General features: G+C 24.8%; 45 protein-coding genes and 1 tRNA gene (1 of these 46 running past the window's edge). 16 read left to right on the forward strand and 30 right to left on the reverse strand.

What is annotated here, in order from left to right:
- Positions 1-189: 189 nt before the first annotated feature.
- From ACW95P_RS02400 to ACW95P_RS02445, 10 genes are all read right to left on the reverse strand, one after another.
- Complete coding sequence (locus ACW95P_RS02400) at positions 190-327, reverse strand: IS3 family transposase (RefSeq protein ID WP_457961639.1); 138 nt, start codon at positions 325-327, stop codon at positions 190-192.
- A 374-nt stretch (positions 328-701) separates the two neighbouring features.
- The gene (locus ACW95P_RS02405) at positions 702-2,312 is read right to left on the reverse strand and encodes an ATP-binding cassette domain-containing protein (RefSeq protein WP_457961640.1); all 1,611 of its coding nucleotides are present in this window, start codon (positions 2,310-2,312) and stop codon (positions 702-704) included.
- Positions 2,305-3,726 (reverse strand): ATP-binding cassette domain-containing protein, encoded by a 1,422-nt coding sequence (locus tag ACW95P_RS02410; protein WP_457961641.1) that lies wholly within the window; start codon positions 3,724-3,726, stop codon positions 2,305-2,307. Before ACW95P_RS02410 ends, ACW95P_RS02405 begins: the two co-directional genes overlap by 8 nt.
- 537 nt (positions 3,727-4,263) lie before the next feature.
- Positions 4,264-4,818, reverse strand: a complete 555-nt coding sequence (locus ACW95P_RS02415; RefSeq protein WP_457961642.1) for an inorganic diphosphatase — start codon at positions 4,816-4,818, stop codon at positions 4,264-4,266.
- Positions 4,819-4,909: 91 nt separating this feature from the next.
- Entirely contained in the window at positions 4,910-6,712 is a 1,803-nt protein-coding gene (locus ACW95P_RS02420) for a PTS transporter subunit EIIC (RefSeq protein WP_457961643.1), read from the reverse strand.
- A gap of 133 nt (positions 6,713-6,845) precedes the next feature.
- Complete coding sequence (locus ACW95P_RS02425) at positions 6,846-8,462, reverse strand: hypothetical protein (RefSeq protein ID WP_457961644.1); 1,617 nt, start codon at positions 8,460-8,462, stop codon at positions 6,846-6,848.
- 109 nt (positions 8,463-8,571) lie between these two features.
- Complete coding sequence (locus ACW95P_RS02430; RefSeq protein WP_457961645.1) at positions 8,572-9,483, reverse strand: ABC transporter ATP-binding protein; 912 nt, start codon at positions 9,481-9,483, stop codon at positions 8,572-8,574.
- Positions 9,484-9,548: 65 nt separating this feature from the next.
- Entirely contained in the window at positions 9,549-10,505 is a 957-nt protein-coding gene (locus ACW95P_RS02435) for a hypothetical protein (protein WP_457961646.1), read from the reverse strand.
- Positions 10,506-10,529: 24 nt separating this feature from the next.
- The gene (locus ACW95P_RS02440; protein WP_457961647.1) at positions 10,530-11,576 is read right to left on the reverse strand and encodes a hypothetical protein; all 1,047 of its coding nucleotides are present in this window, start codon (positions 11,574-11,576) and stop codon (positions 10,530-10,532) included.
- Between the two features lie 1,251 nt (positions 11,577-12,827).
- A complete protein-coding gene (locus ACW95P_RS02445) occupies positions 12,828-13,328 on the reverse strand; it encodes a DDE-type integrase/transposase/recombinase (protein WP_457961648.1) in 501 nt (166 codons plus the stop codon).
- A gap of 1,156 nt (positions 13,329-14,484) precedes the next feature.
- On the opposite strand from ACW95P_RS02445, the gene ACW95P_RS02450 reads away from it, so the two are divergent.
- On the forward strand, positions 14,485-14,811 hold the full coding sequence (locus ACW95P_RS02450) for a hypothetical protein (protein ID WP_457961649.1): 327 nt from the start codon (positions 14,485-14,487) through the stop codon (positions 14,809-14,811).
- Positions 14,812-14,873: 62 nt separating this feature from the next.
- Here ACW95P_RS02450 and parC read toward each other — a convergent pair whose 3' ends face one another.
- Both parC and parE read right to left on the reverse strand, forming a co-directional pair.
- The gene (gene parC / locus ACW95P_RS02455; RefSeq protein ID WP_457961650.1) at positions 14,874-17,447 is read right to left on the reverse strand and encodes a DNA topoisomerase IV subunit A; all 2,574 of its coding nucleotides are present in this window, start codon (positions 17,445-17,447) and stop codon (positions 14,874-14,876) included.
- Between the two features lie 11 nt (positions 17,448-17,458).
- On the reverse strand, positions 17,459-19,387 hold the full coding sequence (parE, locus tag ACW95P_RS02460; protein ID WP_457961651.1) for a DNA topoisomerase IV subunit B: 1,929 nt from the start codon (positions 19,385-19,387) through the stop codon (positions 17,459-17,461).
- Between the two features lie 139 nt (positions 19,388-19,526).
- On the opposite strand from parE, the gene ACW95P_RS02465 reads away from it, so the two are divergent.
- A tRNA-Trp gene (locus tag ACW95P_RS02465) sits at positions 19,527-19,601 on the forward strand.
- A gap of 536 nt (positions 19,602-20,137) precedes the next feature.
- On the opposite strand, the gene ACW95P_RS02470 is transcribed toward ACW95P_RS02465, so the two are convergent.
- The 9 genes from ACW95P_RS02470 to ACW95P_RS02510 all read right to left on the reverse strand — a co-directional run bounded on the left by ACW95P_RS02470 (position 20,138) and on the right by ACW95P_RS02510 (position 26,898).
- On the reverse strand, positions 20,138-20,350 hold the full coding sequence (locus ACW95P_RS02470; RefSeq protein WP_457961652.1) for a hypothetical protein: 213 nt from the start codon (positions 20,348-20,350) through the stop codon (positions 20,138-20,140).
- Between the two features lie 53 nt (positions 20,351-20,403).
- Complete coding sequence (locus ACW95P_RS02475; protein WP_457961653.1) at positions 20,404-20,655, reverse strand: hypothetical protein; 252 nt, start codon at positions 20,653-20,655, stop codon at positions 20,404-20,406.
- Between the two features lie 162 nt (positions 20,656-20,817).
- Positions 20,818-21,750: a formate/nitrite transporter family protein gene (locus tag ACW95P_RS02480; protein WP_457961654.1), complete on the reverse strand. Its 933-nt coding sequence runs from the start codon at positions 21,748-21,750 to the stop codon at positions 20,818-20,820.
- 97 nt (positions 21,751-21,847) lie between these two features.
- A complete protein-coding gene (gene rpsD / locus ACW95P_RS02485; protein ID WP_457961655.1) occupies positions 21,848-22,447 on the reverse strand; it encodes a 30S ribosomal protein S4 in 600 nt (199 codons plus the stop codon).
- Positions 22,448-22,684: 237 nt separating this feature from the next.
- Positions 22,685-23,413 carry a hypothetical protein gene (locus ACW95P_RS02490; RefSeq protein ID WP_457961656.1) on the reverse strand — a complete coding sequence of 243 codons (729 nt, stop codon included), beginning with the start codon at positions 23,411-23,413 and terminating at the stop codon, positions 22,685-22,687.
- A 107-nt stretch (positions 23,414-23,520) separates the two neighbouring features.
- Positions 23,521-24,210, reverse strand: coding sequence for an ATP-binding cassette domain-containing protein (locus ACW95P_RS02495; protein ID WP_457961657.1), 690 nt, complete (start codon positions 24,208-24,210; stop codon positions 23,521-23,523).
- Between the two features lie 8 nt (positions 24,211-24,218).
- Positions 24,219-24,896: an ATP-binding cassette domain-containing protein gene (locus ACW95P_RS02500; RefSeq protein WP_457961658.1), complete on the reverse strand. Its 678-nt coding sequence runs from the start codon at positions 24,894-24,896 to the stop codon at positions 24,219-24,221.
- 169 nt (positions 24,897-25,065) lie between these two features.
- On the reverse strand, positions 25,066-25,569 hold the full coding sequence (locus ACW95P_RS02505) for a hypothetical protein (protein WP_457961659.1): 504 nt from the start codon (positions 25,567-25,569) through the stop codon (positions 25,066-25,068).
- 1,056 nt (positions 25,570-26,625) lie between these two features.
- Complete coding sequence (locus ACW95P_RS02510; protein WP_457961660.1) at positions 26,626-26,898, reverse strand: hypothetical protein; 273 nt, start codon at positions 26,896-26,898, stop codon at positions 26,626-26,628.
- A gap of 1,766 nt (positions 26,899-28,664) precedes the next feature.
- On the opposite strand from ACW95P_RS02510, the gene ACW95P_RS02515 reads away from it, so the two are divergent.
- Both ACW95P_RS02515 and thiI read left to right on the forward strand, forming a co-directional pair.
- The gene (locus ACW95P_RS02515; RefSeq protein WP_457961661.1) at positions 28,665-30,131 is read left to right on the forward strand and encodes a hypothetical protein; all 1,467 of its coding nucleotides are present in this window, start codon (positions 28,665-28,667) and stop codon (positions 30,129-30,131) included.
- Position 30,132: 1 nt separating this feature from the next.
- Positions 30,133-31,272 carry a tRNA uracil 4-sulfurtransferase ThiI gene (thiI, locus tag ACW95P_RS02520; protein WP_457961662.1) on the forward strand — a complete coding sequence of 380 codons (1,140 nt, stop codon included), beginning with the start codon at positions 30,133-30,135 and terminating at the stop codon, positions 31,270-31,272.
- A 32-nt stretch (positions 31,273-31,304) separates the two neighbouring features.
- On the opposite strand, the gene ACW95P_RS02525 is transcribed toward thiI, so the two are convergent.
- The 7 genes from ACW95P_RS02525 to ACW95P_RS02555 all read right to left on the reverse strand — a co-directional run bounded on the left by ACW95P_RS02525 (position 31,305) and on the right by ACW95P_RS02555 (position 39,617).
- Positions 31,305-31,973 carry a phosphotransferase gene (locus ACW95P_RS02525; protein WP_457961663.1) on the reverse strand — a complete coding sequence of 223 codons (669 nt, stop codon included), beginning with the start codon at positions 31,971-31,973 and terminating at the stop codon, positions 31,305-31,307.
- A 3-nt stretch (positions 31,974-31,976) separates the two neighbouring features.
- Positions 31,977-33,500: an MHO_4530 family protein gene (locus ACW95P_RS02530; RefSeq protein WP_457961664.1), complete on the reverse strand. Its 1,524-nt coding sequence runs from the start codon at positions 33,498-33,500 to the stop codon at positions 31,977-31,979.
- A gap of 25 nt (positions 33,501-33,525) precedes the next feature.
- Positions 33,526-35,712, reverse strand: coding sequence for an ATP-dependent helicase (locus tag ACW95P_RS02535; protein ID WP_457961665.1), 2,187 nt, complete (start codon positions 35,710-35,712; stop codon positions 33,526-33,528).
- Position 35,713: 1 nt separating this feature from the next.
- Positions 35,714-36,370, reverse strand: a complete 657-nt coding sequence (locus ACW95P_RS02540) for an RDD family protein (protein ID WP_457961666.1) — start codon at positions 36,368-36,370, stop codon at positions 35,714-35,716.
- 5 nt (positions 36,371-36,375) lie between these two features.
- A complete protein-coding gene (locus ACW95P_RS02545) occupies positions 36,376-37,368 on the reverse strand; it encodes a glycosyltransferase (RefSeq protein ID WP_457961667.1) in 993 nt (330 codons plus the stop codon).
- A 22-nt stretch (positions 37,369-37,390) separates the two neighbouring features.
- On the reverse strand, positions 37,391-38,770 hold the full coding sequence (gene asnS, locus ACW95P_RS02550) for an asparagine--tRNA ligase (RefSeq protein WP_457961668.1): 1,380 nt from the start codon (positions 38,768-38,770) through the stop codon (positions 37,391-37,393).
- 277 nt (positions 38,771-39,047) lie between these two features.
- Positions 39,048-39,617: a nucleoside/nucleotide kinase family protein gene (locus ACW95P_RS02555; protein WP_457961669.1), complete on the reverse strand. Its 570-nt coding sequence runs from the start codon at positions 39,615-39,617 to the stop codon at positions 39,048-39,050.
- Positions 39,618-39,735: 118 nt separating this feature from the next.
- Between ACW95P_RS02555 and ACW95P_RS02560 the strand changes: the two genes are divergently transcribed.
- Positions 39,736-40,308, forward strand: a complete 573-nt coding sequence (locus ACW95P_RS02560; RefSeq protein ID WP_457961670.1) for a chromate transporter — start codon at positions 39,736-39,738, stop codon at positions 40,306-40,308.
- Complete coding sequence (locus tag ACW95P_RS02565) at positions 40,308-40,967, forward strand: chromate transporter (protein ID WP_457961671.1); 660 nt, start codon at positions 40,308-40,310, stop codon at positions 40,965-40,967. The genes ACW95P_RS02560 and ACW95P_RS02565 overlap by 1 nt, the downstream gene beginning before the upstream one ends.
- Here the strand turns inward: ACW95P_RS02565 and ACW95P_RS02570 are convergent.
- Complete coding sequence (locus ACW95P_RS02570) at positions 40,964-41,944, reverse strand: hypothetical protein (RefSeq protein WP_457961672.1); 981 nt, start codon at positions 41,942-41,944, stop codon at positions 40,964-40,966. The genes ACW95P_RS02565 and ACW95P_RS02570 overlap by 4 nt on opposite strands.
- Before the next feature lie 100 nt (positions 41,945-42,044).
- On the opposite strand from ACW95P_RS02570, the gene ACW95P_RS02575 reads away from it, so the two are divergent.
- The 10 genes from ACW95P_RS02575 to ACW95P_RS02620 all read left to right on the forward strand — a co-directional run bounded on the left by ACW95P_RS02575 (position 42,045) and on the right by ACW95P_RS02620 (position 55,886).
- Positions 42,045-43,781, forward strand: a complete 1,737-nt coding sequence (locus tag ACW95P_RS02575) for a GIY-YIG nuclease family protein (RefSeq protein WP_457961673.1) — start codon at positions 42,045-42,047, stop codon at positions 43,779-43,781.
- 24 nt (positions 43,782-43,805) lie between these two features.
- Positions 43,806-45,086, forward strand: a complete 1,281-nt coding sequence (gene serS, locus ACW95P_RS02580) for a serine--tRNA ligase (protein WP_457961674.1) — start codon at positions 43,806-43,808, stop codon at positions 45,084-45,086.
- Between the two features lie 150 nt (positions 45,087-45,236).
- The gene (locus tag ACW95P_RS02585) at positions 45,237-46,406 is read left to right on the forward strand and encodes an HAD family acid phosphatase (protein ID WP_457961675.1); all 1,170 of its coding nucleotides are present in this window, start codon (positions 45,237-45,239) and stop codon (positions 46,404-46,406) included.
- Positions 46,407-46,863: 457 nt separating this feature from the next.
- On the forward strand, positions 46,864-48,927 hold the full coding sequence (locus ACW95P_RS02590; protein WP_457961676.1) for a P68 family surface lipoprotein: 2,064 nt from the start codon (positions 46,864-46,866) through the stop codon (positions 48,925-48,927).
- On the forward strand, positions 48,927-49,760 hold the full coding sequence (locus ACW95P_RS02595; protein WP_457961677.1) for a thermonuclease family protein: 834 nt from the start codon (positions 48,927-48,929) through the stop codon (positions 49,758-49,760). The genes ACW95P_RS02590 and ACW95P_RS02595 overlap by 1 nt, the downstream gene beginning before the upstream one ends.
- A complete protein-coding gene (locus tag ACW95P_RS02600; protein ID WP_457961678.1) occupies positions 49,760-51,610 on the forward strand; it encodes an ATP-binding cassette domain-containing protein in 1,851 nt (616 codons plus the stop codon). Before ACW95P_RS02595 ends, ACW95P_RS02600 begins: the two co-directional genes overlap by 1 nt.
- Positions 51,610-52,653 (forward strand): carbohydrate ABC transporter permease, encoded by a 1,044-nt coding sequence (locus ACW95P_RS02605; protein WP_457961679.1) that lies wholly within the window; start codon positions 51,610-51,612, stop codon positions 52,651-52,653. Before ACW95P_RS02600 ends, ACW95P_RS02605 begins: the two co-directional genes overlap by 1 nt.
- Positions 52,574-53,527, forward strand: a complete 954-nt coding sequence (locus ACW95P_RS02610; protein WP_457961680.1) for a carbohydrate ABC transporter permease — start codon at positions 52,574-52,576, stop codon at positions 53,525-53,527. The genes ACW95P_RS02605 and ACW95P_RS02610 overlap by 80 nt, the downstream gene beginning before the upstream one ends.
- Before the next feature lie 3 nt (positions 53,528-53,530).
- Complete coding sequence (locus tag ACW95P_RS02615; RefSeq protein ID WP_457961681.1) at positions 53,531-53,716, forward strand: hypothetical protein; 186 nt, start codon at positions 53,531-53,533, stop codon at positions 53,714-53,716.
- 565 nt (positions 53,717-54,281) lie between these two features.
- Positions 54,282-55,886, forward strand: a complete 1,605-nt coding sequence (locus ACW95P_RS02620; protein WP_457961682.1) for a hypothetical protein — start codon at positions 54,282-54,284, stop codon at positions 55,884-55,886.
- A gap of 295 nt (positions 55,887-56,181) precedes the next feature.
- Here the strand turns inward: ACW95P_RS02620 and lepA are convergent, their stop codons facing one another.
- A protein-coding gene (lepA, locus tag ACW95P_RS02625) for a translation elongation factor 4 (protein WP_457961683.1) crosses the window boundary here: on the reverse strand, positions 56,182-57,671 show its 3' portion. The gene runs 310 nt beyond the window's last position; only the last 1,490 of its 1,800 coding nucleotides appear in the window; its start codon lies beyond the right edge, outside the window — the gene reads right to left on this strand; it ends in the stop codon at positions 56,182-56,184.

The following is a 57,671-nucleotide window of genomic DNA, read 5'->3' on the forward strand; positions in this document are numbered from 1 at the left end:
TTGATATTGGTTTTTAATTTAAATAATTTTTGATTGAATTTGAAAATTTATAATAATAAACAAGGATTTTTACATATAAATTACAATGTTTTTTTAGCAGTATAATTTAAAAATACCGCATCTAAATTCATTAAAAAATTAAGCTTTTAATTATTTATTAATGCATTGACCCTAAAAAGTTGAACTTTATTATTTTGCATATTTGAATGATTCCCGAATTCAACAGGGGTCATTTAATTTAATTGATATTCTTTCGTGATTATAGTATTTAATACATTTTTTAATTGCGGCTTCTAAATATTTAATGTCTTTAAATTCTTTTTTCATGCCTATAAAATCCTGGTCAGGCCGTTTTTTTGATATACATTATGATGATAATTATGCAAAATTTTTATTTAATAATTGATATATTGGTACAAAGGCAATTCTATAACTGCAATTGTTGATTTAAAAAATAATGTACAGGCTTTTTTGAGTAGCATCTAATATTACAACGGTGAATTATTTAAATCTTGATGTCATGACACCATACACGATAATTCCGATGATAGCAAACCATCTCAAAATATCAACAAAAACTTTTTTTGCTACTGATTAATTTTTTTATGAATCTTGTCCAAACGCAAATTAAATTCATCCAATATATTTAGACAATTAGAGTTTTGAAATTAGAAAAAGCACAATAAACTAATATTGTGCTTTTATTTTACTAATTCATTAAAGTTTATTTCTTCATTATAAAAATCAGCGTTTTCTAAATTATGATTGTGTGAAATATGAATTAATAAAATATCATTTTTATCTAAAAGATTTCTTTCAATTTTTGTTGAAGTTTTGCTATCGATGTTTGACAAAGCTTCATCTAATATAATGACTTTTTTATCATAGTAAAAGCATCAAGCTAATTTAACTCTTTGTTTTTCACCATGAGATAAATCATTATATTTTCTTTCAATATCAAAATTAATAAATGCTTTTTCAATAACATATTTTAGTTTGCTTTCTGAAATATTTTTTTCATAGAAAGTAATAACTTCTTTTATTGTTCCTTCAAAATCAACTATTTTATTATCAATTACAATTAAATCATTATAAATACTTTGCAAATCAATTGATTCAACTAGTAAATTATTAATTTTAATGAATCCTTCTGTGTAATTTTGTTCTTTTATAATAGATTTAATTACTGTGCTTTTACCAATTCCTGAATTCCCATATATTAAATATTTTTTATTTTTTTCAAATAATAAATTTACACTTTTAAAAAATAAATTTTTGTCTTTCTCATTAAATGCAAGGTTAAAGTTTTGAATGTTTATTTTATCTATTTGCGCAATTTTTTGTAATTTTTCATTAGTTGCATTTATTTTATATTTTTCGAAATTATTTTTCAATGGTTCTGAAACTTTTAATTCTTTAATTTCTTCAATCGCCGAACTAGAGTTAGATTTTAAATTATCTGTCATAGGTTGAAGTAATAATGCCAAAAATTTATTAACAGGATTAATCAAAGTTAAAAATATTGTGATTATGTATAAAAGTCTATCAGCAAGAGATTCTAATGAATTTTCTAAAAAGTTGTAAAGAATTCTCTTTTTTTGGAACATAAAATTAATCTTTTCAACTTCATAAAAATATTCTTTTAATTTGTTTTTAAAATTATCAACTTTATTATGAACATAAAAATATTTATATCCTTCTAGTGTATTTGCTATTGCAGATAAATTTTTGTTTTTAATATCAATTTTTGCTTGATTATTATTTTTATTTCTTTTAGTAAAAATCATAGGTATCAGAAAAGAAAAAATTAATGACACCAAAATCAAAAGTAAAGTTAATAACACTCAAGAAGAATAAAAAATTGCTTGAATTGTAATGAATATTGTTATCAATAGAAAACTTAATAAGCTAAAATAAATTGAATAAAAATTTTTAACATAATTGAAAAAATATAAATTAGCATTTTTTTCTAAATCATAAATATATTCGGAATGCCCAATTGAATTAAATTTCTTGGGATTGTATTCACCAATAATTTTGATAATTTCAATTTTTTTAAAAACAATAATTTTTGTAGCTTGTTTTTCTATAAAGATATTAACCAAAGGATAAAACATTCTATAAATGAATTCAAAAATTAATGAAAGTATTTGATAAAAAATAAAATTTTTAAGTCTATTTTCTTCATTGAAAAGCACTTTAAAAGCTTCGAATTGTAGATATATAGAAGCAACACTAAAAAATGTTATTAATGTCATTATGAAAAGAATAAATCAGGTTTGATATTTTTGTTGAAAAATAATTTTAATCATGATCAATCCTTAAAACATAATCAAATTTTTCTAAATCAGCACTACTAAAATGATGCGAAACTTCTATGTATAATTGAAATTGTAACATTAATTTATTACGTATTTTTTTAGATAAATTTGGTTGTAAATTACTATATGATTCATCTAAAATTATTATTTCTGTTTTAAATAATAATGCTCTAGCTAGTTTTAATCTTTGAATTTCACCTTGACTTAGATTGAGATTTTGGATTTGACCATCTAAATCTAAATAATCCATCCCTACAAAATTTAATAATTCTTTTATTTTTTTGATTTCAACTTTATCAAAAAGCGATAAATTATTTGCAACACTTGCTTTTAAATCAAAATTATTAGAATCTATGTATGTTATTTTTTTGCTTAAATATTTTGAACCTAATCTAGAACTATCTAAATCATTTCACTTAATTTTATATCTGGAATTAGTATTATAACCCATCATTTGTTCAATTAATGTTGTTTTACCGCTTCCTGATTTTCCTATTATCGCTACTTTGATGTTTGAATTTTTTGAAAAATTAAAAATATTATTAGATTTTGAATTAAAAATACTTAATTTTTTCAATGCAATATCACTAAAGTTATTTTCAATTACTTTAACTGGTTTAATATCAAAATCCACAATTGTGTTTCTTGCAATTTTAAAAGCGGGTATCGTTCTAAAAATGTTTATTACTAGTTTCATTCACAAAGCAATAACAATTAATAAAGTAATTAATATTTCTAAATTAATTCCAAATAAACCATAGTAAGCAAAAAAGCTTGCCAAAACTATTGGTAAAGAAGAAAAGAATACTAGAATAATTTGATTGTAAACATCTATTTTTTCAAATTTTATTTTTGCTTTTAACATTTTTTTGTGTCTGTTTACTATTTTAGAATACAAAATGTTACTTCATAAATTACTTTTGTTAAAACGATAAAAATAGTTATGGTTTTTAATTGATGTTTCAATTGTGTAGCGATTTTGTTCTTCCAATTTAATAACTTCTTCATCATAATAAGTTTGTTTTAATAAAGAAAAATAAAAAAACATAATCAATAAAAATGAAGTAAAAAGACATATTAAAGCAATTATTCAATTAAAGTAAAATAAAAATATGAAGATTCCTAAAAATCTAACCAAATCATCAATCATTATGTAAGTTGGTTCATAATAAAAATTTGATAATAGGCTTGATGATTCATAAATAGAATAAATGTATTCCTCAGTTGTATTTTTGTGAAATGTTTTTGGATCATTCATAGAAATTTTTTCAATTTGATAATTTTCTAATTTAACAATTGTTTTTCTTAAATGTTTTTTGTAAAAATAGATATAAAAATAGTTTAATGAAAAACTCATAATAGATAGTAACAAAGAAATAAAAGATGTAATAGCAATGTTTTTCATTGAATTATTTTCAAATACTGACTCAATAAATTTGAAAAAGAAAAACAATGAAAAAATAAAAAGTAAATTTTTTGTAATTGAAATTAATATGTTTAAAAAAAGGATTTTTTTATGTCCTTTAGTAAAAAAGCTTAATGCAAATTTCATTTTTCCTCATTTTTAAAATGTATAAATAATAGCTAAATTTTTAGCTATTTATAATTGATTAGATTAATTGTTTTGTAAATCAATTATTAAAAAATTAAATTAATTTGATTTTGCTTTTTAAATTGACATTTCTAGAGATTTTCCTTTAAAATTCATTATTCTAAATTAAGAAAAAATTTTAAAATCAAAAAATGAAAACCTATTAACTAAAAATATAAGAAAATAGAGGTTTATTACTTTTAAAAATTTATCTCAAATATATAATAATTATTTTTATTACTTAAATTGTATCTTTTTTTCAAAAAAAATAAATAAAATGCACTACACCAATAGTTATTAATAACTTTTTGGTTGCAGTACAAAAAAATATATTTATTTTTTTATTTGAAATTAAGCTTGATATTTTTCAGGATGTTTTTCCATCATTAGTTTAATGAAATCAGCCTTATGAACTTGGCCATAATCTTTCATTAATTGAACACATTCTTCATATTCTTTTAGTGCTCACTCAATTCCTTCAAAGCCTGAAACCTGTGTAATTCCTGGTCTTTTTCAGTTTTTGTAAGTTGAAAAGAATGTTTTGATACTCTCTAATCATTCTTGCGGTAAGTCATCTAAAGATTGAATATTTTCTAAACGGTAATCATCTTCGTGAACCGCAATTAATTTGGTATCTGTTTCACCATCATCTATCATTTTCATAGCTCCTACAATTCGAGCTTTTAATGCTGTGCCTGGTAAAAAAGTTTCAGGTGAATAAACCAAAACATCTAGTTCATCGCCATCTCAGTCTAGAGCTTCTTGTAAATATCCATAATTAGCAGGATATCTAAAGCCATCTCTTAAAATTCGGTCTACAAAAATTTTGCCTTGTGAACGATCATATTCATACTTAATATTTGAATCCTTGGAAATTTCAATATTTACATTTACAATTTTTTTCATAGTTCTATTTTATCATAAAGCAGCTTAAAAAAAGTGCTTCAAATCTTGAGACACTTACAAAGCAATTTTAGTGAATGAATTTATTAAAAAATTATTTTTTAATATCTTTACCGTATCTTTCTAAGATTTTTCCGGATAAAATTTGTGCCTTAGCACCAAAGATTGCTTGGGTTGATTGCCCTTTTTTAATGAAACCTTTTGAACCTAATTCAACTAAATTTTCTGAATTAACTTTTTCAGCATCCTTAACTTCAATTCGCAATCTAGTAGCACAAGCCGTTACGCTAGTAATGTTTTCAGGCCCTCCATAAGCAGCAATTAATTTTGCAATATCGTCATCTTCATTTTTTGGATTTTCATTGTTAACTATTGAGTTTTGAGTTTGAATTTTTTTCTGATAAATTTTTTTATTAATTAATTTAATTTCATTATCACCACGACCAGGTGTTTCTCAATTGAATTTTTTGATTGAAAAATAAAAAGCTAAAAATGAAATAATTCCAAAGCCAGCAGATAATGGCAATGCTACTCAAAATTTTGTACCTTTTTGAATTGGAATTGCCCCATAAATAATGTAATCAATAAATCCACGCGCAAAACCTACTCCTACATGTGTGCCTGATAACTTCATAAACATATATGCAAAACCTGAAAGTGGTACATAAAATAAATAATAAAATAGTGGGGCTATAAATAGGAATGAAAATTCTAATGGTTCAGTAATTCCGGTTAAAAAAGCCACAACCATCGAAGAACTAATAATAGCTGCTGCTTTTTTACGTTGTGGTTTTTTAGCAGCTAAAATCATCGCAAGCCCCAAAACTTGAACCGCCCCTAAATAAATCGGATAATCTTGTGTGTACTTGCCAGCATAAGCCCCACCATATTGAGTGATTCATTCAAAAATTGGTAAACTAGCTCCGGTTTTGTTAATTGGTAATTTGTTTAAATTAATTGCATTAATAAATTTTCAAATGTTTTGATCGCCATCGATTATAGTGATTGGGCTTTTGGCACTATCAACAAAACTATTAATAAATATCTGCATTTCTGGAGTATCTAAAACCCCTAATTCTTTGGCGCTTGCAACTACTTTCTCCACACTTAGCGTACCACCTAAATTAGTTTGAAAAGCAATAGCAATTACAATATGATGTAATCCCAACGGCATCATTGCTCTGGCAATAGTTCCATAAGCTAAACCATCAAAACCATAAGGTACATTTGAAGCCGCTTTACCTAAATAAGCAATTCCTAATCCCACTCAAGGTCAAAAAATTAAGAAAAGTAAACCTAATATAATTCCAAATGGAATTGCAATAATCGGTACTAAACGTATTCCTGAAAAAAATCCCAAATACTCAGGTAATTCAACTTCACTTCACCGATTCATAATAAAACTAGTTAATCCCCCGGATAAAATCCCTCCAAAAATAGATGTTTGTAAAACTGTAATTCCTAAATATTTCCCAATAATATATTTATTGTTTTTATTAGTATGAAAATATAAAATATTTTCAAACTTTCCATCTTGATAATTAATAAAAATTGCTTGAGTTGCTAAAAAGATTAAAAAAGTAATTAAAAATATGAATACAGCATGAATGTGGTTTTTATTTGTAAAAGAAATTGCAATTGAAGCTCCAAATAAAAGTGGTAAATTATCAAAAATAATTCCCGATAATTTAAAGAAATCAGCAACTTTTTGAGCAACCAAATTATCAGCACTTGTATTTGAACCAATTGCACCACCAATTCCTAACAACAATCCTGCAAAAGGTAAAATTGCAATTGGCAACATAAAAGCTTGCGATAGTTTTGTTAAAAAACTCCGTGATTTATTTTTAAAGTTAAAAAGCTTTATTTTTGACACACTTTTCAAAATTTTATTCATAATATTTAAATTATAATTTTGCCTAATAGATAAAGTTATTTTTTAAAGCATTTTTGAAATTTATTTTATTTTTATATAAAGCATTTTTGAAAATGAAATAAAAATACAGTAATTTAAATTACTGTATCAAAATTTATCCGATGTCTACTTTTCTATAACGGTAAAAAGCAATTGTATTAAAAGCGACTAACAAAATCAAAATAATAGTTAAGCTGATTCATAAATGATAATATGTTTGCTCCATTCCAACAACAGTAATGTTGTTTAATGGAATTAGCATATCAAAAGATAATTGCTTGATAACTCTTTTTTCTAAAGAACTAGATCAATTTTTAAAATTTAAATTGTTGATGTCTTTATCGATTACTAAAACATTATTTCCTTCAATTGCTAATTGAATAATTACATAAATAGCTCAGGATTCAACCATATTATTGATTAAATCTTTTTTTCTTTTTGAATCAAAATCATTATTTGTATTTATTTTTTTCCGAAATATTTCTCACTCTTCTTGTGTTAGTAATTTTGAAATTAAATCATTTGTGTAAAAGCTATTAATAATATTTTGAATTAAATTTTCATTTAAAATGACTTCTTTGCTTTGGTAATTTGGATCTTTTTTAAGATTCTCAATTAATGAATTTAGAGCTTTTTTAACTTCGCCAAATTTTAATTGTGAAATATTTAGATTTTTATTAGAATAAGAAAAAATGCTATTTTCTCACTTTAAGTTTGTGTTATATGGTAAATTTGAAAATATATTTAAATTTAAAATATTAATTAGATAGGGTTCTGAATTTTCGCTTGAATTAACTTTAACATTAACTTTTACAAATGAATCAAAAAAATCTTGTGGTATTTGATTTATTCTATAGTAATAAAGAAAATGACCATCAGACATAGAATTAATTGATGTTTTTTTTTCGTAAAAATATTCATTTTTAACTGATGTAAAAGGAAGTACTTCAGCAAAAAAATTAAAAATATTAAAATATCTAATAATGTTAATATTTCTATAAAAATTGGAAGTTTGATTTTCAGCATTAATTATTTTATCTATTGTTTTTTCATAATCCTCTAAATTTATATCAACATCAGAAGGAATTTTAAATCTTAGTTTTAAATTATCTACTTCACCTTTTTGTTTTAAAAGAGAATAAGAGTCCGCCAGTAAACTACCTAATGTTTTTGTTAATTCTTCTCGTTTTTGAAATGCTGCTTGTGAGCCATAACTTTGTAAAATTGGTGTAGATATAAGTGAAACACCAAAAATTATTCCAATTATAATACTTATTAAGTTGTGTTTTTTTGTAATTTTTGAAACTAGAAAAGTATCAATTAGAAAAAATAATCCAAAAAATAAAATTGATAAAAATAATGAAATTCCAAAGTAAATAAAACTTATATCAAAAATTTCTTTTGTTGAATTGTTTTTTAAAATTATAAGCAATGATAACAATAAAAATATAGTTGCTAACAAATTACCTATTAAATTTAAAATTAAAAAAGCTAATAATTTATTAAAATAAATTTTACTTCTACTTAAATTATTTGTATAGCTTAGAAGTTCAATCGAAGTTTGTGATGTAATCTTTCTTACTTGGTTGTAAAAATTTGTGTAATAAATTAAACTGTTAATAGCTAAAAATGCAGGTAACAAATAAAAAGAATAATTTTTATAAGCTTCATATGATTCCATCTTAAATGCAAAACTAAATATGATTGCACTAATTAAAATAATGATTGGCATAAAAAATAAAAAAATATAATTAATTCTTTTTTTATAATAAAGTTTTGTGATTCATAAAAAATATCTTTGCATAAAATACCTCTTGTTTTGTATATGTAAAAAATTAAAATTAGTGCATTTTTTTATCATCTTTTAAAACATATTTTGAATAAATATCTTTTAAATTCAATTCAAGTTTTTTAAACTCTTTGTAAAAAATATTATTTGTAGAAGATTTTTGTAAAAATTTTTTTAAGTGATTATCAGTTTCTAATGTAATAATAATTTTTTTATTTTTAAATTTAAAACTTATATTATTATTTTCCAAAAATTTTACCGTTTGTTCTATATCAATTGGATCAAATTCATATTTATTTTTCTTAGATTCAGAAAATTCATTAATATAGCCCGAAATTTCTAAACGCCCTTTTTCAATAATAGTTACTGAATCAGCATATTCACCAACTTCATTTAAAACGTGAGAAGAAATAAAAATAGTTTTACCTTCTTGTTGTAACTTTTTCAAAAAATTGAAAAAATCATAACGGGTTTGAGGATCTAAATTAGCTGCCGGTTCATCCATTACTAAAACATCAAAATCTTTTAATAATGCTTGGGCTAAAAGCACTTTCTTTTGTTCTCCGGAAGAAAAATTAAAAGGGTTTTTCTTCAATAAATGTTCAATTTCTAGTTTTTCAACTACCTCTTTAATTTTTGCTTCAGCTTCTTGTTTTTTCATGCCCAACATTGCACAAATTCCCTGAAAAAAATTTAAAACTGACATTTTTTGCGGAAAAATAGCAATTTCTGGAATATAAGCAATTTTTGCTAATGCTTTAGCATCGCGATTTGATTGACCATTAACTAAAATATTACCTTCAAATTTTTTATAAGCTCCAATAATAGCTTTAATTGTTGTTGTTTTGCCGGCACCATTTGATCCAACAAAAGCATGAAACTGCCCTTTTTTAATTTCAATGTTTAAATTATTAACTGTATAAGAGGCTTTTTTCTTATACTTTTTAGAAAAATTTTGTAACAAAATAACAACATTGTTGTTATTTGTGCTGCTTTTATTATTTTTTTATTAAGCATATTTATAAAAAATTAATTTCCTTGTTTAAAATTTAGCTTTAAAAAAATTTTATTTAGCTTAGATGTCATATCATCAGCAAAAGCAGGAGGTTTTCACCCTTCAAATATTATTTTATCAACATTTATTTCTATATCAGAACCTTGATCAATTTTTTTATTTACTTTTATTTTTAAAGTGTTATTTTCCGGATCAACAAATGCATAATTATCACTTAATGCCATACCATCCAAAACCTTATTGGTAACATAGGATACAGATGAATATATATTGCTACCGATATCTAGTGATTTTCTAGTAACATCAGCCATTTTAATAAATTTTGTAGCAGGAAATAATAAACTACCAAAGTCTAAAACATCTAAGATTGCACTAAATATGCTCGAAGCATCTCAATTGGATCAACGAAATTCTTCGGGTATCTCTAATCCGATTTTATGATTTCCTTCATCAAATTCATTGTTATTCATTTTAATTTTTATTTCTTCGAAAGTTAAATGAGCTGCACCTAATGGATTATTCAAAACCTTAATTTCCGGTATAAATTCTATAGATTCTAAAACTAAATTATTTTCATCATATTCGTTAAAACCAATTAATGTTTGAAGGTCTTTTCAAGGTATTTTAGCATTATATGTATAGTATGCCTCATCACTTGATCATCAGGTAATTCAACCAGTAATATGAACTATATCATCACTTCATCTTTTTTCAGGTATAAAGCTTTCATGAGGTTCTCCATAATGATCAACATAAAATGTTTTTTCAGCAGGTATTACAAATACTTTAGCTTTTAAACCTTTGTTGTTTAAAAAATCATAAATTATGTGATTTCTTTTGATTCAATTACCACTTAATGTTGTTAATCCGGTTACATTTTCATCTTTTTTAACATCATAATTTTTGGTTGTTTGAACAATTCTAGGGGTATTTAAATCATGATTTTTAGGTAAATCTAGTATTAATGGCATATTTATCCTCTTTCTTAATATTGATTAATTATTTTTAAAATTTAACTTAACAAAAATGTTACTTATTTTGGCTTCCATATAATCAGCAAAAGATTGGTTTTTTCATCCTTCAAATGTCATCTTTTTTATATTTATTTTAATGTTAGATCCTTTATTGACTTTTTCATTTAAATTGATTTCCGTAGATAAATCTTTTAAATTAAAAATTGTATAATCATAATTTACATTTGCTAAATCAAAAAGTTTTATAATTTTTTCAGCGTTTTTTACCCAAGTGCTATTTTTTTGAGCAAATGTTTCGCCTAAATTTGTTTTAAGAAATGAATTGTTATAAATTAAATTAACAAAACTCATTAAAAGCTCTTCTTTTTTTATTAAACTCTTTTTTTCTTCGAGACTCTTTTTTAAATCACTTTTTTTGATGAACTTAATTTCATCAGAAGAATCTAGTGACTCTATAAAAGCTTGAAATACGCCTGATCCTTTTCATTCTTGCCATTGGATATCACTAGGGACATTAAACTCTATCTTTCTATCATTTTTAGTAATTATTTTATTTTCATTTAATTCAATTTCTAAATCGTCAAATGTTAAAACTGCTTTATTAAGAGGGTTATTAATAACATTTATTTCAGGGATTAATTCTATAGATTCTAAAATTAATTTTTCACTATCAAAATTATTTAAACGCATAAATGTTTCAATATCTTTTCAAGATATTTCTATATTATGCTCGTAACTCACTTTTCCTGAACCACCTCATGATATTCATCCAGAAACTTGTACACTTTCATTTAAAACTTCTTGGGGTGGTACATAGCTTGTGAAAGGTCTATCATAAACATATCCCGGGTAATGAAATTGATAGCCTGGTATTATGTGTTTTATTGGTTTTATTCCTTTTTTATTAAATATTCCGTTAATAATATAATTATCATTAAGAAGATTACCTTCTAATGTAACACTAAAATTTTCAATTTCATCTTTTCTAACATCATAATATTTAGATGTTTGAACAATTTTAGAAACGCTTGAATTTTGATTTTGCATTAAATCTAGCGGTATAAACATAATTTAATCCATCCTTATTTACTTTTTTATATATAAAAAATTTATATACACTTATATTTTAGAATATAAAATTTAAAAAATATTTTTTTACACAAAATATAAACTTTTTTTTAAAAAATTTTTAAAAAATTATATTTATAAAAAAAAGTTCACTTACATTACTAAAAATTTACAATTTATTGTATAATTTCATTATTATTCATTTTATTAAAATAAAATAAGTATTTTTAATATTAAAAATTTATTAATAATTAAAGATAAATTAGCATTTTTAAATTAAGAAATAAAAATATAATAAATTTAAACCTTAGCAAAAAAGAAAACCTTAAAATAATTTAATTTCATTTCAATATCGAAGTAGGCGTGGATTGAACGTTTATTTTTTTTATTATAGCAAAGCATTTAAAATCATTAGAATGGTTAGATGCTTTAAAAATATACAAAAAAAGTTATAAATTTTTGCATATATTTTAAATAACACTAAAATAGTTTTGATATAAAAAATAGCAAATAAAGACAAAAAAATTTTAAAAAATATTTTGATTTTAAATAGAAAAAGTGTATTAAGTATCGAGAAATAATTGCAAACGCTTTTTTTAAAAAAAAATATTTATATTTGTAAAAAATTATTTGCAATTAATAAAAAATAAGTATAAATTAAAATAAGTTATTGTATTTTAAGTAGAAAAAAATTATAAATTAATAATGTTTTGTAAAAGTCAACAAAAAATAAAAGAAATGGTAAATATATAAATGAAAAAATTTATGATTTATTTAAACGATTATATTATTATATTAAAAATAAAAATATCGTTATACTAGATGTTCATATATTGCTGGATCTAAATATGTGAATAAAAATTCTGTTTATTTATCAATTGAAATTAATCATAAAATAAAAAACTTAAAAATTAAGTTAAATGAATAATACAAAATTTATTTTAAATTATAATAATAAAATTATTTTTTTATAAATGATCTAATTGTTATTTAGATCATGGAATATAATATTTATTTTTGAATTTGTTGATAGGAAAAAAAGTAAAAATATTAAATTTAAATGTTTAGAATTGTTAACTCACTAAATAATTGTGTGGTGCAGTGCCCCCCAAAAGTTGGACTAAACTAGGACAAAAAAGTGAACCTTTTAAATGTTGTAGGCCTCTCAGGAATCCTGAGGGGTTTTTCAATTTAAAATTGATTGAATGCGTTCATTGTTATATCAATTAATATATTTTTGAATTTCATGCTTTAATTCTTTAAAAGAAATTTTGTAAATATCAATAAATTTAATCATTCAGATTTTATACAAGAAAAAAAATATTCAACTTCTCGATTGTCTAATGAATTACCAATTCTTGACATTGATAATTTTGCATTTTTACTTCTAGCCATTTCTTGAAAAGCAAATGAAGAATATTGAAATCCATGATCTGAGTGAATGATTCATTCATTTGTAAAATAATTAATTTTTTTGTGGTGTTCTAAAATAAATTCAGTATTATTAATTTCATTTAAATTTCAAGAAAGAATTTTTTTAGTTTTGTGATGAATTGCTACCGATAAATAAACATGATTTATATTTATATCTCTAGGTGCTTGAACATAAGTAACATCTGTTTCAACAATATTTTTGTTTGCAGTATCGTGATAATCACGTTCTACCAAATTAAAAATTTTTATATTAGTATTTTTAATTTCTCTAGCTTTTGTTTTTTGTCTAATTTTGCAAAATAAACTTAATTGCTGCATTTTTTTACCTAAAGTACAATAATTTATTTCAATTTGATAATTATTTTTAATGTAAGCGGGCAATTTTTATCTGCCATAAGCTCCTTTATTTTTATGAAAAGATTCAAAAGTGATTCCTTGATTTTTGACTTATTTTTGCTTAGTGTTACTTTTTTTAATTTCACATCCTAAATTTAGATAATTGAAAAAAATTTAATTTTTCTAATTTGTCTGATATTTAATGATTGAGATTCTTTGTTTTTATGTTTTTTAAATTTTTCATTAGTTATTTCATCATATCTTTTAAAAATTTCAAATTTTTTCAATCCTCTAATTTGTTGTAAATTCTCACTAAAGCTTCATGTGTATTGGGTTTTGGTTTTTTATCTACAATCTTATTTTTTTGATATTTTCTTATTTTAGATTGCAATATTTCCATATCATTAGAAATTTTAAACTTATAATATTTTTTGAAAACTTTTTTGTTTCTTAGGTATCTTTTTTGTTGAATTTATTAAAATATCATTTTAAAAAAATAGAAAAAGATCTAAATTTTCTCATACATTTCAAAAGACTCTAATCATTCTTCTGATTTTAATTGTCTTTCTATAATAAAAAAATGAACCTCCAAGTTTCGCCCGCCCCAATATTGGGGTGGGTTTAATCTTTTGTGGTTCACTTTTTTTGTCCTAGTTTAGTCAGTGCAGTGTGAATATTTTTTATTTTAAATTTTATTAAGTTAATTTTTTTAAAAAAAATGTAAAATTTTATAAGGTAAGGTTAATACAAAATGACTATTTTATTTATATTTTTAGCTTTTTTAGAAATATTTTTTATAATGTTTGCTTTTAAACAAATAAATATTTTAAAAGGGCAATTAAAGAAAAATATTTATTTAAGTACAACTTATTTTGTTCTTTTGAATAATTTTCCAAAAATATATGGTTTTTCCTTAATTAATATCACAATATTACTAGCTTCTATTTTAAATTATTTTTTTAACAAAAAAATCGATATTTTTAATAGGTTATGACAAAAAATAATTTTCATTGTTACGCTGGTCATTTTTATTTTAATAAGTATTATTTCTTTTTTACAAATTCTGACATTTCTTTCTTTAAAAAAAGAATTTCTAAAAAATAAATCTAAAATATACTATATTAGTTTCGAAACAATTATGGATTTTGATACTAATAAATATGATTATAATTTTAAAAATTTAACTTATTTAACAATGTTCAAAAGAAATAAAAAATTTATAAAAATTATAGAATTCATTGATAAAAACCCAAAATTTGCTCCTCAAAGTAAATATTTTTTATGGTCAGCTAGATTATTAATTAATGTTCCTAATTTAAAATTAAATTTTTCTTTTGAAAATGATATTGATAAAATACTTTGAACTTATAAAAGTTTTTTAAATGAAATTTTTGAAAGAAATATTTTTAGTAAAAAAGATTTTTATGAAGATTTTATAATTACTTTTTATGATAATAAAATTTAAAATGAAAAAATGCACTCCTTATTAGGAAATTAGGAGTGCATTTAACTTTTAGATTTAAAAAATTATTTAATTTTTTTTAATAAATCATCAATATTCAAATCATCTAATGCTTTAATTTTTTCTTCAACTTCTTCAAATTTTTGATTAATAACATTATCTGATAAATCCATGATTTCAGCTTCTTCTTGTTTCTCCACTACTTGTCAATCATCAGAATCAACATCAATTGTGAAAATTTCATTTAAAAAAATTTTATTTGTATTAGTGATTTTAACTTTTGAAAAATTATCTTCCAGTTTGCTATAGGCAATGTTTTTAACTTCTACTTCGCCTAAAAGTTGATTATTGTTGTAGCAATAAATAACATCGGTTTTATTAATTTTTGCAAATAAACTTACAGTTAATGGGTGCGCCTTGTTAATTGGGTAAATATTTTTTCCTTGAGTTCCTTTTGAACTATAAGGTATATGTTCTAAATTCATTTTTTTAAATTTAGCCAAATCAGTACCTAAAAGTAAAACATCTTGTTTTGAACCTAAAACTAAATGCTGCACGACATCATCTCCCGCTAGACTAACAGCTTTAGCACCAGAGGAATTACTTCCATAAATTGGAATTTCTAATTCACTATAACGTAATGCTTTGCCTTTTTGAGTTAGAATAACTATGTCTTTGTAACCATTCGATACTTTTACTGCCGCTAATTTATCATCATTTTTTAATTTAATAGCAGTTAGTGTTTTCGAAGTTCTTGTTGTTTCAAAATTATCTAGTTTGACACGTTTAGCTAAACCTTTTGCAGTAACCAAAGTTACATAAGCATTAATATCAAAATTATTAACAGCTATAACATCCACAATTTGAGCATTTGGCATAAGTGGTGTAAAGTCGTTAATATGAATACCCATATCTTTTCATTTTGTTTCAGGGATTTTATGTACATTAATTAAAGAATAAGTCCCACTTGAATTAAAAACTAATAATTTTGTTAAGGTAGATAAAGGTTGTAAAGTAATTAAACGATCTTGTTCTTTTAAGCCATAAGTGTTTAATTCATTAGAATCAAATACTTTAGGACTAAAACGTTTAATATAACCATCCTGTGAAATTCCAATATAAACTGTTTCATTTTTAATTAAATCCTCAGCATCAATAGAAATTTTCTTGTCTTGATCAATAATTTGGGTTTTTCTTTCTTCGCCATATTCTTTTTGAATTGTTTTTAAAATTTCAACTAAATAATCATTAAAAGCAGTTTCTGAATTAAGCAAAAATTTATTTTTAGTAATTTTTTCACTTAAGTCATTAGCTTCATTAATATACATTTCTTGATCAACTCGTGATAGACGATATAGGCGCAATTCAGCAATTGCTACAGCTTGTACGTGAGTAAAATTAAATTGTTTTTCTAGTTCTTCAACAACTCCTTTTTTAGAATTGTCACTATTACGAATTACAGCAATTACTTGATCGGTAATTTCAGCAACACGAATTAACCCTTCAACAATTTCTAATTTATTTTCTCATTTAGCTAAATCATAAATTAATTCATTTTTTTTAACTTGCTTAATATGATTAATATAAGCGGTTAATAAATTATCAAGCGTCATTAATTTTGGAGCATAGTCTTGAATTGCAATAACATTGTAAGAATAATAAACTTGTAAATCGGTTTTTTGTAATAAATAATTAACAACTAATTCCGAGTTAGCATCTGCTTCTAATTCAATTGAAATTAATAAACCTTCCCTACTAGATTGATCAATAACTTCTTTAATTCCAGGAACTTTTTTCTCAAAAGCAATTTCCGCAATGTCACGCACTAATTTTGCTTTGATGACACCATAAGGAATTTCAGTAATTTCAATTGATGTTTTATTTTTGGTAATTTTTATTTCATATTTACTCGCAAGTGTAATTCGCCCATTTCCACTTTGAAAAGCGTCATCGATACCTTTAGTTCCATAAATAATTCCTCCAGTTGGGAAATCGGGACCTAAAATCATTTTTTGTAATTTCGATAAAGAAATTTCTGGAGTTTTAATTTTTGCAATTGCTCCATCCAAAATTTCTTTTAAATTATGCGGTGGAATTTCTGTAGCAAATCCTGAAGCAATTCCTCTTGAACCATTTAGTAATAAATTAGGAATTAGCGCCGGTAAAACAGTTGGCTCTTTTTCTGAATCATCAAAATTGGGCGCAAAAGTAATTAAGTTTTTATCAATCCCTTCTAGCATCAAATTTGAAATTTTTTCTAACCGAACTTCAGTATAACGCATTGCAGCAGCAGGGTCATCATCGATTGACCCTTTGTTCCCGTGCATGTTGATAAGCGGGACATTCATCTTTCATTCTTGAGCCATCCGCACCATCGACTCATAAATAGAACTATCACCATGAGGGTGATACTTACCAATTACATCTCCAACTACACGAGCAGATTTTTTAAAAGGTTTATCAGCTTTTAATCCCAATTCTCACATTGAATATAAAATTCGACGTTGTACTGGTTTTAAGCCATCACGAGCATCAGGTAAAGCTCTTTGCTGAATGATGTATTTTGAATATCGACCAAAACGGTCAGCCATAATTGTATCTAATGATTTTAATAAAAATTTAGAATGATCTTGGGCCACAAATTTCCTTTCTAATCAACAATTTTTTGAATTTCAAAATCATCTTCCATAGTAAATTCAATGTTTTTAATGATTCAGTCACGTCGTGGTTCAACTTTATCACCCATCAATGTTGATACCCGACGTTCTACAATTGCTGCATCTTCAATTTCAACTTTAATTAAAATACGTTTTTGGGGATCCATTGTTGTTTCTCATAATTGTTCAGCACGCATTTCGCCTAATCCCTTGTAACGTTGAATTTCATAGCCAGGGTGTTGAGCTAAAAGGTTTTTTAGTTCTTCTTCAGTTCAACAATAATGAACTTCTTCTTTATTGTTTTTTAAACGTTTACTAACTTTAAATAATGGCGGCTGAGCAATATAAACCATTCCATTTTCAATTAAAGGTCGCATGTAACGATATAAAAATGTTAATAACAAAATTTGGATGTGAGCTCCATCGGTGTCAGCATCAGTCATGATAACAATTTTATGATAATTAACATGTTTAATATTAAAATCGTTGCCCACTCCAGCTCCAATTGTATTAATGATTGCTGAAATTTCTTCATTTTTTAAAATATCTAATAGTCGTGTTTTTTCAGTATTAACAACTTTTCCACGTAACGGTAAAATTGCTTGAGTTTTTCGATCTCGCCCTAACTTAGCAGACCCCCCGGCTGACTCTCCCTCAACTAAAAATAATTCTTTTTCTTCAGGTTTTTTGCTTTGTGCTGGAGTTAATTTACCTGAAAGAATTTTTTTATTATTTAAAACATTTTTAGCTTGACGGGTTTCAGCACGAGCTAATTTAGCAGCATTTCTAGCATCGAAAGAACGTTTAATTTTAGCCATAATTTTATCAGCTTCTGCTTTATTTTCAATTAATCAAAAACGTAAATTTTTGATTAGCATTTCTTCAACAGCACCTTTGGCTTCTGGTGTTCCTAACTTATCTTTAGTTTGTCCGACAAATTCTAAAATTGATTCTGGAATTTTTAAAGAAATGATTAAAGTTAAACCCTCGCGAATGTCACTACCATCAAATAAGGTTTTATTTTTTAAAAAACCTTTTTCTTGAGCATAATCATTGAAGACTTTTGTGAAAGCAGTTTTAGCAGCAGTTTCGTGTACACCACCATCGCGAGTTTTAACATTATTAACAAAAGATAAAATTGTTTCTGAATAAGAATCGGTATATTGAAATCCTGTTGTAATTTCAATTCGTCCAATAGTTTCTTCAAAAGTTACAACATTTTTTTGAACAACATTTTTATTGTCATTAATGAAGTTAATAAAAGCTTCAATTCCATTTTCATAATAAAAAATATCTTTTAAATTTTGAATTTCATCTTTGACAACAATTTTTAATCCATTAATTAAAAAAGATGATTCTCGTAATCTTTCTGCAATAATTTCATATGATAATTTTGATTTTTTAAATAAATCATAATCAGGTCAAAATTGTACTGAAGTTCCTTTTTTAGCAACATTGCGTATTTCTGTAGTGCGTTGCACAATTTTTTCACCATTAAAAATGGTTTCATACTCTTTATTATTTTTATAAACTTTAACAACTAATTTAGTTGAAAGAGCATTAACTACAGAGGAACCAACTCCGTGTAAACCTCCAGAAGTTTTATATGCTCCTTCTTCAAATTTTCCACCAGCATGTAATTCAGTAAAAACTAATTCCACACCAGTTTTACCACTACCATGTTTATCAATTGGAATTCCTCGCCCATTATCTTCGACAACAACAGATCCATCAGCTTTTAAGGTTACTTCAATATGATTTGCATAACCTGCTAGAGCCTCATCGATAGCATTATCAACAATTTCTCAAACCAAGTGATGTAAACCGTTAGCATCAGTTGAACCAATGTACATTCCAGGTCTTTTTCGAACTGCTTCTAATCCTTTTAAAACTTTTAAATTGCTTGCATTATATTGATTCATTGTTAATTAATTATAAAGAAAAAAATTCTATTTTGTTTTTTAAAATTTTTCTTTTTAAATTTGATTTTAAGAAAGAAAATTTTGGAGATTTTTATTTTTATATTATAATATTTTTTGCTCTACTCACTTTTACAAAAATAGGGGTGTAGTTCAATGGTAGAACAACGGGCTTCAACCCCGTGTGTTATGGGTTCGAGTCCTGTCACCCCTGCCATTTTTTTTATAACTTTTTTTATAAAAAAATAAAATATACTGTATTTAAAATCTTAAAAAATGGGAATTTTTTTCCTATTTTTTTATTTTCAAGAATTAATTTGTTTCATCGGTGATGACAAAAATTAAAATATTAATGTTAAATTTTTCAAAAAACAAAGCTATCACTGTTTCTTAAAAAACTCAAAATAAAAATTATTTTAGTTTTTTCTAAAAGTTATGAATAATTTATGTTTATTTTAAAACACGTTGAAAAAATTGTAATGCATTAATAATTTGTATTTTTTTAGAAAATCTTTTAAATGAAATGGTTAATAGGATAAAGTTTAAAAATTTAGAAATACTTCTAACTATAAAACAAATCTTAACTTTTAGTTTCCCCCTATGGGAATTTGGTTGTTGTATCATTTTATAAATGTAAATTTTTATTTTAATTTTAAAACTATAGCGGAATTATATTTTAAAATTCAGAAAATTTATGAAAAGCAATTAGTTGATAAATTAAAAATTAATGATAACTAAAATACTAAATTTTAATTATTGATTTGAGTAATTTTTTGATTTTTGTTGCATATTTTCTGAATGAGGCAACTGCTGAGGTAACGCACTAATATTTAAATTTTGAGTTGTAAGTGCAATAACAGTTCCAAATGGAAGAAAAAAGCTCAAAATAAACATCGTTCTAATTTTTTCTAAGCATAATGAGCTTTTTGTGTCATTAGTAAAGTAGACCTGCAAATCTCTTGCCATAAAAATAATTTGAAGCTTTGCAATAAATCTGATTATTGAAAAAATTAATGATACTAATTTAAAAAAACAGCAATAAAAATCAATGAAAAGAAAGCTGTTGGGTTTTTCACTTGCCCTGCATAATAGCTAATGTTTCCATCTAGATCATAATAGACATCATTTATAGTAGAAGCAAAAATTATAAAAGCAATCACAAATAGTAGAAAAACTAATGAATCAAATATTCATACAAAATAAGTCATTTTTTTTACTTTAAAAAAATTTGATTTTAACAATTGGTATGTATGAATGTAATTGTTATGCATCTCAACTCCTTGATATTGTTCTTATTAAATTATAACTAAATATGAATTGAAAATTTTAAAATTAAGTAATTCTAAATCCTTTAAAAAATAAAGAAAAATTACACCAATGTGTAATTTCTTGACTATTTATTTGTGATGCTTATTTTGAAAATAATTTCTTTATTAAGATTTTATTCTTTTAAATTTAAAATCAGGTTTCCCTTTTAGTAATCATCAGTAAATAATCGGTAACATCATACTTCCAGAAATAAAGTTACCAATAGCTGCTGGAATTAAATTGAATATAACCGATTTAACAATTCAACTAAAGCTTAGGCCATCGTGTAAGCTTACTTTTAAATCTAGCAATTGATAGTAGCTAATCTTATTTTCACTCACTGCATTAGCAACATCACTTCATAACGCCGCATTCATAGTGATATCACCATGTAAAATTGCAAATCAAAACAAAATCATGTTAGCAACAACGTGGTGGAAACCAGAAATAGTAAAACATCAAATTAAAATAAAAACAATTAAAACTTTGGCAGTTACTGCTTCACCTAATGATGAAACTGACCACACAGTACCAGCTACAAGAATATTGCATAAAATCCCTGAAAATAACACTAAATATAAACTACTTGCTCCTAATCATACTTTTTTAGAAACTAAATAAGCAACTACCATTAATTCATTTTGCCCAAAAATTCCTGAAGCTCGTAAGACTACTGCTGAAAAAATTGCTCCAGCTAAATTGCCTAATAAAGTTAGTGATAATAACTTAAATACTTGCGAGTATTTAGCCTTACCATCAAAAACCGACATGACTGATAAACAGTCAGAAGTAAATAATGATCCACCTACAAAGATGATCAATAAAAGCCCCATCGGAAAAACTAAAGCTGCAATAAATCATCCTTTTGGGTCAACATGAAAAACGCCATAATTATCGACGTGACTAAAAAATGCCACTGATTGAATATAAATGATATAGGCAATGGCAACAAAGAAAGAAGCCATAAACCCAAATCAAAATGTTTTTACGTTACTATTTTTTATTTTGCTGTTGGCATAAGCCACAACATGTTCGAAGTTTTTTTTAAAACGCGCCATTTTATTTCCATTTCTTTAAATGTTTAAAATTAAGTTAAAAAAAATAACAAAAACTTTTAAATTTTCAAAGATAAAAGTTTTTGTAAATATTTTAATATTATTTGTTGTAGTACTCAACAATTAATGATTCGTTAATATCTTTAGCAATTTCATTTCTCTCAGGTAATCTTTTGAAAGTTGCTACAAAGTCTTTAACTTCAACTCATTCAGCAGGTTTTTTAGTTGCTAAAGCATCAATAATTTGTTGATTTTTTCTCGATTTTTCTTTTAGTGTAATCACTTGACCTTCAGTAACAAGCATTGAAGGAATGTTAGCTTTTTTACCATCTAATGTAAAGTGTCCGTGATTTACTAATTGTCTTGCTTGTCTTCTTGTTAAAGCAAAACCAGCTCTATAAACAACGTTGTCTAGTCTTTGTTCTAACATTTGTAAAAAGTTAGTTCCAGATAATCCTTTACGTTTTGATGATTTAAAAAATGTGTTTCTAAATTGTTTTTCATTTAGCCCGTACATGTAACGAACTTTTTGTTTTTCATATAGGTGTAATTTGTAATCAGAAGGTTTAGATTTTTTTTGCCCGTGTTGTCCAGGAGCATATTCTCTAGCTTTTCCTTTAACAAATTCTTTCCCTGTTTCTAAAATTGAAAACCCAAGTCTTCTTGATCTTTTGAAGGTAGAACCTCTAAATCTCGCCATTTGATATCTCACTTTCTGCAATTATACAGTTGAGATCATTAATTCTTTTTAGGTTTTTTAAATTCAATAATTTCGACGTTCTAGCAAGTCTACTTTTAAATCTCAACAAATTTAAAAAAATACTAAAAATATTAATGCGCTAGTATAAATGCTTTTAAATTGTACTCTTTTATTGATTTTTACAAAATAAAAACTACAGCAAAATAATTTTGCTGTAGCATATAACATACTTTTCATTTAAAGACTTGTAAGTTTAGCTTTTACTAAAGCTGAAAAATGACGCAATTGTTTGACTGCAGTTAAGTTAAGTGTAAAGGCACTCAAACTAGTAGTAAAATAAAAAATTAGCATAGTAGTTGTAAGGTAATGTAAATCACCTAAAAATAACTGCATTTCAGCATTAGTATTTTCGTAGTTAAAATTAAGCAAAATATAATAAAAAGGTAAAAAAGTTTTTTGTAAGAAAAAATCATTAGGGATTTCAATTAAATAATTTGCTTTATAAAAATACACAAAAATAGTGTTAATACTATAAAAACTAAACATAGCTAAAAAAATAAAAATGAAAATCACAATTCCTGTTTTAAAGCCCAATAATAAATTATTCAAAAACAAAAAAATATTAGTTAAAAAGAAAAGTAATAACAAACCATATAAATAAAAAATTAAAAATGCTATAAAAGTTAGTTGATTAATAATAATTGCAAATGCTATTAATCAATTAATAAATAAAGTAATACTTGCAAGTCCGAAAATAAACCAAAATTTAGCTCATTCAATTCAAAATAATGATTTAAAATTTTGATTGTAAATTATTCACTTTCTTAAATATAAAAAACTAAATAAATAATTTTTAAATAATGGTCCAAAAATAAAAATTACAATTAATGAAGGTGTAAATATTAGTCCTAAAGGAGTAGCCAAAACGTGTAAAGCATCATTTTTTGGTACATCAAAAATATGCACAATATAAATCAAAATTTGTGATAAAACAATTGCAAAAAATCAAATAAGAAAATTGGTTTTGTGTTTGAAAAAATCTAAATGAAATTTAAATATTAATTTAAAAATAATTATGCTTCTTTCTTAAAATTATTTTTAATTTTAGTAATTGCTGCTTTATCAAAAACACTAGATTTTTCTCAAACATTCATAATTTTGCCCTCGTTAATTAAGATAATTTTTTGACAAGTATTTTCCATTTCTTCCAACTTATGTGATGCAATTAAAAGTGTTATCTCATTTTCAAAAATATAATTTTGGATAATTTTTTTGATTAACTGAGATGTGGGGTAATCAATATGATTACTGTATTCATCTAAAATTAAAATTTTTGGTTCTGTTATTAAAACTTGAAAAAATTTTAATTTTTGTTTTTCACCACCGGAAAGCTGGAAAAGTCTACTATCTATAATGTCATCAATATTTAGCACTTCATACAAGTAATTAAAAAATTCTAAATTTTCAGTATTTTTTTTAATTTTATTAATCAATGTTTTTACTTTAAAGTTAATTAGAAATTTATTTTCTTGTGTCAAATAATTAATTTGTTGATTTTCAAAAATTGCTTCATCTGTATAAATACTCCCTGAAGATGGAAGAAAAACTTTTGTTATTAAATTTAAAAGTGTTGATTTTCCGGCTCCATTTTCTCCGATTAAACAAATTTTATCTTTTTGATAAATTATTAAATTAATATTATCAATAATATTTTTAGTTTTTATTTTTTTAGTTACATTCTTTAAATCAAATAAAATTTTCATTTTTACCTTTAAATTTTGTTAAGAATTTCAATAAACTGTTTTTCGGAAAAATTTTTAGTATTCCAAGTATGCTCAATTTTTTTGTTTTTAATTAAAAAAATTTTATCAACGAAATTTATCATTTCAGTAACTTTATGAGAAGCTATTAAAATTGTTGTGCCATATTGATTTACTAGTTTCAATAAAAATTGTTTAATATTTTTTATTGATTCATCATCTAGGTTATTACTATATTCATCAAGAATTAAAATTTTTGGGAAGTTGGCAATAACTTGTAATAAAGCAAATTTTTGTTTTTCACCACCAGATAAAAATCTAACTTGGGTTTTTAAATTTTTGGGGTTTACTAATATTTTTTTCATTTCTTCAAAAAAAGCTTTTTTAATTTCATCTTTTTTAAGTGAATATTCAATCAAGCTTAAAATTTTGTTAACACTTAAAACTTCTTCAGTGTTTTCTTCTTGATTAAAAAAAGCAATTTTTATTTTTGGATTAGAAAATTTTATTTCTCCAAAATTTTTACTTGTTTGATTCAATAAAATATTAAATAATGTTGTTTTACCAGAACCGTTTTTACCAATAAAACAAATGACTTCATTTTCATCAACCACAAACTCTAAATTTTCAAATATTTTTTTACTACCAAAAGTTTTAGATAACATTTTAACTTCTAATATTTTTTGCATATTTATTCCCTTTTTTAAATTTTAAACCATCGTTTTTAAAATGTATTAAAGTTAAAAATCTAAAATTATTATTTTAATATTAAGAATCTTAAATAAGTTTAAAAAATAATTGAAATTTAGTTTCTTATAATTTTTAAGTTAAAAATCAAATGCCTAATATTTTTAAAAATTATTTTAGATTTAATTTAAGATTAAAATGGATAAAATTTTTAAATTTTATTAAATTTTTTTGAGAAACCACTATGAACAAACTTATTAATAAAATATTTAAAATAAAAGAAACGATAAATCAGTAAAAAAATCAATAATGTAAACCAAACTGAGGAAATAAATTACTGTTTTTTATATTTTCTATATTTAATAAATCATTAAAACCAAACCCAAATGGGGCAAAATCCATTATTATAAAATAAGAACCAAATGGTGTAAAAATCATGATATTTTTAATAAAATTCATAATATTTAAGCTTGTTCTAGAAAAAATGTCGGTTGAGACAACTGAAAAATCAGTAGATAGCGTTTGTCCTAAAAAACCAAAAATAAAAATAGTTAGAATGAGATATAAAAATACAATAATTTTAAATAGCCATTTTCTTTTTATAGGAAGAAGTGATAAATAACAACCTACAAAAACTGAAGCAATTAATAAATGTAAATCAGCAGAAAAAAGCATTGTAAAATTTGTTTCAATTAAAATATTTTTATTATTAGTGATTCTTAAATATGTTTTTTCATAAATGATGAAAATAATGTTTTTTATTAAGATAATGAAAAATAAAATTAAAATAAAATATAAAATTATAATTAGTTTAGATTTGAAAAAGCCTTCATTTTTAAAATAATTTTTATAAAATGTGTTGCTAAATATATTTTTTAATAAAATCGGAAGCATAAAGATACCAATAATAAATATTCCAAAAGAAAAAAAATTATAAATTGTTCTTTTGGATGTATTTAAATAATTGTAAGAAAAATCCTTCTCTTCTTGAATTTTAGAATAAAGTTTTGCAGAAATTATTATTAAAGCTAAAAATAAAATAGCTCAAAATATAAATACTAAAAAAAGTATTTTCCAATATTTTTTAATATAAAAATTTAATATTTTTATATGAATCATTTTATGTTCCTAATTCTAAAATAACGTATAAATTAGACATTTAAGCAGTTGTGTGATCTCAAAGATATCCATAGTAAATACAATTTCGGATACTTCAATTATTAAATTTTCCTTTTTCCATTTTAGTATTAACATTTATTTATATTTTATTTTTTTCATTACTTGAGAATAAGCGATTATCTTCTTTTTTATTAATAATTTTTAATACTTGTTAACTAAATATTTTTGAAATTTCAGTATACAATTTTGTTTGTTTTTTAAGTGGCATGAAACCTTTTATATTAGATAAATATCAAAATGTAGAAAGTGAATAATCTAAAATATCAAAAAATGTTCAATTTGAATAACTAAATTCCGGATCTATATAAATATTTTGTTTTCTACCATTTGTAATTTCTCCATTTATTTTTATTATTGCATGATTTAAGGGGTCAATTAATTTTAATTCAGAAATTAAAATAATTTTTTTAGTCTACAATAATTTAAATCAATATAATTTTAATTTAGTCAACTTTTTAAATCTTTTCAAGGAATAGTTACATTTTTTTATATTTTGCACTAACGCTTCCACCATTACCTAATAAAAATCCACTTATTTCTACTTTTGTATAGCTATACTGTAATCCTTCTGGAATATATTCAGTAATTGGAATGTCACCAGGATAAGTATAAATTGACTTTTATTGAGCGGGGATTAGTGCAAAATGTTTTTTTAAACCATTGTTTTTTAAAAAAATCTACAATTAAAAAATATCTTTTAATTCAATTGTCATTATTGGTTTTTCAACCAGTAACATCATTATCATAATAAGGATTATATTCACGCTTTTGAACAACCTTAATTTCTTGAAATTGTGATTCATTTTTTAATGTTAAATCTAACATTTTTTTCTCCTTTAAAATTAATTTTTAATATTCAAAAATATTGATATTGTTTGTTTTAAAAAATAATTTGTTAGTTAATATATAAACAACTAACTAAATAAATTATAAAATTTTGAGTAAATAAATTTAAAATAATGCACTTTTATAAATTTTATTTCATTTTTAAATAAAAAAAATTTGTTTATGAAATAATTTTCAACATCAATAAGCCAAAATGTAAATTTTATGCTAAAAATAAGTTAAAAAAAATAGTTTTAAATTAACTATTGAAAAATATACTAAATATTGCAATCACAAAAAATATTAAATAAAATGACCCCCCTTTGAATTTAGGGATCATTCAAAAACTTAAAATATTAAGTACAACTTTTGGGTTGGATACCATATTATCTAAAATAAATTAATAAATTTTTGTTTTTTATAAGAATTAATGTTTAAATTTAATTTTTCAAACATTAAAATTGTTTTTTCAATTAATTATTTTTTCTTTAGATACAAAAATAAAACAAATTATTAAAATTAAATTAATTATTAAATAAATAATAATTCAATAAAACATCCATTCATAAATATCCATTTTAGGACTTATTTCATTTTGATTTTTGTTTAATAAATCACTTAAACTAAAAGAAAATTTTCAAAGACTTATAGTTAAAAAATAAGGGCCAAAAGGTACGAAAATCATAATATATTTAACTATTTGCAATATATTTAAACTGGTTTGAGATAAAAAATCTGTAGAATTATTGAAAAAATTTATAATAAGAACATGTCCAAAAATACCGAATACCAAGCATGTTATAAGAAAATAAAATGTTATAAAAGCAAAAAATATTTTTTTATTTTTTATATGAATAATTGATAAATATGATCCGACAAGCATTGCTGAAAAAAGTAAAATAAAATTAGAAAAAATTATTTCGCTTCAACTAGCTTCTAAAAAATTGGTGTCAAAAACATTTGTTTTTTGGTAAATTTTTTCATAAATTATAAAAATTATTGTTTGAAATAATGATAATAAAAGCAAAATAGTAAAAAAGTAAAAAAGAACAATAAATTTAGATTTGGTCTTATTACATGTTTTTAAATAATTTTTGTAAAAAGTATTATTAAACATTTTTCTTAAAATTAATGGAAAAATAAAAATTCCTATAAATAAAAAAATAAAATTTGAATAATTATAAATTATATATTTTACCGATCCAGGAGAATCCATAATAGGAATTTTATTAGAATTATATGAATAATCAACAGATATTCAAACTAGTGCTGAGAATATTATCGATCATATAAGAAAAGCAAAAGCGAAAAATTTTAAATGAGCTTTTAAATAATAATTTGCTGTTTTAATTTCTGTCATTTTCAACTCTTGAAATTTTAAATGTGTTTTTATCAGTTAGTTAATTGACAAAACTCAAAAACTACATAACTAACCAATAAAATTATAGAAATTTATAAAACTAAATTTAAATAAAAACTTTTTAAATAAAATTTATTTTATTTATTTTAAAAAATAGTTTATTTTTGAAATAAATTTTAATATTAAAATTAAAAAAATAATGCTTTAAAATATAATTGTTTAACTTATGGAAATTTTCAAAATTATTATTATTTGCTTGCTAATCATTTTATTACTAATATCATTGGTATTGATTTTTTTTGTTGCAAAAAAATATATTTGAGAAAAAAGGGACATTAAACTCAACAAAGTTTTAATTAGTTTAGAAGAGCAAAATTACTTACCATTAAAAAGTTTGTTAAAGAGAATGGATTTAAATTCTAAAATTCAAGAAAAGAAAAAATTAATGGAATTACAGTATAAAAAAATTAAATTATTTCGAGATGAAATGAAACCAGAAGTTTTAGCATTTAAGAAAAATTTTGATAATAAAAAATTTGATAAACTAGCTTTTGAAAAAATTTGAAAAAAATTTTTAAACCTTGAGACATTAATTGCAAAATTTAATACTGATATTCAAGTTATTTTTGAAAAAACTGATTTAAATTTAATGGAACATAAACAAATAATTTTAAATTTAGATAAAGTAAAAAATTTAATTGATAAAAAGTACAAAAAATATCAAACTTATCATAAGTTTATTGATATTAAAGTAGCAACAGTAGAAAACCAAAATAAACAGTTTCGTGAAATGATTAAAACTCAGGATTTTTATCAAGTAAATAAATTTTTGAAACAATTTAAAGCCGAAGTTTATGAATTATATAATATGGTTAATGACTTTATTGAACTAGAATTAGAAGTACGTTCATTGCTACCTCAAAAAATTGATTTAGATATTTATAATTATGAAAAATATAAAAAAAATTATAATGTTTTTACAAATAAAAATGTTAGTGATATTTATCAACATGTTAAACTGCAACAAAATAAAATTTTAGATAGTTTTGAAAATGGTGATTTTGCTACAACTAAAAATTTAATTATTGAAACATATATTGAATTAAAGCAAATTAAAAATCATATTAAGCAAGAAATTAAATATACAAAATTCTGATTTGAAAATAAATTTTTAATTCAAAACACCTATGGTGAAGTGGAAAAAATTATGAGTCTTTTTTTAAAAGATTTAGAAAAATGAAAAAAAGATTTTTTTATAAGAACTACGATTAATTTATTTAAACATGAAAAAAATATTAAAAATATTTTTGATAGCATTATTGCATCTAAAGATATTCATGAAAAACAAGAAGAAAAAAAAGACTTAATTTTAGCTTATAAAGATGTAATTTATAAAATGCAACTTTTTACAAATACTATTAACAAAATAAATACAGAAATTTATAACTTAGAAAAAGAAAAAGAATATTATTTAAAGTTATTTTCACAAATGGAGTTTGATTTTTTAGAGCTAAAAGAAATTATTGAAGATGAAAATATTATTTTAATAAGTACAGAAAAAGAATTAATCGCAAGTATTGAAAAACAACAATTTTTTTTAGCTAACAAAATTACTGATATTGAACGGGATTTTGATAATCAAAAAGATTTAATTAAATTAATGCAAAAAGACTTTATAAAATTAGTTAAAAGTTTAGCTCCTAAAATACTTTTAAATAAAATTATTAAAAATATTTTTATGCGTCTAAATGCACAAAAATTCAATAATAAAGAACTGAATTCAAACTTGAATTTATTAGAAAAAAAAGTTATTGATGGTCAATATCAAAATGGATTAGATGAATTTATTATTTATTTAAAGAAAAGGAACTAAAATGTTTGACGAAATTTTAATACGTTATGGAGAGCTTTCCTTAAAAGGAAGCAACAAAAAATTGTTTATACGAAAATTAGCAGAAAATATTGAAAAAATTGTTGGTATTCAACCTCAAACTTTATTTGACAGAATGTTTTTGCCATATAATCAAGAAATTTTTACTAAATTACAATATGTATTTGGAATTTTTTCTTATTCTCCAGTCATTAAAGTTGAGACTGACTATGCAAAAATTGAGCAAAAAATTATTGAAAATTTTGATGATTCCAAAAAAACTTTTAAAATTGTAGCTGCCCGAAATTGAAAGAATTTTGAAATGAATTCAGATCAGATTAATCGTAAAATTGCAACTACTGTTTTTAAACATTTTCCTGATATGAAAGTTGATGTTAAAAAACCAGAACTAGAAATTAGAATTGAAATCCGTAAAGATTTTACATATATTTTTTTAGGGATACAAAGGGGCTTGGGCGGCTTACCAGTTGGGATTAGCGGTAAGGCTTTACACTTAATATCTGGAGGTATAGATTCGCCTGTAGCAGCTTTTTTAATGATGAAGCGAGGGATAGAAGTACAGTATTTATCTTTTATAACTCCTCCACACACTGATCAAAAAACAGTCGATAAGGTTAATCGGATTATTACCACTTTAAATCAATATCAAGGTAAGAGTATTTTATATCAAATGAATTACATTGATTTAATGAATTACATCGGGCTTGTTTCAAAGCAAAACTACAAAATTACCTTAATGCGAAGAAGTTTTTACCGAATTGCAACTCAAGTTGCTTTAAAGCATAAAATTTTAGCTTTATCAAATGGTGAAAATTTAGGGCAAGTTGCTTCACAAACAATTGAATCAATGGATGTAATTGGAAGTGCTAGCCATTTACAAATTTATCGCCCTGTTGTGACTTTTGATAAATTAGAAGTTGTTAGCTTAGCAGAAAGAATTAAAACTTATGAAATCTCAATTGAAAGAGCTAATGAAGCTTGTGAAATTTTTGCTCCCAAAAATCCAATCATTAAACCTAATAAATCTGAGGTTGAGAAACTCGAAGCAGAATTAATTCAAATGCATGAGTTGGAAGCTAGATTGATTGATACTAAATTAATTGTTAAAAAATTTGAATTATAAAAAATTTGCCCATTATTATCAGGACAAATTTTTTAATATTTTTCTTTTTCCCATTGTTCATTAAATTTAGAAACTAAATATATGAAATCATTTAATTTATCAAGTTCTAGATTAAATAAACTTATTAACTCTTCTTTTGTAAATTGACAAAACAGATACAAACAAGCATAATCAAAATAAGGATTATTTCATCGAATTCATTCAAAATCAATTAAGTGAATTTGGTTTTCAAGATCTATAATGATATTTTTAAGGCGTAAATCATTATGGCAAATGACCATTTGGTCTTTTTGATATTTATGTGCTAACTCTCAGAATTTAGAGTCATAAATTGTGACACTTTCCCAACTAAAAATAGCTTCATTTGTGAGATTTTTTTCCTGATGTAATTTCAAAACTTTTTCTGTAATTTGTTGTTTGATTTTAAAATTAATTGATTGATTTTCTAAAGAATTACCATCAATTCATTTTTTAATAAAATTTCCTTTTTTAGAAATATATAAATAATTATCTAATTTTTTTAAAAAATCTATTTCAAATTGTTTGGGAAAATTATGTTCCTTACTAATTCTAATTTGTACCTTTTGATTTTTGTAAAAAGCTGTAAAAGTGTAATTATGAAGCCCTTCATAAAACATAGTTAAATGCTTTAATTTTGAAGTAATATAATCGGGAAAGTTTTTTTGAACTATATTTTTCATAATTTAAAAATGCATTCTTAAGTTTTTATCTTCAATTTTTTTAGTAGTAAATCAATAAACTAATTTAATTTGTTTTTTTACTTTATCTTCTACATTTAAATCAGGATTATGATAAATGACGGTAATTTTTAATTTTTCAGCAATTTCATTTAAATATGATAACCACATCATATTTTCAGTTTCTTCAATTCTTGAAGCTATTTCTTTTCCTATTACAATAATTTTTAAGTTTGTTTTTTTAATTAGATCAAAAACAAAGTCATCTTTTTGATTGATTAAAATTCCTACATTTAATTCATCTTTTTCTAAATTAATAATTTTTTCATAATTTTCAGAAATAGCAGCTAGTAATAAAAAATTTTTTTTATAAAATAATTTATTTTTCTTAATAAACTCTAAATTACCAGGGTTAACAAAAATAATTTTTCTAAGTTGATTATTTAGAATATTTTTTTTCAAATACATTAGATTTAATTTAGTTTTATAAAAAGTTAAACAATTTAAAAAATCAAAATTATAATTTTCTGGTAATTTTATTGAAGCAATTTTTACGCTTTTTAAATCTGCTTGTTCTTTTTTAATTAAAATATTTTTCAAGTTTAACATTGAACTTTCAAATTCATTTTTAAAAAAATTTAGATTTGTTTTAAAAATCTCAAACTCTTCTTTATCAATGCTTTCAATTGTGAAAATATCGCTAACTTTGTCTTTGATGGTCTTATACATCGAATATTCAATTTTGTATTTAAATTCTTCTAGTGTTTTTTTATCAGGGATTTTTTTCTCAACTAATTTACTAAAACAATTGACATAATTATAAATTGGGTACTCATTAACAAGTGACAATCACTTTTTTAATTGCGGCTTATTAAAAAAGTTTAAATCTTCTTTAATAGCAAAAATTAAATATTTTTCATAAGTAAAAATACCAGTGATTAAGTCAGAACTAAATTCCATTGTGTAAATAATTTTTTGAACAATATTTTTAGAATCTTTTTCATCATTAAGTAAAAAAGAATAAAAAACAACATTGCTATTTTTTGTTTTTAATAATTTTTCAATTGGTTCAATTTTTAAATTATTATTGATTTGTTTTGAATTTTTTTTATTTGCAAAAGCTTTTTTCATAATGATAAAAGCATTATTCTCTAGATGCAATTCTAGTTTAAAATGACTTACAACTCCGTCTTCGCTTTTTTTCAATTCAAAAACTTTGTTTAAATCACGATTTTCACTTAGATGAGACAAAATTTCTTCTGCATCTTTTGGTAAAAACATTTTTACAAAATTTTCATATGAAATTCATTTGCCTTCAATGAAAATATTATTATTTAAAAATTTTTTAATATTTTTCATCGAATAAAAATCAGCTACTCTTAATTTTTTTTCTTTTTTATCAACAACAATTGAAAAATAAAATGCAGAATTATTTTTTTTCTTAGCTAAAAAATATTTAGTGATAAAAAACAACAAAAAAGCAGATAGTACTATCGCTATAATTGAAAATAGTATTATTGCAATTTTCATTGTGATTACCTTTCTAAACTATTAACTAAATTTTTTTAAAAGATTTATGGTTTTTTAATAAATGGCGAATCTTGTTATCCAAAGCAAATTTAACTACGATTGTATCCCCATCATCTTCTAAAATTTCACCTTTCCCAAAAGAATTGTGAAAAATTTGATCTCCAGCACCTAATGAACTATTGTCTTGTGAATAATCAATTTCTTCTTCTTTTTGACCATCTTTAATAAACTCCGAAATTGAAGCAGACACTTTAATGCCCATTTCTTTCAAGAATCTGGAATGACCTTGAATTTTATACTTTTCTTCATAACTCGAGCTTTGGGAGTTAGATAAAAACAATCTTTCTTTAGCTCGAGTAACAGCTACATAAGCTAGCCTTCTTTCTTCTTCTAAGGCTTCATCATTATCTAACTTATCATCATTTAAAGATCTTCAATTAGGAAATAAACCCTCAGACATCCCAACCAAAAAAACGTGTTGGAACTCTAAACCTTTAGAGATATGTACTGTCATCATTGAAACATGAGGATTTTGAGATGTGTCTGAATCACTAGATGTTAATAAAGAAATTTCTTCTAAATAATCATTTAAATTTTTATCAGGGTTTTTTTGTTCTCAAAATTTAATTGATAATAAAAGTTCTTCAATATTATCATGAGCTGTATTTTTATTTTTTTCATTCTTTTGATAAACTGATAAATAATTAATTTCATGTAAGAATTTTTTTAAAACAACATGAATTGGCATTTTTTCAATTAGTTTTTTTGCTTGCCTAATAAGATTGAAAAATGCAACAATTGTTTTTTGAGTTGATAATTTTAGGTCAATAGGTTTAAAATCAGGTTTTTTACTTTCTACTGCTAAGTTTTTAAAATAATCAGTTAAAGCATCATAAGAAGTCATATTTTTACTTACTGCAAATTCTGTAATTTTACGTAATGAAGTTAAACCAATTTGTCTTGCAGGAACATTAATAACTCTTTTGAAAGCATTTTCAGAACCATTAGCAATTAACTTCAAATAAGCTATAGCATCTTTAATTTCTGGTCTTTCATAAAATCTTTGCCCACCTAAAATTTTATGTGCAATATTTTCTTTAATAAATGCTTGTTCAAAAGCGCGTGAATAAAAATTTGAACGGTATAAAATTGCAATATTTTTTAATTGAACTTTTTGTTTTTTTAATTCTTGAATTTTATTAGCAACTCATTGCGCTTCTGATTCCAAACCAAAAGCATGATAAAAAGAAATGTTATCTCCTTCATCATTTTCGGTAAATAAATTTTTGGGTAAACGATTTTTATTATTAGTAATAAGGCGATTAGCAAGTTCTAAAATCTTTTTAGTAGAACGATAGTTTTGTTCAAGAGTTACTGTTATAGCACCAGGGAAATCTTTGTCAAAATTTAAAATTAAATTAACATCAGCTTCTCTTCATGTATAAATTGTTTGATCAGGATCTCCAACAACTGTTAAATTTTTTCAATGATTTGAAAGCATTTTAATGATTTCATACTGAACATATGATGTATCTTGAAACTCGTCTACTAAAACATATTTAAATTTTTTAGCTCATTTTTGAGCTATTTCAGGGAATTCAATAAATAGTTGATAAGTTTTTAATAATAAATCATCAAAATCCAATGAAGAAGAGGCTTTTAAATCCATTTCATAGTCTTGGTAAACATTTGCTAAAAATACCGCTGTTTCATCTTCTGGATCAACTTCTTTTAATGCTTCAGCAGGGGAAATAAATTGATTTTTATTTTTTGAAATATATTCTATAGCATCATAGAAAGGTAAATCATTAGAATTTTTATTGTATTTTAAAAAAATTCTACTTACAATCGCTTTTTGGTCAACATAATCTAGAATTTCAAACTTTGTAGAAATTCCTAAATTACTAATATCAATTCTTAAAATATATGAGCAAATTGCATGAAAAGTAGCAATATGTATTTTTTTAGCCTCTTCTATATCTAATGAGGCAGCAACTCTTTCTAGCATTTCTTTTGCTGCTTTATTTGTAAAAGTTACAGCAAGTATTTCATAAGGTTTAATCCCTAATTTTTCAATTAAGTAAATAATTTTTTGAGTAATAACCCTAGTTTTACCACTTCCTGCTCCGGCAATTATTCGTAAATAACCTTCCGTGTTTAATACAGCTGCTTTTTGCGCTTTGTTTAATAAATCTAAATCAAATTTTTCCATACTAATCTACCCATTCTATTTTAAATGTTTTTCTTTTGCGTGTTGTAATTTGTGATTCCTTTTCTAAACTTTTGTTTTTGATGTATTTATTTTTATAGACTGTTTCAGTACCTGAGAAAATATCGTTAATTCCTCTGCGACTATTTCTAATAATAGATAGTGTTGCAACACTTTGTAAAAAGTTGCTTAAACCAATAATTGAAGTTGGGATAAAAATTAGAAAAACTTGCTGATTAGTAAAATTTTCATTATTAACAATATTTCCTTCTCTTGTATTAGCAATTTTTTGAAAAAGTTCAGGACTAATAAAAAGAAAAACTAAGAAAAAACCAATAATTCATAAAAATGTATAAATAATTTCTTTTTTTAAAAAAATTTTTAAAGCCGGTTTTTGTTGACTTTTAAAATCTCTTACCTCTAACCTGCATATTAATCTTCCGATTGTTGCTCTACCATTGCTTAGTAAAGGTACAATAATTTGAAATATTACTAAAATCAAAATTAAGCCAAACAATCAAATGTAATAACCATAATTAATAATTTGCTTATTTTGATCTAAAATCGCTAATGAAGTCGCTACTCCTAAAACTACAAAAATTATTGAATCTATCAACCCTGCTAAAAATCTAATTCAAAAACCAGCTCTTTTCTTTTGCATATTCACTAAAATAAATCGGTAATTTTATGTCACTTAGCAGGTGGTAAAAATTTGGATAAAAATTGGTTTTCTGTTGTTAAATTATAAAAATATTTATTAGTTTTTTCAATTTCAAAAAATTCTTCTTTTCGTAGTTTTTCAATATGACTATTAAGTTTTTGAGAGTGTTTTTTAAAACTATTTTCAAAATTTAGTAAATTTTTTAAATGTGATTTTTTAGCACTTCCAATCATAGCTGATAAAAAAATTTCAAAAAAATACATTTTGGCATATTGAATTTCATCAAGGAATTTTTCACTAAGTAAATTATTAGCTTGAATATTTCTCCATTGTTTAATAAAACTAGAGCTATTAAAGCTACTTAAGCCTTCATTTCAATCATTAATCAAAACGTCATTAATGTAGCAATAAGTTTTAGTATAAATAAATATTTCGTAAACTAATTCAATTCAGTTTTTGGTTGAAGTTAATGCTAAACGATTTTTGCTTGCTGCAAGGCTTTCAAATACTTCAGATTTAATAAATTTATTAAAAATAAATGGAAAGCTAAAAGCAACAATTTCCTTATTATTTGCAAGGTCAATAATTTTTTCCGGTTGTACTCTAGCTCTTGGTGTTCATTTAAAAAAGCCTTTAAATCTTGGTCTTGTCTCAATTAAATCAACAGGATATTTTTCTGCATAATGTAAGAAACTTTTAACAAAAAAAGGTTTTAAAATAATTTCTGGATAAGCGATAACAACATAATCTCCAGAAACATGTTCTGCAGCATCTAGTCAATTTTGATTACCTTCAGAACTCAAAATATTGAAAAAAACTTTTAATTTTTCAGCAAAGAATTCTTTGTAGTGTGTTATTAAATCATAATCATTTTTAGAAGGATGGTTAATGTATAAAATTATTTCAAAATGCTTGCTTTCTTGATTGCGCATACTTTCAAGAAATTTTGCAAGTTTTTTTGTTTGTTTTTGAGCAGACAATATAACAGTTAATTTCATTTCAACCACCTTTTTTGAAGAACTACATTTTTAAATTATTTGGTGTACGAGGGAATGGAATAACATCGCGAATGTTATTAATTCCTGTTACATACATTACAAATCTTTCAAATCCCAAGCCAAAGCCAGCAGATCCCGAATCTCCAAATCTCCTTAAATCAAGGTATCATTGCAATTCTTCAGCAGGTAAGTTTAACTCTTCAATTCTTTGTAGTAATTTGTCATAAGACGCCTCTCTTTGACTGCCACCAATTAGTTCTCCAATTCCCGGAACTAACAAGTCAAAAGCAGCAACTGTTTGGCCATCTTGATTTTGGTACATGTAAAAAGCTTTAAATTCTTTTGGGTAATTAATTACGGCAACCGGACCTTTAAATAATTCTTCAGCTAAATATCTTTCGTGTTCAGTTCCTAAATCCATTCCAAAATGAATGTTTTGTTCTTCAAAACGTTCTTTTACTTCTGCTAATTTTATGATTGCATCTTTATACTCAATATATTGCAATTCATTATCTAAAAACAATTGTAACTTTTGTCTTAGTTCCGGTTCAACTTTTGACTCTAAATAATCAAATTCTAACTTGTTAATTTCTAATGTTTTGCGAATTACAGTTTTTAACATTTCGTCAGCTAACTTAATTACATCTTTTAATTCAAAAAATGCTACTTCAGGTTCCAACATTCAAAATTCTGAAGCATGTTTTTTAGTATGTGAATTCTCTGCTCTAAAAGCTGGTCCAAAAGTATAAACTTTCCCAAAACCGATTGCATAAGACTCAGCATGTAACTGACCAGTAACCCCTAATGTAGCTTTGATATCTTTGCCAAAGAAATCTCTTTCTGAAGTGATTACCTCAAAGGTTTCTCCAGCCCCTTCACCGTCATTAGAAGTAATTAAAGGCGAACTCATTAATAAATAATTTTTTTTCTGAAAAAAAGCATGTAACTCTTGAAATAAAGTTGAACGAATTAACATTGCAGCTTTAATTAAAGAAGTTCTGTGTCTTAAGTGAGGTAAATCACGCAATGTTTCTAATGTAATTTCTTTTTTTTGAATTGGAAAATCTAAGTCAGTGTTTCTTAACAATTTAAAAACTGTTGCTGTCATTTCGATAGGTTGTGGCATATTAAGAGTTAATTTTAATTGACCACTAACATAAACAGCAGCACCCATCCGTGCCTCAGCTACTTCTTCTAAATGAATGCTTTCAGCTTTTAAAACAACTTGTAAATTCTCTACAGTTGTTCCATCATTAATGTTTAAAAAACGAATTGCAGCATTACCACGATTAAAAGCAACTCATGCGCGAAACTCAACATTAGTTTCATTAAATTTTTCAGCATTTAATAAAATTTCTCTAATTGTTAAATCACTTTTAATGTTGCTTGTTTTATCGCTCATACTTAATTACCTCTTTTATTTACCAATAGTTATTATTTCTCATGTGTTAATGAAGAAAATTTTTAGAATCCAAATATTCTAAAAAAGATATATAAATTTTACCAAAAAAACGCCAAAAATAGAACAAAGCACTATAGAAAAAATGCAATTATTTAAATAATTTTCAATTTTCATAAAAATTATTTTAATTATTAACAACTAAAAAATTTAAAAATAAAAATTATCAACTAGTTCAATTGATAATTAAAAATTTAAGTTTTTATAGCCTTTTTTAAATTTAAACTTTTAAGCCATTGATAATTTGAATAACATGTTTTTTTAATTCCGGTATTGTGCCGTTGTTATTAACAACAAAATCTGCTACATTTTTAACTAAATCAGCTTTATGTTCTTTTTTAAAATTTTCTTTTTCTCAAAAATATTTTTCAAATTCTTCAAAAGTTTGTTTATTGCCATTGTGTGATTCTTTTTGGTATTCTCTTTGCATTCTAATTTCACTATCAGCTTCAATGAAAATACAAAATGTTTTTTCATAAACAGACTTAATGCCTAAAAATAACTGATTACTATATAACGATTCTAATGAAACATTTTTACCTTCTGATTTTTCAACTATTTTTTCTAAAAATTTTTCAAAAACATTTTGTTGAAAATACAAATTTTTTAAAGCTTGAGAAAAATTTTCTTTTGTTTTACCAAAATCAATCCTATAAAAATTTAATAGCTCCTTTTCAATTTCAATAATTTTGATTCTTTTAAAATTTTCTTCCGTTTCTAAAAAGTTTCCTACAAAACTTTTTCCAGACTCACTCATTCCACCTAAAAAAATTATTAACTTATTTTTCATAATTTTTAATTATAGGACTAATTTAAAAATAAAAGTATTTAATAATTGATGTTTTTTAAAGAAAAATATTTTTGAAGCTTTATTTTAAAAATAAGTGTTTTTTTATAAAATTATTAAAATGAAAAAAGCTAATTTTTGAAATGTTTTAATCTTTATTTTTAAATGTACATTTATCGGTTTTGGTGGTGGTAATGCATTGATGCCTATTATTAATAAATATGCAGTTGAAAAAAATCAATGGATTACTAAAGAAGAGTTCGAAAAAGCTTTTGTTTTAGTTAATTTGCTCCCTGGTCCTTCAGTTGTGCAAATGCTATCTTTAATATCGATGAAAGTTTTAGGAAAATGAATCGGTTTGTTAGCTACATTAATTGGTTTATTACCTAATTTAGGCTTTTTTTTAGTAATTTTTATTGGAATAAATTTTTTACCTAAACCTTACTTACTGATCATTAATGTTACAGTAATGAGTTCAATTATAGGAATTATTGTTGTTTTTGGGTATCAATATTTAAAAAAAACAAATAAAGAGCTAAATTTAGTTGCTTGAGTTTTACTATTTATTTTTAGTTTTATTTTTATCTTGTTTGCTCCAAGTCCAATGAACATCGCTTCTGCTCCATTGCTTATAGTCATTTTGACTTTAATAATTTTTGGTTTTATAAAAAAACGTCAACAAAGGGGCAAATAATGATTGTTGCTTTTTTAGTGGCCTTAATTTTTATTGTTATTATTAGTCTAATTGTTTTTGGTGGTGGACAAGTTTTCATTCCGTTATTTCGCTGACTTTGAGAATTTTTAAATCAAATTTTTAATGCAGAAATTAGCCCTGAAAAAATTGATAGCGTCATTGCTGTTGCAAATAGCACACCAGGGGTTGTTTCAACAAAATTTGGTTTTATTACTGGTTATTTATTATTTAGTGGTTCTTGAGCTGGTTGAATCGCTATGTTTATTACTTTTTTATTTTTTACTTTGCCAGCAATTTTTATAACTTTTTGAGCTTATAAAAAAATTATGCACAATAATAAAAGTGAGCTTTCACAAAAAATTATTATTTACACTCGTCCAGTTTTGTCTGCAATTATGTTATCTCTTGCATTACAATTATTTATTGAAATTCTTGCACCTTTTTTAGATTTTAATAAGGGGTGAATGAATTATTGAGTTATCAATTTTAATAATGATAAAAGTCAGTTTTTTAGTAACTGAAGGTATATTGTTTTATTAATCTGAATTCCACTTAATATTATTTTAACAATGTATTTTTATAATAAAAAAGTCCCTATTTTTGTATTATTAGGGTCTTCTATTATTGTTTCATTAATTGTTTTTCAACCGTGACTTTAAATAAATTCAAATTCAATTTTTTCAGTTGAAAAATACTGATTAAATTTAACTAAAGCAATTAAATAAATCATTTTTTGCTTTTCAGGTTCAGCGTCATATTCGGGAAATAAATGTAAAAATGTTAAAGCTTCTAAAAAAATTAACTCTTTGGATGTTATATCAAAATTATTTATAGTCATTCTTCTAAAATATTTTTCTAACTCGATATATTCCTGAGGGTTTTTGATTTTAAAAGTAAAATTAAAATCATTTTTATTTTCTTTTAATTCAAAATGGCCAGCAGTAATAAAATCAATTTTTCCAGAAATCGATCTTGCTAAAAATGCTAAATCATAATTTATATCACCATAGTTTGTTTGTTTATGGTAATAACCTAGTGGATCAATTAATTTATATTCATTAGGATTTAGATATAAAATGCTTGAAAAATCAAAGTTTCCATGAGCTAATGTTGATTTATTTTTGCCCAATAAAAAATTCTTTTTAATTTCTAAAATAACTTTTTGTTCTAGTAATAACATGTTTGTTAATTTTTGATTGTTAATATTTAAAAAAGCATTTTTAGCAATTCCTAAGAAAAATTTATTTGTTTTAATAGTTTCAAAAGCTGTCACAGTTTTATTAAAATAAATTGCTTTTTTAGAACTTAAGTCATCATACCTAGTTGCTGGAAAGGTTTTAAAATAACGCAAAATTTTTAATAAATTTTTAATTGTATTTTTTCATTCTTCTAGCGATCAGGTTTGCTCTACAAAATATTTTGCTAGATTATTAGCTGGTAAATATTCCATTTCTACTTTTGCAGATCTAGGGCTTTTAGCATAGTTGTAAATTTGTGGCAAAATATTTTGAAAATTTGCATCAAGTTTTAAAGTTGCTTGATATCAATTATGCTCATTTTCAATTTTTTGCCATTGAGTTGATTTTTTAATTAATTTATTAGATCTTAAATCTATTTCGATGACTGCTTTTTTCATATTGCTAAAATTATAACTAAAAGAAATTAAAAAATTTTAATCTAATTAATTTACACAAAAATTCACGCAATTTTTACTAGATGTTAAAATTTTAATCATAATGAATAATGATTTTGATATCAAAAGATTAGATGAATTACCAAAATCAGCTGGAGTTTATTTGTGAAAAGATGCTGATGGAGAAATAATTTATATTGGCAAAGCCAAAAATTTAAAAAACCGTATGAATCAGTATTTTAAAGGAGCTATAAATTCTTATAAAACTCATAAACTAGTTTCTGAAATTGCTGATTTTGAAATTAAATTAACTAACAATGAAAATGAAGCTTTAATTTTAGAAAAAAGATTAGTGGATGAGCATAGCCCTAAATATAATATTTTGCTACAAGATTTTAAAAAATATCCTTATCTTTATATAAAGTTAGCAAAGGGGAGTATTGTAATTAAAAAAACAACAAAAACCGCAGAAATTCAAGATAAATTCGCCTTAGTTTATGGGCCTTTTCCATTTGGAAAAAATTTACATAAACTAGTTAAATTTGTAGAACGAGAAGTTTTGTATGAAAAAGGTATTCCGTTAGAAAACCAAAATTACAAGCAGTTACAAGAAAAATATCAGCAAGTAAGACAAATTTTAGATTTTAAAGATAAAAAATATCTTAAAAATTTAGCTGATGAAGAATTGCAGTTTGCTTATAATGGTCAATATGAAGTTGCTAAAGATTTAAAAGAAATTAGAGAATATTTAACCGATTTATATGGAAGTCAAAATGTGGATTTGATTACAGAAAAAGATTTTCATGTTTTTCAAACAAAAGTTTTGAATAATTACTTAATTATTACTGGATTATTTTATCAGTCTGGAATTCTATTTGACACCCAAAATTTTAACCTAGATATCACCAACAATATTAATGATGAATTTGCATTTTTTGAATTTCTTGATAATTTTTATCAATATTACAAAATTCCTGACAAAATTATTTTAACGTCCCAATTTGCCAATAATATTGCTGAATTTAAATTAATTAAAAATATTGTAAGTTTTCCTAAAAAAGGTAAATTTTATGAATTGTTAAAACTTGCTGCAAACAATTTAGAAAATTATATGGAGATTACTTTTAAAAAAGTGCTAGAAAAAAATCAACAAAAGCTTCAATCTTTAAAAGATTTAAAAAAGCTTTTAAACTATCCAAAAGAGATAAATGACATTATTATGATTGACAATTCTCATATGAAAAATGAAAATGTAGTTTCTGTGATTGTAAACTATTATAAAGGTTTAAAACAACCGCAAAATTACCGCAATTTCAAAATTGAGCTTAACAATAATAAAAGTGATTTAGAATACATGAAGCAAGGGTTTTTGAAAGCTTTAAAATTTGAATTTGTCAGAAATGCTGATTTGATTATTGCTGACGGAGGGAAATTACAAGTTGATGTAATTAAAAAAATATTAGCTAAAAATAAATTGAATATCCCTGTGATTGGTTTAGTAAAAAATTCTAAACACAAAACAGATCATCTAATTAATTTAGAAGGTTTAGAAATTGATATTAAACCACTTAGTTTAAAAAATTTTTTAGCTGAAATTCAGGAAGAGGTTGATCGTCACGCCAAATTTAGATATAAAAATAAATATATAAATAATAGTTTAGAGGGAACTTTAGTTAAAATTAAAGGATTGGATAAAAATGATGAGAATCTTTTACTAGAATATTTTGGTTCTTATTCTAAAATATACAATGCTTCATTAAAAGAATTAAAACAAGCATTAAAAAATGAAAAATTAGCGCAAAAAGTTTATGACCATTACAGAAAGGAACAAGATTATTAATAATTAAAATCTTGTTAAATAAAAATGATTGATATTAAAATTATTAGCCAAAATCTTGAATTATTAAAACAAGCATTAGTTGCTAGAAATTATTCAGAAACTAAAGCTACAGAAATTGTTAATGCTTATGAAACATTAATTAAACAAAGAAGTGATTTAATGTCTGAGCAACAAAAATTGCAAAACCTGCTAAATCAAAATTCTAAATTGATTGGTCAGTATATGCAACAAAAGAAAGATACTACCAAATTATTAGCAGAAATTCAGCAAGTAAAAACAACTCTTGCTGAATTAACTCAGCAAGTGAGTGATGTTCAAAAAACTTTAGAAGAATTACTTTATAGTACACCAAATATCCCTGCTAACAATGTTCCTGTTGGAAGCAATGAAGTTGATAATGTTGTTTTGGAACAAGAGTGAGATCTAGATTTTGAAATTAATAAAAAAATTTTACCTCATTATGAAATTGGTTTAAAGCTAGGGATTTTAGATTTTGAAAGAGCAGCCAAAATTTCTGGTAGTAGATTTGTTATTTATAAAAATGATGGAGCTAGACTTGTGCGAGCACTTGCTAATTTTATGCTTGATACCCATGTTGCTAATGGATATACTGAATTGGTTGTTCCAACGATTGTCAAAGAACAAACGCTATATGGAACTGGTCAACTACCAAAATTTGGCGAAGATTCTTATCAAGTTAAAAATAGTGACTTGTGATTAATTGCAACTTCAGAAATTCCAATTACTAACTATCACAATGATGAAATTATTGATTTATCTCAACCCTTAAAATTTACTGGTTATACACGTTGTTACCGCTCAGAAGCAGGTTCTGGTGGGCGCGATACTAAAGGTTTAATTCGTTTGCATGAATTTCATAAGGTGGAAATTGTAAAAATCACTTCTCAAAAAGATGCGGAATCACAATATTTTCAAGCTGTTGAAGATGCAGCTAATATTTTAAGAAAATTACAAATCCCTTTTCAAAAAGTTTTATTATGCACCGGGGATTTGGGGTTTAGCTCGCAAAAAACAATTGATTTAGAATTGTGAATGCCTTCAGAAAATAAATATCGTGAAACTTCATCAATTTCTTTATTTGGAGATTTCCAAGCACGTCGTGCCAAAATTAGATACCGTGATGAAAATAAAAAAACTCATTACGCTTATACCATTAATGGTTCAGGATTAGCAATTGATCGAGTAATTGCAGCAATTTTAGAAATTTATCAAAATGAAGATGGAACAATTACTATTCCAAAAATTTTAAGACCTTACATGAATGGTCAAACAAAAATTGGTTAAATCAAAAAAAATCTTTTTGCTAAAAAATACTAGTGAAAAGATTTTTTTATCAATGCGATTTTTATTTAATAAAATTTCTTTTTTAAACTTGTTTATAATTTAAAAATGTAAATTAAATTATCAATTTATTATTAAGAAAGGTTTATAAATATGTTTAAAAAACACAAGATTTTTAAAGCATTAGCAACTGTTTCTGCAGTTACTATTCCAGTAGTAGCTGTTGCTTGTGCAGCTCCAGCAGAAAATCAGCCAGTTCAAGATCCAACAAAATTTAGTGATTTACCAGGTGCAGAAAGAGGTAGAATTTTTGATAACTTCCGTTATTATAATTCTAATTTATGATATTCATTTTCTGCTGAAAAAGATGCAATGACATTAACAGCTTATCAAGGAGCTAAGGTTTCCTATGATGCAATGAAAAAACAAACTGATACATTTGACTTTAATGCAGTAAGTGTTGTAAAAGATGCTAATGGCAAAATTACAAGCATATCAGTGAAAAACCCAACTTCTGGCAAGGCGGTTCCTGTTGTATGGATGGATTTAGATGAAACCGTTGTTAATAATTACAAATTTCAGAATTATATTTTATTAAATGATAAAAAATATAATTCTGAAATATGAAATCAATTTGTTAATGATAAACAATCAACAGAATTACCAGGAGCTTTTGATTTCATTAGGTACGTTTGATCAAATGGTGGAGTGGTCATATTTAACTCAAACCGTGATTTAGAAAAAACTAAAGAAGCTACAAAACAAAACTTAATTGACTTAGGACTTGAAGCTGCTTTGTTGCCGGATTGAGTATTTTGAATGCAAGGTGTAGATGAAACTAAAGAGCAGCCTTGGGCACATATTAAAAAAGATGATAAAGGTAAAGTAATTAAAACTAACAAAGAAGTTCGAGCTAATGTGATGAACGAAAAAACTCAAGGATTTAATTTAGATACTAATGGCGCAAATGCTGTAGTCCTAAAAACAATTATGCGAGTTGGAGATAACTTTGATGATTTTAACGACAATGCTTCACACGGAAAATTAAATACACAAAGAGTAAGTATTTTAAACAAAGACTTAAAACAACTTTTCGGTAACACAAATACAAGTGTTAAAGGTGTTAAATTTAACAAACAAGGTGAAAAATCTGCAACTAATTGATCAGAGTCATACATTTTTATCGGTGGTAATGCTAGTTACGGCGGGTGAGAGCCAGGTTTAATGATAGATTATTTTAAGAAATCAGGAGAAGAAAAGCAAAGATTACTTAATGAATTACTAGAAACTTTTGCCTGAGTACCATCAAAACCAGTAAACTAGGGTAAAACTAAAATTATTGGAATCTCTAATTAAATTTGGCGATTTTTTTATTAATTTATTTACAAAAATTCAGAATTTATAGTTATTTTATAATTGAATAAAAAATATTATTTTTTAGAAAATATTTTCCTTATTGTGAATTTTTTAAATGTTTTAATTAAAAATTAATAAAAAATGCAAATATATTTTTACTAAGATGATTAATTCAAAATAGTAAATGTAATTTAGTATTTTTTAATTTTCAATAATATACATTGTTCTTAGACTAATTTAATAATTAATTTTATAAAAATTAAGATTATAAAATTAACAAAATATATTATAATTTTAGGCAAGTGGACATGAAAAATTTTTTTTACTATTTTAGTTTTAAAAAAGAGAAACTTTAGCGGTCATTTTTCATGTTCGCTTTTTTTATTATTTTTTTAGAAAATTAAAAAAAATTCGGGGGTACAAAATGAATTTAAAATGAAGGAACATTTTAACAAAATCTGCAATTGCAGCTTTGCCATTAGCTTCAATGGCTTTAGTAGCATGTAATAATGTGGACTATACACAAGATAAAAAAATGGTGTTTGCATCTACAACTACATCCACTAAAGAGGCACTAAAAACAATTATTAAAAAATATAATGAAGAGCATAAAGAAAAAACAGGACTTACTTGAGAAATTCAAGATATTCCGAATGGTTATAGAGGAGCAGCTGATCTTTTAAACAAATCATTACCTGTTGGTGATACTGATTCATTGTTTAACTTAACATTAAATTACCCTTCATTATTAGCAATCTTGCAAAAATACAAATATGAATTAGCTTTTCCAAAAGACAAAGTTGATTTAGAAAAATATTTTTCACCCAACTTTTTAGAGGGTAACAACAACATTGCTGGTGGTGAAAATGGGACACAATGAGCAGTTCCTATGTTTCGTTCAACAGAAATGTTAGCAATTAATGGAGCATTATTTGGCTTTATTGTAGATAATGCAGTTACATCAGATGGAGCAAAATTAAAAGATACAGAAAAAGATTTTTGAAATAAATTAATTGCAGCATCAAAATCAGACAAAGAATTTGTTTCTAAAATTTTAGGTACTTACAATTCAACAACTGAAGGTTTAAAAAATTATGAATTTAAATTAGAAGATTTACAAACTTATGATGGACTTGTGAATTTATCATTAAGAATTCATAAAGCATATCCTAATTTTTTAGCTAAAAAAGAAGGGTTAGGAGATAAAGGACGTGGGAAGGCTGTTTTAGGGATTGATGCTTTAGCAGGCGCATTCTACACAAGTTCCTTTGCTTCTGTTAATGCAGACTATAAAAAATGATTATTTAGTAAGGGGGCAAACAACCTTTTAAACTATCGCTCATTGTTATGAGATCCAGAATCAGAACAAGCTAAATTAATGAAGGATACATATGAAGTGTTTAGTCCATTACTTAAAGAGGGAATACTTTATGTAAAAGAGGGTGGAGCTTATACATCCAACCATGCTAAAAAACATCAAGTAATATTTACAATTGGGTCAACTGCAGGTTATTCAAAATCTTTTTTTGAAAGTGACAAATCTAAAGACATGGCGACTGTAAAATTACCAGGTGATAAGGTTGTTGATTTAGAAATTGAATCAATTGCATGATACATTAATAAACCAGTAGAAAAAGATTTAAAAGATTTAACTGAAGAACAAAAAAATAATGTAATTGCTACTGCTAAATCTGGTAAACATACAAATTACATTTATAAATTTGGATATAGTGGAGCTTTTAAAAATAAAAAATACGATTTTGTAGCAGACTCTAAGGAAACTGAAGATGCCATTTTAGCAAGCTTAAATACTCCTAACACAACAAACTTTGGAATTGTAGCTGAAAAAATCGATGATTTAGGTGACAACTTTAAACTTACATTATCTTCTGAAAAAAATAAAAGCAAAAATTTTGTATTTATACCAAGAGATAAGTTTGAAATTACTGTATTTTCTAGTTCAGAATTATTAAATGAAAATGAATTTTTTGTAATCAACCCACCACAAAAAACAAAAGCAAGCAACGAATTTAATGTACAAATGTTGCAAGGTCCTTCATTAATAGCTTTAAATGCTGGTGAAGAAGAAAATGAAGAAACATTTAAATTTACTAAATGATTTTTAGAACAAAAAAGAGATTGACAATGAGAAGATAGAAACAAGAAAAAAATTGAATATAAAAACTTAACAGCAGCAGAGTTATATGCTAAAGTAGGTAATTACATTCTTCCTACAGCAGAAAATATCGCAGCATCAAAAGGTAAAAAACAAACAAACCCAGCACTTGATATGACATTAAATGTTTTAGAAAATGTTCAATCTGGAGCAGTTAAACCTTTCGAAGACCCGGTAGATAGTAAATCAGGTAAATTTAGAGAAGTTTTAGATACAACTTTCCACACAATGACTAATAAAAAAGCTGATGAAAAAACATACGAAACATTTATAGAAGACTTTACACGTACATTAGGAACTACATTTAGATAATGAATTTAAACAAAAAAAGAAAAGTTAAACGTTTATTAACTTTTTCTTTATATCCTTTTTTAGTCGCTGGTGTAATAGCTTGTAGTCAATCTATAAGCCCTGAAAATATTGAAAAAAAAGATATTAATAAATTCGATTTTATAAAAATGGCTGAAGGCAAAGAATGAGGCGAAGGAGAAATTGTTCGTTGAAAAGATGGAGATACTCCAGAAGTGAAATATAGTAAACCTGGTTCAGAAGTTAAAGAAAAAGCTTCAATTAGAATTATGTTTTTAGACACACCTGAAAAATTTAGTGGCTCAAAACCAACTACTGGTTTAGAAAATACATGAGCTAATGCTGCAACAAATTTTGCTGAAAAATTATTACCTCCCGGATCAAAAATAAGAATTATTTTTACTGGTGATAAATCATACGATAGACTTGTTGGAGAAATTTTTTATGGAAAGGATTTTTCTAAAAGTTTTTCTGTTTCAATGGTTGAGAACGGATACTCATTGCCGCAACTTTCTACTGCACAAAAAGGATTAGCTTATGTTGAAAATAGCGTAAGTGGCAATCTGTTGAAACCTCTTGCTTTAGCAATGGAATATGCTTACAGAACCATGTCTGGTTTATGATCATTAAAAAAAGATAATAGTAGTATTAGCTTTTTACGCGATGTATTTAAAGAGCATGGTGCTCCGATCGTTTCTTTTAGTTATTTTATTTATAAAGGGCATCGTTATTCACAACCTGAAGATAATGTTTGAGCAGAGTTAGACTTCATTAAAGAACTAGCAGAAAAGAAACAAAAAAAAGAAGCACAAAAAGTAAAAAAAGGTGATAGTTAATGAGCTTATATAAACTAAAAAAACATTTTCTTTCTAGCGAAACGAAACAACAATATTTAGAAGAGCTAAGTAAAATTAAAAAATTCAGTAACGAAAGATATGTTGCCTTAAAAAATTACTCACATATTGAGCTAAAAAATCTTGTTGTGGATTTTGGTGAAACATTAGCCATTAATAATATTAATGCTAAATTTGAAAAGGGGCAATTGATAACATTATTAGGTCCTTCAGGTTGTGGAAAAACAACAACATTGAATGCTATTGCTGGTTTATTAACTCCAACAAGCGGACAAATTTTTTTCATGGGAAAAGATATTACTAAGAAAGATCCTAAAAATAGAAATTTAGGACTTGTTTTTCAAAATTATGCTTTATACCCTCATTTAAGTGTTTATGAAAACATTGCTTTCCCCTTAAGAAATGACCAAAATTGAAAAAGGCAAGTTACTCAAAAAACCTTATTCAATTTAATGAAAAAAAATTCTCTAATTTTTCAATCTAATGGAGCTACAAAATTAGAAATTGAAAAATACAATAGTTTATTTTATACATATATCGATATACCAGAAGAACTAGAATTTCATGCTAGTGAAATTGAATCAGAACTCTATGAAAATTTAAATAGCTTACTAACAAAAAAACAAATGAATAAAGTTCATAAAACGGCTTATTTAGCCAAAATTAGCTCATTATATTTAAAATACAAAAAAGATTCTCAAGGTTTTGCTAAAGAATTGCAAAATGTTGTTCAAAAATTTGAGTTTTTTGACCATGTTCCCGAATTAGAACAAGAAGTTAATAGCTTTATTGCAAATCCAGATAATACAAAAATTGCTATTTATAAAAAAGTAGAAAAATTAATTAAAGAAAATTCTAAATTAAGTGCCAAAACATTAAATGAAAAAATCAAAGATGAAAAAAACAAAATTAAAGCTGATGAACTTTTTGTAAAATTGAAAAAAACAAAACAAAAAATGGAATTTTTACCAGAAATAGCTAAAGAAAATTATCATAATTATCAAAAAGAATTAATAAAAAAATATACCTTGAAATTAGAAAATTTAAATAATGATCAGATTAAACAAATTCAAGAATATGAAAAAAATATTCTTTCAATCCCCGAATGAATTAATCGTGAAGTTTTGGATGTTGCTGCTAGAGTTGAAATTACAAAAAATTTACAAAAAAAACCTACACAACTATCAGGCGGTCAACAACAAAGGGTTGCTATTGCCAGAGCCATTGTTAGAAAGCCGAAAATTTTATTAATGGATGAGCCATTGTCAAACTTAGATGCAAAATTAAGATTGCAAACACGTAAATGAATTAGAAAAATTCAATCAGAACTAAAAATTACTACAATTTTTGTTACTCACGATCAGGAAGAGGCGATGTCAATTTCTGATAGCGTTGTCTGTATGTCTGAGGGTTTAATTCAACAAGTAGGCAGTCCAATTGAGTTATATAATAATCCTGCAAATCTTTTTGTAGCTAGATTTTTAGGGATGCCAGAAATGACAATTTTTGATGCAGAAATCAAAGATAAAAAATTAATTTGAAATGATAAGATCTTAGCTACAAATATTCCTTACAAAAATTCATTAGTAAAAATTGGAGTTCGTGGAGAACACTTACAAGAATCTTTAAAAAAGAAATTAATTGAAGGAAAAATTCAAAGTGTTGAGTATTTAGGAAAAGAAATTTTAGCTTCAATATTTGTTGAAAAAATTGGTAGCATGAATGTATTTTTAAAAAACAAGCAAAAATATGAAATTGATGAGTTAGTAACATTAGACATTCCTCAAGAAAAAATTTATATTTTCAATAGCGAAGGGGATAGAATTTTATAATGATACGAAATTGGCTTATTAGTTTTAAAACTAAAAATTCAAATCAAGATTTAAATATACTAAGTAAAAAAATACCATTTTGAAAACCTTTTTTATTTTTGATGCCTTTTTTACTTGTAATTTTAATTTTTACAATTATTCCTTTTGGACTTTCACTTGAAAAATCTTTTGCACCAGGGCAAGATATAGAATCAGTTGGCAAAGATACTTGAGGTATACAAGCTTATCAAGCAGTAGCTGAAGATGAAAATTTTCAAGTATCAATTAGAAATTCAATTCTATACGGATTAATTAGCCTACCAATAACTTTGCTTATTGCTTTATTAATTTCTTCAGCAATAGCCCATGTGCATAGAAAATTTGCTAGAGGTTTTTGACAAACTGTTTTTTTCTTACCATATGTAACTAATAGCATCGCAATTGCAACTGCTTTTTTATACTTTTTTGATTCATCAATTGGAATCATTAATTCCATTACTGGTTATGAAACAAAATGATTAAATAGCGGTAACTATAATACATTTAATGCTTTAACTGTTACTTTAGCACACGGAATTTGAAGTCATTTACCTTTTCAAATTCTTTTGCTTGTGACAGCGATGCTATCTGTTGACAAAACGTTATATAAAGCAGCTTCTATTGATGGGGCATCCAACTTTAAACAATTTATAAGAATTACACTGCCTTCAATTAAAAGAACATTGAATTTATTAATAACATTGGCAATAATTGGTGGTATAAAAGTTTTCCCATTAGCCTTGTTTGAAACAAAGCCAGAAAAAGCAATGCAAAATGGTGGAGCCACAATTATGATTTATATTTATGATGCAATTAAGCAAGGTAACTATTCAATTGCTGGTGCAGCTACAATTATTATGTTTTTAATTGGTATTTTATTTTCAATTGTTCTAAAAAGTGCAATAGCGCTTACACTAAAATTCACAAAATGATGAGGGGAGAAACGTGTTTACAACAAGATTAAGAATTCAACAAAAGTTTCAAAAAATCTTTTTAGCAAAAAATACAGAAAAAGTTTTATCTAGTGTTCGTGATTATACTTTCTGAAGTTTTTTCAAAGATATAACCTGAAAAGCGATAATTTTACTATTTTTTGCAGCAATTATATTTTTCCCATTTTACATAATGCTTGTTATTGCTTTTTCAAGTAATGAACACTTATTTGATAGTGCTAGCACGGAAGCAACATGATGATTCACTGGTTTTAATTTTGATAACTTACAAAAAGCTTTTAATGACGGTTATATTACAGCACTAGGAAACTCAGTTGCAGTAACTGTAGTATCGGTTGTATTTAAAATTTTCTTCACAATGTTTTTTGGATATGCTTTTTCATTAAAGAAATGAAGATTTAAAAAAATATTATGAGCTCTTTTTTTAACAATCTTAATTCTTCCTGATAGTGCTTTAATTTTAGGGCAATTTAGAATCGTAGTTGTTTTAGGATGAAGAAAAACAGGGGCAACAATGTTTATGTCATTATTTGCGCCTTATATGGCTTCAGTAATTAATGGATTTATGTATCGTAATGCTTTTGAGCAAATTCCTGATCGCGTTAAAGAAGCAGCTATGGTTGATGGTTGTTCTGAATTAAAATACATGATGAAAGTTGCTATTCCAATGGTATCACCTACAACTTGAACTGTTTTAATCTTAACTTCTTTTGCAGCATGAAATTCATTCTTATGACCTTTAATTATTAATGGACCAAAAGTTATTAACGTTTGAGCTTTTGAAATTGGAATGAATAATAGTGACGATACTCAAATTAATATTGAGTACGGAACTAAAATGGCTGGGTCATTATTAGCCATTTTACCAATGTTTATTGCCTTCTTTGCATTTAGGAAAAGAATCATGACAGCTATATCTAAACAAGGAAAAGCAATTAAGGGGTAAAATATGTGAGACAAAATTAAAAATAAACTTTACCAAAAATACACAAAGTTTTTTGGAGTAAAAAGTTGAATATTTTCTTTCTTTATTGTTATCATCGGTTTAGTTGCTACTGGAATAATGATTTGAAGTCTTTTTACAATAGTCCAATATATGGTTTCCCATGGCTCAATTTCATTATGAGTTTTATAGTTAAAAGTTACTTTAATGTAACTTTTTTTATGTCGTTTAAATCTGCTTTGAAAAAATAATTAAAGATTATGATGAACTAAAAAAATTTAAATAAAATTTATATGGTGTAATTTCTGATTTGAAATCATATTGTATAAGTTTTTAAAATTAATAAAAGTTTCCTGCATAACTCCAACAAATCCAATTGCTTTCATTTAAATTAAAACAAAAAAATAAATCACAAAAAAATAAACTTGTTTCATATTGGGACGTACTGCATTTTTAAATTTTTTAAAGATTACTTTTTTTGTCCAAGTTTAGATAAATTGTTTTTATTTTTCATTATTAGATAATAAAAATTGACAAAAAAATAATTTTTGCTTAACAATAAACTTTAATTTCAAAAAATTTATTTTTTAAGTTAAATATCTAATGTTTTTTTATATGTTAAAATTTAAAGCAACTAATAATGTTATAAGTTTCAAATCTTAATTTATTGGGGTTAAAAATGAACTTCTAAATTAAGTCAAAATTTAAATAAAATAAGTTCATTAAAAATATTAAAAATTTTTAGAAGGAGTTTTTTATGAATTTAAAAAATAGAAAACACAATTTTTTTACTTTAAAAAAATTAGCATTAGCTGGATTGTTTGTAACTCCATTAGTTGCCACAACAACTTTAGTGGCTGCTTTTAACCAATCTGGGTGAGCACACACCATATCTCTTCAAAAAAAATATGTTAATGAGTATGATAAATTATCTGTTGATGCCAAAAAATATTATGAGCAAAAATTAGATGATTTATTGGAAATCAAATATAGAACATCAAGAGATTTTAATATTGCTCTAACAAGAGTGGTTGTTGAAGCTAGAAAATTAAATGATTCATTCGCTGAATTACAAAAAACATTTCAAGCATATCGATCATTAATTGGATCTCAAAAATACAATTCATCAACTAATAAAAAAGAGCAAGATGAAAAAGTATTCAAAGCTTTAGAAGCTGTTTTATTGGATACAAAACGCCCAATAAGAGAAGCGAATTCATTGTGAAGACCAGCTGATGGATTATTAAAAAGCTGATATCACATTAGGGAATTAAAATTAAGAGCAAATATAAATGCTGAAAAAGTAAAAAAATCCATTGATGAAATTAAGACAGCTCAGTCTGGATTAAATGGAAATACAGAAAAAAAATACAAAGTTAATGCAGCAAAAGCGATTGCAGAAATTCAAACTTTAGAATACTTAAGCGCAATAGCAAAATTAACATTCCAAAGACAATTAGAAGCACTAGAAAGAAACACTGATTTATCGAACCAACAATTAAGATCAGAAGAAACTAGAATTACAAAAACTGCAAAAGATTTAAATGCTTCTTTTGACAAATTAGAAAAAGCTTTTTATGATTATAGACATTTATTAATCATGGGTACTGTTGATTATGTTAAAGCAAGCAATAAAAAAGAACAAGATGGAAAAGTCTTTAGAGCAGTAGAATCTGTCCTAATGGATACAAAACGTCAAGGTTCTCAATCATTATCTATATCAAAACCAACTGATGGTTTAATGACAAAAACATATAATATTAGTGATTTAAAATTTAGAGCTAATGTGACATCTAATGATGTTGAAAAAGCTATTCTAGAGATTAGTAAGGCAAAATATGATTTAGACGGTATGGCCAGTTCTGTTTTATATATTCCAAACTTTAAAATTGAAAGCCTAACAAAACAAGTTCATAGCTATTCACATTTATCACTAAACGCTAAAAACTGATTTGTAAGCGCAATTAGAAGGGTTACTGGAAATACAAATACGCTAGAATATAAAACCAAAATTTTTACAATTATGTTAAAAGTACAAAGACTAAATGATTCTTTTGAAAAATTACAAAAAGCTTATCACGAATACAGAGATATCGTTAAAGCAAGAAATTATCCTAATGCTAATGTTTTTAAAAAATATGACGAAATGGTATTTAAAGCATTAGAATCTGTATTAAAAGATGAGGGCCGTAGCGGCGAAGAAGAAAAAACACTTTGAAGACCAGCTGATGGATTATTAAAAAGCTGATACCACATTAGAGATTTAAAATTTAGAGCCAACATTAATGTAGCGGATGTTTATTTAGCAATTGAAAAAATTAATGAAACTAAAAAAGCTACAGCTAATGCATACTCAAGATAAATAAATTCAATTTATATCTATAACATAGATCTATTATGATGCACCCCAAAAGTTTGATAAAAACTAAGAGGTGTATTTTTTTATGTTAAAAATGACAAACAACAAAAGTTTTTCATTAAAAAAAATAAAAATCTAAAATATCAAAAAATAACTGGATTTTTTAAAAATGCAAAAAAATATCGATTAGATTAGATAAAAATAACCCCTGTTGAATTTAGGGGTTATTAAAATATCTAAAATGTAATGTTTAACTTTTTGAGGTTAGTGTAAATAATTTTTTATTATTTAATTTTAATTATTTGTTATTGTTATTATCAGTTTTCAAAATTGCTAAAAAGGCTTCTTGTGGAACTTCAACAGATCCAATTGCTTTCATTCGTTTTTTTCCTTCTTTTTGTTTTTTTAATAATTTTTGCCTTCTGGTAACATCACCACCATACAATTTAGCGGTCACATCCTTTCGATAAGCTTTAATGGTTTCTCTAGCGATAACTTTGGAACCAATAACGGCTTGTACCGGCACTTCAAATGATTGTCTTGGAATTACTTCTTTCAATTTTTCAGTTAATTCTCGACCACGATTGTATGCAAAATCACGGTGAGTAATGATTGATAAAGCATCAACTTTTTGGCCATTTAGTAAAATATCTAATTTTACTAATTTAGACTCTCTGTAACCAACCACATCATATTCAAACGATGCAAAACCTTTTGAGATTGATTTTAGTTTATCAAAAAAAACAAAAATCGTTTCCACAAGCGGTAATTCATAAACTAATCTTCTTCGTTCTTTGTCAATAAATTCTAGGTCAACATAAACTCCTCGTTTATTTTGACATAAATCCATTACAGCTCCCACAAATTTTTCCGGTAATAAAATTGAAGCACGAATGTAAGGTTCTTCAATTTTTTGAATAAATGTTGGGTCAGGAAATAAAGAAGGGTTCGAAATTACTTCTATACTACCATCGGTTTTATGAACATGAAATTCAACAGAAGGTGCTGTAGCAATTAAGTCAATATTAAATTCCCGCTCTAAACGTTCTTGTAAAATTTCCATATGCAGCATCCCTAAAAATCCAATTCTATAACCAAAACCTAAAGCCTTTGAATTTTCTGGTTCAAAAGTTATTGATGAATCTGATAAAGAAATTTTTTCAAGCGCTTCTTTTAATAAATCATAATTTTTACTATCAACTGGATAAAATCCAGTGTAAACAACTGGTTTTAATTTTTTATACCCGGGTAGGGGCTCACTAGCTGGATTGGTCTCTAGAGTGATTGTATCACCGACAGAAACATCCTTAGCATCACGAATCGAAGCGGCGATCCACCCTACTTCACCAGCTTCTAAATAATCTTTTTTCAATTCTGCTGGTGTTCTTACTCCAAGTTCAACAACATGAAATTTTTTACCCGAAGACATAAAAATAAATTTATCTCCCAGGCCAATTTTGCCTTGCTTAATTCTTACTAATAAAACAACACCCCGATAAGCATCAAAATAAGAGTCAAACACTAGCGCTTTTAAGGGAGCGTCATTATTAGCATCGATTGGAGCTGGAATCCGATTAACAACCGCTTCAAGCACTGCTTCAATATTTTGCCCTGTTTTAGCAGAAACTAAAACTGCATCATCGGCTGGGATTCCAATTACATTTTCAATTTCTTTTTTAATTTTTTCTGGATCAGCAGATGGTAGATCAACTTTATTAATTACAGGAATAATCTCCAAATTATTTTCAATTGCTAAGTAAACATTTGCTAGGGTTTGTGCTTCTATTC

The organism is Mycoplasma pogonae (assembly GCF_054170725.1).